46 protein-coding genes and 4 tRNA genes (1 of these 50 only partly in view) are annotated in these 47812 nt (G+C 69.6%); 36 read left to right on the plus strand and 14 right to left on the minus strand.

From position 1 onward, the window contains the following. Positions 1-521 carry the 5' end (the start) of a M3 family metallopeptidase gene (locus ACE3OU_RS04540; RefSeq protein ID WP_374240355.1) on the minus strand. The gene continues 1549 nt to the left of window position 1, outside the view, so 521 of the gene's 2070 nt are visible here — the first part of the coding sequence; the start codon lies at positions 519-521; its stop codon lies beyond the left edge, outside the window. A gap of 134 nt (positions 522-655) precedes the next feature. On the opposite strand from ACE3OU_RS04540, the gene ACE3OU_RS04545 reads away from it, so the two are divergent. Beyond that, entirely contained in the window at positions 656-1501 is an 846-nt protein-coding gene (locus ACE3OU_RS04545; protein WP_374240356.1) for an HDOD domain-containing protein, read from the plus strand. 113 nt (positions 1502-1614) lie between these two features. Here the strand turns inward: ACE3OU_RS04545 and ACE3OU_RS04550 are convergent, their stop codons facing one another. From ACE3OU_RS04550 to ACE3OU_RS04575, 6 genes are all read right to left on the minus strand, one after another. Next, positions 1615-2547: a phosphoribosylaminoimidazolesuccinocarboxamide synthase gene (locus tag ACE3OU_RS04550; protein ID WP_374240357.1), complete on the minus strand. Its 933-nt coding sequence runs from the start codon at positions 2545-2547 to the stop codon at positions 1615-1617. Between the two features lie 82 nt (positions 2548-2629). Continuing rightward, positions 2630-3928 carry a DUF3422 family protein gene (locus tag ACE3OU_RS04555; RefSeq protein ID WP_374240358.1) on the minus strand — a complete coding sequence of 433 codons (1299 nt, stop codon included), beginning with the start codon at positions 3926-3928 and terminating at the stop codon, positions 2630-2632. Positions 3929-4004: 76 nt separating this feature from the next. After that, positions 4005-4382, minus strand: coding sequence for a hypothetical protein (locus ACE3OU_RS04560; RefSeq protein ID WP_374240359.1), 378 nt, complete (start codon positions 4380-4382; stop codon positions 4005-4007). Between the two features lie 55 nt (positions 4383-4437). Beyond that, positions 4438-5502, minus strand: a complete 1065-nt coding sequence (gene fba, locus ACE3OU_RS04565; protein WP_374240360.1) for a class II fructose-bisphosphate aldolase — start codon at positions 5500-5502, stop codon at positions 4438-4440. A gap of 120 nt (positions 5503-5622) precedes the next feature. Then, positions 5623-7068 carry a pyruvate kinase gene (pyk, locus tag ACE3OU_RS04570; RefSeq protein WP_374240361.1) on the minus strand — a complete coding sequence of 482 codons (1446 nt, stop codon included), beginning with the start codon at positions 7066-7068 and terminating at the stop codon, positions 5623-5625. 48 nt (positions 7069-7116) lie between these two features. Continuing rightward, positions 7117-9069 carry a CHASE domain-containing protein gene (locus ACE3OU_RS04575; protein ID WP_374240362.1) on the minus strand — a complete coding sequence of 651 codons (1953 nt, stop codon included), beginning with the start codon at positions 9067-9069 and terminating at the stop codon, positions 7117-7119. A gap of 180 nt (positions 9070-9249) precedes the next feature. On the opposite strand from ACE3OU_RS04575, the gene rfbB reads away from it, so the two are divergent. The 5 genes from rfbB (at position 9250) to wecB (ending at position 13934) form a co-directional block, all read left to right on the plus strand. Further along, positions 9250-10311, plus strand: coding sequence for a dTDP-glucose 4,6-dehydratase (gene rfbB, locus ACE3OU_RS04580; protein WP_374240363.1), 1062 nt, complete (start codon positions 9250-9252; stop codon positions 10309-10311). A 54-nt stretch (positions 10312-10365) separates the two neighbouring features. Beyond that, positions 10366-11265 (plus strand): dTDP-4-dehydrorhamnose reductase, encoded by a 900-nt coding sequence (rfbD, locus tag ACE3OU_RS04585; RefSeq protein WP_374240364.1) that lies wholly within the window; start codon positions 10366-10368, stop codon positions 11263-11265. A 14-nt stretch (positions 11266-11279) separates the two neighbouring features. Beyond that, positions 11280-12161, plus strand: coding sequence for a glucose-1-phosphate thymidylyltransferase RfbA (gene rfbA / locus ACE3OU_RS04590; protein WP_374240365.1), 882 nt, complete (start codon positions 11280-11282; stop codon positions 12159-12161). After that, positions 12161-12715: a dTDP-4-dehydrorhamnose 3,5-epimerase gene (rfbC, locus tag ACE3OU_RS04595; protein WP_374240366.1), complete on the plus strand. Its 555-nt coding sequence runs from the start codon at positions 12161-12163 to the stop codon at positions 12713-12715. The genes rfbA and rfbC overlap by 1 nt, the downstream gene beginning before the upstream one ends. Positions 12716-12824: 109 nt before the next feature. Then, the gene (wecB, locus tag ACE3OU_RS04600) at positions 12825-13934 is read left to right on the plus strand and encodes a non-hydrolyzing UDP-N-acetylglucosamine 2-epimerase (protein ID WP_374240367.1); all 1110 of its coding nucleotides are present in this window, start codon (positions 12825-12827) and stop codon (positions 13932-13934) included. 398 nt (positions 13935-14332) lie between these two features. Here the strand turns inward: wecB and ftsY are convergent, their stop codons facing one another. Then, positions 14333-15418: a signal recognition particle-docking protein FtsY gene (ftsY, locus tag ACE3OU_RS04605; protein ID WP_374240368.1), complete on the minus strand. Its 1086-nt coding sequence runs from the start codon at positions 15416-15418 to the stop codon at positions 14333-14335. Positions 15419-15578: 160 nt separating this feature from the next. Here ftsY and ACE3OU_RS04610 point away from each other — a divergent pair, with 160 nt between their 5' ends. The 5 genes from ACE3OU_RS04610 to ACE3OU_RS04630 are packed head-to-tail and all read left to right on the plus strand — an operon-like array spanning position 15579 to position 19654. Beyond that, positions 15579-16952, plus strand: coding sequence for a M16 family metallopeptidase (locus ACE3OU_RS04610; protein WP_374240369.1), 1374 nt, complete (start codon positions 15579-15581; stop codon positions 16950-16952). Between the two features lie 23 nt (positions 16953-16975). Continuing rightward, positions 16976-18325, plus strand: coding sequence for a M16 family metallopeptidase (locus tag ACE3OU_RS04615; RefSeq protein WP_374240370.1), 1350 nt, complete (start codon positions 16976-16978; stop codon positions 18323-18325). After that, on the plus strand, positions 18322-18855 hold the full coding sequence (gene rsmD / locus ACE3OU_RS04620; protein ID WP_374240371.1) for a 16S rRNA (guanine(966)-N(2))-methyltransferase RsmD: 534 nt from the start codon (positions 18322-18324) through the stop codon (positions 18853-18855). The genes ACE3OU_RS04615 and rsmD overlap by 4 nt, the downstream gene beginning before the upstream one ends. 37 nt (positions 18856-18892) lie before the next feature. Continuing rightward, positions 18893-19381 carry a pantetheine-phosphate adenylyltransferase gene (coaD, locus tag ACE3OU_RS04625; RefSeq protein ID WP_374240372.1) on the plus strand — a complete coding sequence of 163 codons (489 nt, stop codon included), beginning with the start codon at positions 18893-18895 and terminating at the stop codon, positions 19379-19381. A gap of 21 nt (positions 19382-19402) precedes the next feature. Further along, positions 19403-19654: a YfhL family 4Fe-4S dicluster ferredoxin gene (locus ACE3OU_RS04630; protein WP_374240373.1), complete on the plus strand. Its 252-nt coding sequence runs from the start codon at positions 19403-19405 to the stop codon at positions 19652-19654. An 83-nt stretch (positions 19655-19737) separates the two neighbouring features. On the opposite strand, the gene ACE3OU_RS04635 is transcribed toward ACE3OU_RS04630, so the two are convergent. Then, complete coding sequence (locus tag ACE3OU_RS04635) at positions 19738-21690, minus strand: dynamin family protein (RefSeq protein WP_374240374.1); 1953 nt, start codon at positions 21688-21690, stop codon at positions 19738-19740. A 105-nt stretch (positions 21691-21795) separates the two neighbouring features. Next, the gene (mutM, locus tag ACE3OU_RS04640) at positions 21796-22605 is read right to left on the minus strand and encodes a bifunctional DNA-formamidopyrimidine glycosylase/DNA-(apurinic or apyrimidinic site) lyase (protein ID WP_374240375.1); all 810 of its coding nucleotides are present in this window, start codon (positions 22603-22605) and stop codon (positions 21796-21798) included. Positions 22606-22779: 174 nt separating this feature from the next. Between mutM and ACE3OU_RS04645 the strand changes: the two genes are divergently transcribed. From ACE3OU_RS04645 to ACE3OU_RS04690, 10 genes are all read left to right on the plus strand, one after another. Next, entirely contained in the window at positions 22780-24513 is a 1734-nt protein-coding gene (locus ACE3OU_RS04645; RefSeq protein WP_374240376.1) for a tetratricopeptide repeat protein, read from the plus strand. Continuing rightward, positions 24510-25076 carry a lipoprotein insertase outer membrane protein LolB gene (gene lolB / locus ACE3OU_RS04650; RefSeq protein ID WP_374240377.1) on the plus strand — a complete coding sequence of 189 codons (567 nt, stop codon included), beginning with the start codon at positions 24510-24512 and terminating at the stop codon, positions 25074-25076. The genes ACE3OU_RS04645 and lolB overlap by 4 nt, the downstream gene beginning before the upstream one ends. Before the next feature lies 1 nt (position 25077). Further along, positions 25078-25941, plus strand: a complete 864-nt coding sequence (ispE, locus tag ACE3OU_RS04655) for a 4-(cytidine 5'-diphospho)-2-C-methyl-D-erythritol kinase (protein ID WP_374240378.1) — start codon at positions 25078-25080, stop codon at positions 25939-25941. 25 nt (positions 25942-25966) lie between these two features. After that, a tRNA-Gln gene (locus ACE3OU_RS04660) sits at positions 25967-26043 on the plus strand. A gap of 73 nt (positions 26044-26116) precedes the next feature. Beyond that, positions 26117-27067, plus strand: a complete 951-nt coding sequence (locus ACE3OU_RS04665; RefSeq protein WP_374240379.1) for a ribose-phosphate pyrophosphokinase — start codon at positions 26117-26119, stop codon at positions 27065-27067. Positions 27068-27159: 92 nt separating this feature from the next. Beyond that, positions 27160-27759 carry a 50S ribosomal protein L25/general stress protein Ctc gene (locus ACE3OU_RS04670; RefSeq protein ID WP_374240380.1) on the plus strand — a complete coding sequence of 200 codons (600 nt, stop codon included), beginning with the start codon at positions 27160-27162 and terminating at the stop codon, positions 27757-27759. Between the two features lie 31 nt (positions 27760-27790). Further along, positions 27791-28387: an aminoacyl-tRNA hydrolase gene (gene pth, locus ACE3OU_RS04675; RefSeq protein ID WP_374240381.1), complete on the plus strand. Its 597-nt coding sequence runs from the start codon at positions 27791-27793 to the stop codon at positions 28385-28387. A gap of 104 nt (positions 28388-28491) precedes the next feature. Continuing rightward, entirely contained in the window at positions 28492-30114 is a 1623-nt protein-coding gene (locus ACE3OU_RS04680; RefSeq protein WP_374240382.1) for a methyl-accepting chemotaxis protein, read from the plus strand. Positions 30115-30219: 105 nt separating this feature from the next. Further along, on the plus strand, positions 30220-32061 hold the full coding sequence (gene ilvD / locus ACE3OU_RS04685; RefSeq protein ID WP_374240383.1) for a dihydroxy-acid dehydratase: 1842 nt from the start codon (positions 30220-30222) through the stop codon (positions 32059-32061). A 198-nt stretch (positions 32062-32259) separates the two neighbouring features. Then, positions 32260-33231, plus strand: coding sequence for a lipid II:glycine glycyltransferase FemX (locus ACE3OU_RS04690; RefSeq protein ID WP_374240384.1), 972 nt, complete (start codon positions 32260-32262; stop codon positions 33229-33231). Between the two features lie 18 nt (positions 33232-33249). Here the strand turns inward: ACE3OU_RS04690 and ACE3OU_RS04695 are convergent, their stop codons facing one another. Further along, the gene (locus ACE3OU_RS04695; protein WP_374240385.1) at positions 33250-33786 is read right to left on the minus strand and encodes a GNAT family N-acetyltransferase; all 537 of its coding nucleotides are present in this window, start codon (positions 33784-33786) and stop codon (positions 33250-33252) included. Positions 33787-33794: 8 nt separating this feature from the next. Next, a complete protein-coding gene (locus tag ACE3OU_RS04700; protein WP_374240386.1) occupies positions 33795-34904 on the minus strand; it encodes a hypothetical protein in 1110 nt (369 codons plus the stop codon). A gap of 309 nt (positions 34905-35213) precedes the next feature. Here ACE3OU_RS04700 and hypA point away from each other — a divergent pair, with 309 nt between their 5' ends. The 9 genes from hypA (at position 35214) to ACE3OU_RS04745 (ending at position 44781) form a co-directional block, all read left to right on the plus strand. Continuing rightward, entirely contained in the window at positions 35214-35555 is a 342-nt protein-coding gene (gene hypA / locus ACE3OU_RS04705; protein ID WP_374240387.1) for a hydrogenase maturation nickel metallochaperone HypA, read from the plus strand. A gap of 12 nt (positions 35556-35567) precedes the next feature. Beyond that, positions 35568-36479: a hydrogenase nickel incorporation protein HypB gene (hypB, locus tag ACE3OU_RS04710; protein ID WP_374240388.1), complete on the plus strand. Its 912-nt coding sequence runs from the start codon at positions 35568-35570 to the stop codon at positions 36477-36479. Beyond that, positions 36473-38851 carry a carbamoyltransferase HypF gene (gene hypF / locus ACE3OU_RS04715; protein WP_374240389.1) on the plus strand — a complete coding sequence of 793 codons (2379 nt, stop codon included), beginning with the start codon at positions 36473-36475 and terminating at the stop codon, positions 38849-38851. Before hypB ends, hypF begins: the two co-directional genes overlap by 7 nt. Next, positions 38848-39132: a helix-hairpin-helix domain-containing protein gene (locus ACE3OU_RS04720; RefSeq protein WP_374240390.1), complete on the plus strand. Its 285-nt coding sequence runs from the start codon at positions 38848-38850 to the stop codon at positions 39130-39132. The genes hypF and ACE3OU_RS04720 overlap by 4 nt, the downstream gene beginning before the upstream one ends. A gap of 14 nt (positions 39133-39146) precedes the next feature. Beyond that, a complete protein-coding gene (locus ACE3OU_RS04725; RefSeq protein WP_374240391.1) occupies positions 39147-39383 on the plus strand; it encodes a HypC/HybG/HupF family hydrogenase formation chaperone in 237 nt (78 codons plus the stop codon). Continuing rightward, entirely contained in the window at positions 39380-40516 is a 1137-nt protein-coding gene (gene hypD, locus ACE3OU_RS04730; protein WP_374240392.1) for a hydrogenase formation protein HypD, read from the plus strand. The genes ACE3OU_RS04725 and hypD overlap by 4 nt, the downstream gene beginning before the upstream one ends. 83 nt (positions 40517-40599) lie before the next feature. Continuing rightward, positions 40600-42630 (plus strand): methyl-accepting chemotaxis protein, encoded by a 2031-nt coding sequence (locus ACE3OU_RS04735; protein WP_374240393.1) that lies wholly within the window; start codon positions 40600-40602, stop codon positions 42628-42630. Positions 42631-42679: 49 nt separating this feature from the next. After that, entirely contained in the window at positions 42680-43726 is a 1047-nt protein-coding gene (hypE, locus tag ACE3OU_RS04740; RefSeq protein ID WP_374240394.1) for a hydrogenase expression/formation protein HypE, read from the plus strand. A gap of 68 nt (positions 43727-43794) precedes the next feature. Further along, positions 43795-44781 carry a hypothetical protein gene (locus tag ACE3OU_RS04745; protein WP_374240395.1) on the plus strand — a complete coding sequence of 329 codons (987 nt, stop codon included), beginning with the start codon at positions 43795-43797 and terminating at the stop codon, positions 44779-44781. Here ACE3OU_RS04745 and ACE3OU_RS04750 read toward each other — a convergent pair whose 3' ends face one another. Next, a complete protein-coding gene (locus tag ACE3OU_RS04750; RefSeq protein ID WP_374240396.1) occupies positions 44782-45207 on the minus strand; it encodes an acyl-CoA thioesterase in 426 nt (141 codons plus the stop codon). It abuts the gene before it with no gap. Between the two features lie 126 nt (positions 45208-45333). Here ACE3OU_RS04750 and ACE3OU_RS04755 point away from each other — a divergent pair, with 126 nt between their 5' ends. Beyond that, positions 45334-46155, plus strand: a complete 822-nt coding sequence (locus ACE3OU_RS04755; RefSeq protein ID WP_374240397.1) for a nickel transporter — start codon at positions 45334-45336, stop codon at positions 46153-46155. A 175-nt stretch (positions 46156-46330) separates the two neighbouring features. Here ACE3OU_RS04755 and ACE3OU_RS04760 read toward each other — a convergent pair whose 3' ends face one another. Continuing rightward, positions 46331-46591 carry a hypothetical protein gene (locus ACE3OU_RS04760; protein WP_374240398.1) on the minus strand — a complete coding sequence of 87 codons (261 nt, stop codon included), beginning with the start codon at positions 46589-46591 and terminating at the stop codon, positions 46331-46333. Between the two features lie 117 nt (positions 46592-46708). On the opposite strand from ACE3OU_RS04760, the gene ACE3OU_RS04765 reads away from it, so the two are divergent. The 5 genes from ACE3OU_RS04765 to ACE3OU_RS04785 form a co-directional block, all read left to right on the plus strand. Then, complete coding sequence (locus tag ACE3OU_RS04765; protein ID WP_374240399.1) at positions 46709-47164, plus strand: energy transducer TonB; 456 nt, start codon at positions 46709-46711, stop codon at positions 47162-47164. A gap of 134 nt (positions 47165-47298) precedes the next feature. After that, positions 47299-47383 (plus strand) — tRNA-Tyr (locus ACE3OU_RS04770). A 71-nt stretch (positions 47384-47454) separates the two neighbouring features. Next, positions 47455-47528 (plus strand) — tRNA-Gly (locus ACE3OU_RS04775). A gap of 15 nt (positions 47529-47543) precedes the next feature. Then, positions 47544-47618, plus strand: a tRNA-Thr gene (locus ACE3OU_RS04780). 67 nt (positions 47619-47685) lie between these two features. Further along, on the plus strand, positions 47686-47812 hold a 127-nt coding region (locus tag ACE3OU_RS04785), incomplete at its 3' end, for a GTP-binding protein (RefSeq protein ID WP_299864498.1).

A 47812-nucleotide genomic window follows, 5' to 3' on the forward strand; every position in this document is an offset into this window, starting at 1 on the left:
TTTTCGGAGAACTTGGCGCCTAGACCGGCCATTTCTTCCTGGATGGCCTGGAAGCGGGGCTTCTGGGCGTCGGGCAGTTCGGCGCCCGAGAGGCGGAAGCCGCGCAGTTCGTTGTCGATGATCCGCTGGCGGGCCGGGCTGAGCTCGGCGAAGGCGGCGCTGTTGCGGATTGACTTATATTTTTCGAAAAGCTTAAGGTTTTGTCCTAATTCGGCGTAAAACCTTGTGACCTCCGGCAACATGGCGTTGTAGGCCTCGCGCCACTCGGGGGTGTCCATCACGCTGTGCATGTGGGAGGCGATGCCCCAGGCGCGGCCGAGGCGCTCGCCGTCGTCCTCGATGGGCTGGACGAAGTTGTCCCAGCTGGGGGTGGCGGGGTCGTCCTGGAGACGTTCGACGGTGCTCCGCAGGGCGTCGAGGAGGCTGCGTACGGCGGGTTCGACGTGTTCCGGGCGGATCGCGTCGAAGCGCGGCAGGCCGGTGGATTCGAGCAGCGGCGAAGGGGTCGGGGTAGTGGTCATTGTTGTCTCGGGTAAGAGATGCGTGTGGTTTCATTTTGCCGAATTCCGCGGGGAGTGTCGCGCATCGCGGCGCGCGGAGTGGGCATGGCTCGGTTTCGATGAAGGGGGTCGGCGTGAGTGACGGTGCTTTGAACATGACGGAGCAGGCTTTCCTGCATACGCTCTCCCAGGAGCTGGAGCGGGGCGAGCTGCGTTTTCCGACCTCCATGGAGGTCACCATGCGGGTGATCGAGGCCCTGGACGATCCGGACATGGACCTGGGGCGCATGTCGGCGATGGTGTCGGCGGAGCCCCTGCTGGCGGCGCGTACGGTGGCGCTGGCCAACTCCGCCTGGTACAACCCGGGCGGGCGCGTGGTGACCGACGTGCCGAAGGCGCTGGTGCGCATCGGCTTCGGCAAGCTGCGCGCGCTGGCGATGGCGGTGGCGGCCGAGCAGCTGATCAACCGGGACGTGCTGATTCCCTTCCAGCCTCTTATCCGCCGGCTGTGGGCCCACTGCGTGGATGTGGCGGCGACGGCCTGCGTGCTGGCGCGCCGCTGTACCCGGCTCGATCCGGACGCGGCCTTCTTTGCCGGGATGGTCCACGACATCGGCCAGTTCTTCCTGCTGGCCCGGGTGTGGGAATACCCCGAGATGCTCAGCGACGAGAGCCCGCTGTCGGATCTGGTGCGGGTCTGGTATGCCCCGATCGGGCGGGCGGTGCTGTCGTCGATGGGGATGCCCCAGGAGCTGGTGGATGCGGTCGACGACCCGGAGATCTACGGCGGCGAGTGGCCGCCCGGCTCGATCACCGACCTGGTGTTCATCGCCAACCTGGTGTCGGAGACGCGCAACCCCTTCTCGCCCGAGGAGGAGGACGTCCGCAAGGGGCTCGCCAGGGCGGCGACCCTGGGGCTGGACGAGGCGCTGCTGGCCACCGTGCTGGCCGAGTCGGTGGCCGAGCGCCAGGCCCTGATCGACCTGTTCCGTATCGGTTGAAGCGCCGCCGGCCGGCGCCGGGGCGCAGGCCCACGCCGGCTCCTCCCGCGGCCCGACCGTAAACGAAACAACCCGCTGTGAGGCGGGTTGCTGCTTTTGGGGGCTGGCGTGGCTTACAGGGTCTGGCCGGTGAGGCGCTCGTAGGCTTCCACGTACTTGGCGGCGGTGCGCTCGATGACGTCGGCCGGCAGCTTGGGGCCGGGGGCCTTCTTGCCCCAGTCGAGGGTCTCGAGGTAGTCGCGCACGTACTGCTTGTCGTAGCTGGGGGGGCTGATGCCCACGGCGTAGCTGTCGGCGGGCCAGAAGCGCGAGGAATCGGGCGTCAGGGCCTCGTCGATGAGGTGCAGGGTGCCGGCGGCGTCGATGCCGAACTCGAACTTGGTGTCGGCGATGATGATGCCGCGGGTAGCGGCGTAGTCGGCGGCCTGGGTGTACAGCGCGATGGCGGCGTCACGGGCTTCGGTGACCAGCTGGGCGCCGGTCTTGCCGGTGCCCTTGAGGGCGTCGGCAAGGAGGGCGTCGGTGCGGGCCTGGGCCTGCTCGAAGCTGATGTTCTCGTCGTGGTCGCCGACCTCGGCCTTGCTGGCCGGGGTGAAGATCGGGGCGGGCAGCTTCTGGGCCTGCTGGAGCCCGGCGGGGAGCTGGATGCCGCAGATGGCGCCGGTGTCCTGGTAATCCTTCCAGCCGGAGCCGATCACGTAGCCACGCACGACGGCCTCGATGGGCAGCGGGGTGAGGCGCTTGACGACCAGCGCGCGGCCGCGCACCTGGTCCTGCTCGTCGGCCGCAACGACGCTCTCGGGGGCGATGCCGGTGAGCTGGTTGGGCACGATGTGGCCGAGCCTGGCGAACCAGAAGTTGGCCATCGCGGTGAGCACTTCGCCTTTGCGGGGAATCGGGTCCGGCAGGATCACGTCGAAGGCCGACAGGCGGTCGGAGGTGACGATGAGCAGCTTGTCGGCGTCGATCGCGTAGATGTCGCGGACTTTGCCACGGCCGAGGAGGGGCAGGCTGCGGAGGGTGGATTCGAAGAGCGGAGTGGTCACGGTCTGGGTGTCCGACGGTCAAAACGCGATTATAGCCGGCTGGCGGGGCGACGGGCAGCGCCCGCGCGAAGGGGTGGCGGGCTCAGTGCCCGGCCTCGGCCGCCGCCAGGTGCTTGCGCATGCGCCGGGTGCCGAGGGCGACCACCAGCGCGATGACGGGGATCGCGGCGGCGGTGAGGCCCTCCGGCGTCAGTGGCTCGATGGCGTGCTTGACGCCCTTCGCCATGTACTGCACGAGCTGGGAGGCGTAGTAGGTGATCGCCACCACCGACAGGCCCTCCACCGTCTCCTGCAGGTGCAGCTGCAGCTTGGCCCGGCGGTTCATCTGGGCGAGGAGTTCCTGGTTCTGGCGTTCGAGCTCGACCTCGACCCGGGTGCGCAGCAGCTGGCTGTTGCGGGCGACGCGGCTGGAGAGGTCCTCCTGGCGGCGGGCCATGGTCTCGCAGGTGTTCATGGCCGGCCGCAGGCGCCGCTCCATGAACTCGTGGAAGGTGGGCAGGCCGGGGATGCGCCGCTCGCGGAGTTCCTCGATGCGCTGCATCACCAGGCTGTGGTAGGCCCGCGTGGCGCCGAAGCGGAAGGTGGTGCGGGCCACCGAGTGCTCGACCTCGGCGGCGAGGGTGGTGAGTTCGGCCAGCACGCTGCGCTCGTCCTCCGGCACGCGGGCGGCATTGGTGCGGTCCATCAGTGCGGCGAGGCGTTGCTCGGCGCCCCCCAGCAGGCGGCCGACTTCCTTGGCCACCGGGAAGGCCAGCAGCGACATCAGCCGGTAGGTCTCGATCTCGACCAGGCGCTGCACGGTGCGGCCGGCCTGACGCCGGGTGAGGGAGATGTCGATCACCAGGAAGCGGGAGAAGCCGTCCTCGAACGCGAAGTCGGTGAACACCCAGGCCGCGCCGTCGGCCACGGTGGCGCCCACCGTCTGGCCGGTGGCGCTGAGTTGGGCCATCACGCTCTCGGGGCTGATCTCTGCCACCTGGCGCAGCTCGACGTGGGTCGCCGCCATCAGTTTGCCGGGCAGCCTGGCCAGCCAGTCGGCGGGTACCACGGCGAGGGCGGTGGTCGGCTCGGCGATGCCCTCGCCCGGGGCCACCGGGCGGAAGAAGGTGTAGCTGGAGAATTCGTTGTGCAGCTCCCACTTGAGCTGGAAGCTGCCGAAGTCGATCAGGCGGTGGCTGCCTTCGGCGTCGATCGGCTGGCCGAGCTGCTCGCCGAGGGTGATGAGGTGGCGCAGCGCGGCGCCGGGGGCTTCATCCTCGTGGTGCAGCGCCAGGTAGCTGATGAGCTGGGGGCTCTGCAGCGGCGTGGGCGGGCGGGCGTGGAACTCGTCGTTGAGGCTCTGGCGCAGCGCGTGTTCGGTGAAGAGCGGGGACAGCGGCATCGGGAGCGGTCCGTCGGCAGGGTCGGGCCGACATCTTGCGGCCGGCGTGGCCCGGCTGGCAAGGCGCGGAGGCGCGTCAGCGCAGCAGCAGGGCGGCGAGGGCGCCGCCGCCGGCCAGCAGCGCGACGGTGAGCAGCAGGCCCATCAGGCGCGCGCGGCGCCGCAGCTCGTCCACCGCCCGCACGAGGTCGGCGTTCTGTGCGGCCAGTTGGGCGAGGAGTTCGGCGCTGTCGGCCTGGCGCAGCTCGAACTCGGCGACGCGGGCCTCCAGGGCGGCGAGGCGCGCTTCGGGGCTGGCGCCGGGGTCGACGGCCGGCATCGGCGGGGCGTCGGCCGCCTTGCGCTTGCCGACCTTCTGCCACAGCTTCTTGGCGCCCTTGGCGACGGTGGGGGCGTGGGCGATGACGTCGGACCAGGGGATGGCGCTGAACAGCACCGACCAGGGAGCAGCCATCGATGGAGCCTTTCAAGTGAAAAGGGCCGGAAGACCCGGCCCTTGTTATGACTGCTTAGCGGACGATCTGGTTCAGGGCGCCGCTCTTGTAGGCCGCGGCGATCTTTTCGAGGCCGATCGGCTTGATCTTGCTGGCGTTGCCGGCAGCGCCGAAGGCTTCGAAGCGGGCCTTGCAGACCAGCTTGGCGGCTTCGCGGGCGGGCTTGAGAAACTCGCGCGGATCGAACTTGGAGGGGTTCTCGACGAAGAACTTGCGGATCGCGCCGGTCATGGCCAGGCGGATGTCGGTGTCGATGTTGATCTTGCGCACGCCGTACTTGATGCCGCGGACGATCTCTTCGACGGGCACGCCGTAGGTTTCCTTCATGTCGCCGCCGTACTCGCGGATGATCTCGAGCAGCTCCTGCGGCACCGAGGAGGAGCCGTGCATCACCAGGTGGGTGTTGGGGATGCGGGCGTTGATCTCCTTGATGCGCTCGATGGCCAGGATGTCGCCGGTGGGCTTGCGGGTGAACTTGTAGGCGCCGTGGCTGGTGCCGATGGCGATGGCGAGGGCGTCCACGTTGGTCTGCTTGACGAAGTCGGCGGCCTGGTCGGGGTCGGTCAGCATCTGGGAGTGGTCCAGGGTGCCTTCGGCGCCGATGCCGTCTTCCTCGCCGGCCTGGCCGGTCTCGAGGGAGCCCAGGCAGCCCAGCTCGCCTTCGACGCTGACGCCGATGGCGTGGGACATCTCGACGACGCGGCGGGTGACGTCGACGTTGTATTCATAGGAGGACGGGGTCTTGCCGTCTTCCATCAGGGAGCCGTCCATCATCACCGACGAGAAGCCGGAGCGGATGGCGCCCATGCAGATGGCCGGGGACTGGCCGTGGTCCTGGTGCATCACCACCGGGATGTGCGGGTAGGCTTCGACGGCGGCGTCGATGAGGTGGCGCAGGAAGGCCTCGCCGGCGTATTTGCGGGCGCCGGCGCTGGCCTGCATGATCACCGGGCTGTCGGTTTCCGCGGCGGCTTCCATGATGGCCTGGACCTGTTCGAGGTTGTTGACGTTGAACGCGGGCAGACCGTAGCCGTGTTCGGCGGCGTGGTCGAGAAGCTGACGCATGGAAACGAGGGACATGACTTTTCTCTCCGAGGGCCGGGCACCGGCCGGGTAAGGACGTAAAACAGCGATTCTACCAAGCCGGCATGACGCCTGCGACACCGGGCACGGCGAGCGTGCCCGAAATTGTGTTGCGGATCACACCGGCCCGGGTTTCGGGGTGTCGCCCACCCGGACGATCTTCATGGTGTTGGTGCCGCCCGAGGCGCCGATGGGCTCGCCGATGGTGAGCACGATGAGGTCGCCGTAGTCGACCACGCCCTGCTCGAGCAGGATCTGTTCGGCCTCCCACAGCAGCACGTCGCGGTCGGCGTGCACCTGGGACATCAGCAGCGGGTACACCTCGCGGTAGAGGGTCATCTGGTTGCGCGCGCCGATCTCGGGGGTCAGCGCGTAGATCGGCACGCCGCTGTTGAGGCGGCTCATCCACAGGGCGGTGGAGCCCGTTTGCGTGAGGGAGGCGATGGCCTTGACCTTGAGGTGGTAGGCCGTCCACATCGCGGCCATCGCGATGGACTGGTCGATGCGCGTGAACACGCGGTCGAGGAAGTCGCGGTCCATCGTGACCTCGGCGGATTTCTCGGCCTCGAGGCAGATCCGGGCCATCGCCTCGACCACCTCGACCGGGAACTTGCCGGAGGCGGTCTCGGCCGACAGCATCACCGCGTCGGTGCCGTCGAGCACCGCGTTGGCCACGTCGGAGACCTCGGCGCGGGTCGGCACCGGGCTGTGGATCATGGATTCCATCATCTGGGTGGCGGTGATGGCCAGCTTGTTCTTCTCGCGGGCGACCCGGATCATGCGCTTCTGCAGGGCCGGCACGGCGGCGTCGCCGACCTCCACGGCGAGGTCGCCGCGGGCCACCATGATGCCGTCGCAGGCGTCGAGGATCTCCTCGAGGTTGGCGACCGCCTCGGTGCGCTCGATCTTGGCGATCAGCACCGCACTGCTGCCGGCGGCGCGCAGCAGCTGGCGGGCCATGTACATGTCGGCGGCGCCCTTGGGGAAGGAGATCGCGACGAAGTCGACGCCGATCTGCGCGGCCGTCTTGATGTCGTCCATGTCCTTGGCGGTGAGCGCCGGCGCGGTGAGGCCGCCGCCCTGGCGGTTGATGCCCTTGTTGTTGGAGAGCTCGCCGCCCACCTTCACGCGGGTGTGGATCTCGTGGCCGATGACGCGCTCCACGCTGAGCTTGAGCCGCCCGTCGTCGAGGAGCAGCACGTCGCCGGGCTTCACGTCGCGGGGCAGGTCCTTGTAGTCGAGGCCGACACGCTGGGCGTTGCCGGGCTCGGCGAGCCGGGCGTCGAGGATGAAGGCGGCGTCCCGCTGCAGCGTCACCTTGCCGTCGGCGAACTTGCCGACCCGGATCTTGGGCCCCTGCATGTCGGCCAGGATGCCCACCGGCCGGCCGGTGAGCTGGGCCGCGTCGCGCACCTGACGGGCGCGGGCGATGTGGTCCTCGGCCGTGCCGTGGGAGAAGTTGAGCCGCACCACATCGACCCCCGACTGGACGAGGCGTTCGAGGGTGGCGAGGTCGGAGGAGGCGGGGCCGAGGGTGGCGACGATCTTGGTGTGGCGCAACATGAAGTCTCCTGGTGTGGGCACGGCCCGCAGCATGGGGCCGGCATGATTCTAGCCGGCGGCCGGGGCCTCGGGGGGGCTGTCTGCCGGGCTGCGTCCGCCGGCCTTGCTCCGGTACATGGCCTCGTCGGCCCGGCGGGTGAGGGTGTCGGCGTCGTCGCCGTCGTCCGGATAGAGGGCGATGCCGATGCTGGCCGACACGCTGCACGCATGGCCCTCGAAGCTGAACGGCTGGTCGATCGCCTGGCGGATCTTGTTCGCCACGCCGATGGCCTCGGCGGCGGTGTTGATGTGGTGCAGCAGCACCATGAACTCGTCGCCGCCCTGGCGGGCCGGCAGGTCGCTGGCCCGCAGGCAGCCGCGCAGGCGCTCGGCCGTCTCGACCAGCAGGGCGTCGCCGGCGGCGTGGCCGAGGCTGTCGTTGACGGCCTTGAAGCGGTCGAGGTCGAGGAACAGCACCGCGAAGCGGGTCGCGTGGCGCCGGGCGATGAGCAGGCTGGTGTTGAGGTGTTCGAGGAACATCGGCCGGTTGGCGAGGCCGGTGAGGGCGTCGTGGGTGGCCAGGTAATGCACGCGCTCCTCGGCGGCCTTGCGTTCGGAGATGTCGGTGAGGGTCACGATCACGCCGCGCAGCTTGCCGTCGGCGTCCACGTCCGGGGTGTCGGCCACCAGCGCGGTGAGCAGGCTGCCGTCGGCCCGCTGCAGTTGCTGCTCGAAGCGGTGAGCCTGGCCCTGGGCCAGACGCTCCCGGAGCGTCCGGCTGCTGGCGAGCGAGTGGTTGGGGTAGAGCGACTCGAAGCGGCGCCCCAGCAGGTCCCGGTCGCGGTAGCCCAGCATGGCGGCCAGGCGGGGGTTGATGAAGGTGAAGCGCAGCTTCGAGTCGAGGGAGGCGATGCCGTCCTGGGACAGGTTGACCAGCGAGCTGTAGCGCAGCTCGCTGGCCCGCAGGGACGCGCTGGCGCGGGCCAGCTCGCGGGCCCGCTCGCGGGAGATGCACAGGGCCGCCGTCAGCAGCACCACGAGGCCGCCGATCAGTACCACCGCCAGTTTTTCTAGGAGCGGGGCATGGCTGCGGGGGGGCGGGTTGGGGAGGAGGTCGAAGGCCAGCGTCCACGACCGGTTGTCCAGCTCGAGCAGGGCCTTGCGCTGCAGGCTGCCCTTGCCCGGCAGCGGGCTGTCCGGGTGGCTGTCGAACAGCAGGGTGTCGGCGCTCAGGGCGTGGTCGTCGAAGATGCGGATCCGGAGGTGCTGGTGGGTGTCACCCAGGGTGCCGGCGAGCAGGTCGCCGAGGCGGAAGGGGCTATATACCCAGCCCATGAAGGCACGCTCCCGCTGGGCGTCCGTCTGGAGCGGCAGGTTCTCGCGGAACACCGGGAGATACAGCAGCACGCCGGGCTGCACGTCGGTGCTGGTTTCCTGCACCAGCCGGACCTTGCCCGACAGGGCGGGGATGCCGAGCCTGCGGGCCCGCGCCATGGCTTCGCGGCGCACCGGCTCCGAGAACATGTCGTAGCCGAAGGCGCGCTGGTTGCGCCAGTCGAAGGGTTCGAGTAGGACGATGGCGCTGTACTCGGCGCGGGGGCCGGCGGGGGTCACCCGGTAGTCGGAAAAGCCTTCGGCCCGGACGTGCTGCTCATGCTCCGCGAGCCGGGCGGCGGGGATCGACTGGGCGAAGCCGACGCCCTGGATGCCCGTGTAGTCCTCGTCGAGGCGCAGGGCCTCCACGTAGCGTCGCCATTCGTCGCGGCTGACTTCCCGGGACGCGGCAAACAGTGCCCGCGCGCCGCGCAGCACCTGGCGATAGGCCTTGAAGCGCTGCTCGATCTTCAGGGTGATCTCGCTGGTTTCCAGCAGGAAGGCGTTACCCTGCGCCTGGGTGTAGGCTTTGTCGATGCGGGAGATGATGATCGTGCCCAGAAACAGCGCAAGACCCAGCGCGACGAGGGTGGGGGCAAGGATGTGCTTGAGGAGGCGCTCGGGGGCCTCGCTGGGGAAGGGCTTCATCGTCTGGCCGGGTCCTTCCGGTGTGTAAGGCGCTGCATCGCCTTTACGGCAGGAGGGCGGGCGGGATTGAGCCCTTCCGTGCGTGCATTTGTCACCCGATCGTCCCCAGAATGCGCCGGATCGTTGCCGTGCGAAGTGTCATAATGTGCAAATGAACTGCTTTTTCCCCAAGGATTCTCGATGATTCTCGTCACCGGCGGCGCCGGCTTCATTGGCGCAAACTTCGTTCTGGACTGGCTCCGCGGCAGCGACGAGCCGGTGGTCAATCTCGACGCGCTCACCTACGCGGGCAACCTCGAGAACCTCGCCTCCCTCGAGGGCGATGCCCGGCACATCTTCGTGCATGGCGACATCTGCGACCGGGAGCTCGTCGACCGCCTGTTCGCCGAGCACCGGCCCCGCGCGGTCGTGCACTTTGCCGCCGAGAGCCACGTGGACCGCAGCATCCACGGGCCGGGCGACTTCATCCGCACCAATGTGAATGGCACCTTCACCCTGCTCGAAGCCGCCCGCGGCCACTGGATGGGTCTGGACGCCGACGGCAAGGCCGCCTTCCGCTTCCACCACGTGAGCACCGACGAGGTGTACGGCTCGCTGGGCCCCGGCGACCCGGCCTTCACCGAGACCAAGACCTACGAGCCCAACAGCCCGTACTCCGCCAGCAAGGCCGCCTCCGACCACCTGGTGCGTGCGTGGCATCACACCTACGGGCTGCCGGTCACCACCAGCAACTGCTCCAACAACTACGGGCCGTATCACTTCCCCGAGAAGCTCATCCCGCTGATGATCGCCAACGCGCTGGCCGGCAAGCCGCTGCCGGTGTATGGCGACGGCCAGCAGATCCGCGACTGGCTGTACGTCACCGACCATTGCAGCGCCATCCGCGCGATCCTGCAGAAGGGCACCCCGGGCGAGGTTTACAACGTGGGCGGCTGGAACGAAAAGCCCAACATCGAGATCGTGCACACCCTCTGCGCGCTCCTCGACGAGTTGCGGCCCGATGCCGCCGGCAGCTACCGCCGCCTCATCACCTACGTCACCGACCGCCCCGGCCACGACCGCCGCTACGCCATCGACGCCCGCAAGATCGAGCGCGAACTCGGCTGGCGCCCGGCCGAGACGTTTGAAACCGGCATCCGCAAGACCGTCGAGTGGTATCTCGCCAACCAGGACTGGGTCGCCCACGTGCAGAGCGGCGCCTACCGCGACTGGCTCGACAAGAACTACGCCGGCCGCGGCTGAGCGCCGGGCGGCGTGCCGGCTCCCGGCCCCACATCCCACCCCTCATCCCTCCCCATGAAGATCCTCCTCTTCGGCAAGAACGGCCAGGTCGGCTGGGAGCTCCAGCGCAGCCTCGCCCCCCTCGGTGACATCGTCGCCCTCGACCACGACGGCGCCCCCGGCCTCTCCGGCGACTTCGCCCACCCCGACAGCCTTGCCGCCACCGTGCGCGCCGTCGCCCCCGACCTCATCGTCAATGCCGCCGCCCACACCGCCGTCGACAAGGCCGAGAGCGAACCCGACCTCGCCCGCGCCCTCAACGCGCGGGCCCCCGGCGTGCTGGCCCGTGAAGCCGCCAGCCTCGGCGCGCTGCTCGTGCATTACTCCACCGACTACGTCTTCGACGGCAGCGGCGAGGCCCCCCGCGCCGAGGACGCCCCCACCGGCCCGCTGTCGGTGTACGGCGCCACCAAGCTTGAAGGCGAGGCGCTCATCCGCCAGAGCGGCTGCCGCCACCTCATCTTCCGCACCAGCTGGGTGTATGCCGCCCGCGGCGGCAACTTCGCCAAGACCATGCTCAAGCTCGCCGCCGAGCGCGAGCAGCTCACCATCATCGACGACCAGCACGGCGCCCCCACCGGCGCCGAGCTCCTCGCCGACGTCACCGCCCACGCCGCGCGGATGACCCTCGCCAACCCGGCGCTTGCCGGCACCTACCACCTCGTCGCCGGCGGCGAGACCACCTGGCACGCCTACGCCCGCCACGTCATCGAATACGCCCGCGCCCGGGGCCGCGCCCTGCGGGTCGCCCCCGACGCCATCCTGCCGGTGCCCACCCGCGCCTTCCCGACCCCCGCGAAGCGCCCGGCCAACTCCCGGCTCGACACCCGCAAGCTGCAGCAGGCCTTCGGCCTCGTCCTGTCCCCGTGGCAGCAGGGCGTCGACCGGATGCTCGACGAAATCCTTCCGAACTGACAAAGGCTCCCACCATGCAACGCAAAGGCATCATCCTCGCCGGCGGCTCCGGCACCCGGCTGCATCCGGCCACCCTGGCCGTCTCCAAGCAGCTCATCCCGGTCTACGACAAGCCGATGATCTACTACCCCCTCAGCACCCTGATGCTGGCGGGCATCCGCGACATCCTCGTCATCTCCACCCCCCAGGACACCCCGCGCTTCCAGCAACTGCTGGGTGACGGCAGCCAGTGGGGCCTCAAGCTCCAGTACGCCGTCCAGCCCAAGCCCGAGGGCCTCGCCCAGGCCTTCGTGATCGGCGAAGACTTCGTCGGCGACGGCCCCAGCGCCCTGGTGCTCGGCGACAACCTCTTTTACGGCCACGACTTCGCCGCCGGCCTGCGCGCCGCCTCAGCCCGCCAGGACGGCGCCACCGTCTTCGCCTATCCGGTGCACGACCCCGAGCGCTACGGCGTCGTCGAGTTCGACGAGAGTGGTCGCGCCATCAGCCTCGAAGAGAAGCCCAAACACCCCAAGAGCCGCTACGCCGTCACCGGGCTGTATTTCTACGACAACCGCGTCGTCGACATCGCCAGGAACCTCAAGCCCGGCCCGCGCGGCGAGCTCGAGATCACCGACGTCAACCGCCAGTACCTCGAATGGGGCGCGCTGGACGTGCAGGTGATGGGCCGCGGCCACGCCTGGCTCGACACCGGCACCCACGAGAGCCTGCTCGAAGCCAGCCTGTTCATCCAGACCATCGAGAAGCGCCAGGGCCTCAAGATCGCCTGCCCCGAGGAGATCGCCTGGCGCGCCGGCTGGATCGACGCCGGGCAGCTCAAGCAGCTCGCCGCACCCCTCGCCAAGAACGGCTACGGGCAGTACCTGCTGCGCATCCTCGACGAGAAGGTGTTCTGATGAACGTCATCGAAACCGCCCTCCCGGGCCTCCTGATCCTCGAACCCAAGGTCTTCGGCGACGCCCGCGGCTTCTTCATGGAGAGCTTCAACGCCCGGGCCTTCGCCGAGGCCACCGGCCTCGATGTGAACTTCGTGCAGGACAACCACTCCCGCTCCGCCAAGGGCGTGCTGCGTGGCCTGCATTACCAGGTCGAGCAGGCCCAGGGCAAGCTCGTGCGGGTCACCCGCGGCAGCGTCTTCGACGTGGCCGTCGACCTGCGCCGCGCCTCGCCCACCTTCGGCCAGTGGGCCGGCGTCGAGCTCTCCGAAGACAACCACCGCCAGCTGTGGATCCCGCCCGGCTTCGCCCACGGTTTCCTGGTCACCAGCGATTCGGCCGACTTCCTCTACAAGACCACCGACTACTACGCGCCGCAGCATGAGCGCAGCCTGCTGTGGAACGACCCCACGGTGGGCGTCGCGTGGCCGCTGCACCTGCTCGATGGCGCGCCGCTGCTGTCGGCCAAGGATGTGGCCGGCAAGCCGCTGGCGGAGTGCGAGACCTTCGCCTGAAACCGCCGGGGATGCCCGCCGATCGGGCATTTCTGACAATTATTTCTTCTCGATTGCCGGGCCGGGCGCGCGATAATGCGCGCCTGTCATTCTGCCCGTGGAGCCCCGTATGTCCCGTTCGCTGATCTACCTCGTCGCCGGTGCGCGCCCCAACTTCATGAAGATCGCGCCCATCGTGCGCGCGCTGCAGGCCCGTGCCGACCGCTTCGAGTTCAAGATCATCCACACCGGCCAGCACTACGACCGGGAGATGAGCGACGTCTTCTTCGACGAGCTGGGCATCCCCAAGCCCGACTACCACCTCGACGCCGGCGGCGGCAGCCACGCCATCCAGACCGCCAAGATCATGGTGGCCTTCGAGGAGATCTGCCAGCAGGCGCGGCCCGACTGCGTGCTGGTGGTGGGCGACGTGAACTCCACCCTGGCCTGCTCCATCGACGCCAAGAAGCTCGGCATCCCGGTGGCCCACGTGGAGGCCGGCCTGCGCAGCGGCGACATGCGGATGCCCGAGGAGATCAACCGCCTCGTCACCGACAGCATCTCCGACTGGTTCTTCTGCACCGAGCCGTCGGGCGTGGACAACCTGCTGCGCGAGGGCAAGGCCACCGACGCGGTGTTCCACGTCGGCCACGTGATGGTGGACAACCTGCTCTACCAGCGCGACCAGCTCGCCGCCGCCGGCCAGGCCAGCCCGGAATCCGAAGCCCTCAAGCAGCAGTTCCCGCGCTACGGCGTGGTCACCCTGCACCGCCCCTCCAACGTGGACGACGAGGCCACCCTGCACGGCATCGCCGGCGCCCTGCGCGACATCGCCGCCGAGCTGCCGCTGATCTTCCCGGTGCACCCGCGCACCCGCGGCAACCTCGAAAAGTTCGGCCTCGACCTCGGCCCCAACGTGCACCTCATCAAGCCCCAGGGCTACATGGCCTTCCTCAACCTGTGGAAGGACGCCGCGCTGATCCTCACCGACAGCGGCGGCCTGCAGGAGGAGACCACCGCCCTGGGCGTGCCCTGCCTCACCCTGCGCGAGAACACCGAGCGCCCGGTGACCATCGACGAAGGCAGCAACGTGCTGGTCGGCACCGACCCCGCTCGCATCCGCGAAGAGGCCGCCAGGGTGCTCGCCGGCCAGGGCAAGCAGGGCCGCCGCCCGGCGCTGTGGGACGGCAAGGCCGCCGAGCGCATCGTGGCCGAGCTGGACCGGCTGATCCAGGGCTGATTCTTCCAGCCGGAACGAAAACGGCCGCCGGGGCAGATGCCTCCGGCGGCCGTTTTTTTTGTGAGCAAACCGGGCGATGCCCCCCGGTGCCTGGACAGTTGGGCGCGGAGGCCCGCTGGCGGGGTGGGGGAGCATGGAGATTTATCCCCACCCGGATAATTCATGAACCTCGGCGGATAAATGTTCAGCCTCCGCGGATAACCATTTAGCCTCGGGGGGATAAATGCCGGGCCTCGGCAGATAAGCATTTAGCTTCGGGAGGATAAATGTCGAGCCTCGGAGGGTAACCATTTATCCCCACCAGGCTAACTGTTCAGCCTCGGAGGCTGACAAGTTGGCCTCCGAGGACAACTATTTACCCGCCGAGGCGGAATCGAGCCCTGTACAAGGCTGCCGGCTCAGCCCGGCTGTTCGTCCTTGCCCGGGTTGCCGAACAGCGCGTCCACGAACTCCTTGGCGCGGAAGGTCTGCAGGTCGTCGATCTGCTCGCCCACCCCGATGAAGCGCAGCGGCTTCGGGCACTGGCGGGCGATCGCCGCCACCACGCCGCCCTTGGCGGTGCCGTCGAGCTTGGTGACCACCAGGCCGGTGACGCCGATGGCGGCATCGAAGGCCTTCACCTGCTGCAGCGCGTTCTGGCCGATGTTGGCGTCCAGCACCAGCAGCACCTCGTGGGGGCCGGTGGGCTCGGCCTTCTGCACCACCCGGCGCACCTTGGCGATCTCCTCCATCAGGTGCAGCTGGGTCGGCAGGCGGCCGGCGGTGTCGGCCAGCACGATGTCGATGTTGCGGGCGCGGGCGGCGTTGATGGCGTCGAACACCACCGCCGCCGGGTCGCCGGACTCCTGGGCGATGACGGCCACGCCGTTGCGCTCGCCCCAGGTCATCAGCTGCTCGCGGGCGGCGGCCCGGAAGGTGTCGCCGGCGGCCAGCAGCACGCTCTTGCCCTGGCTCTGGAAGTGCTTGGCGAGCTTGCCGATGGAGGTCGTCTTGCCCGAGCCATTAACGCCCGCGATCATGATGATGTAAGGCTTGTGGCCGCTGATCTCGAGGGGCTGCTCGAGGGGCTGGAGGATCGACAGCAGGCCCTCGGCCAGCGCCCCCTGGAGCTGGTCGGCGGTCTCGAGCTTGTCGCGCTTCCAGCGCAGGCGCAGCTCTTTCAGCAGGTGCTGGGTGGCCTCGACGCCGCAGTCGGCCATCAGCAGGGTGGTCTCGAGCTCTTCGAGGAGCTCCTCGTCGATCTTGCGCCGGGAGAACAGGCTGGTCAGCCCGCCCAGGCCGCCGCCGATCTGCTCGCGGGTGCGCGACAGGCCGGCCCGCAGGCGGTCCATCCAGGAACGCTTCTTCTCGGGGCGGGGGGCCGTGGCCGGAGCGGACGGCGCCACCAGGGTCTCCGGGGCGGCTTCGGGCACCGCCGGGGCGGCGGCGTTGTCGGGGGCGGGCGTGTCGCCTCCCTTGAGGGTTTTCTTCAGGAAACCAAACATGGGGTGCCGGGTCAGAGAGTGGGTCGATGGGGGCCGGTGGCGGCAGCGCGCTGCCCGCCGGGCCGGCTTGGCCGGGCCGCCGGAATGCCGCTATGATGCTTCGCCGCATGCCGGCCGCTGGCCATAACAAATCAAATTTTACCAGATGCCTCAAGAGCCTATGACTAAACGCAGTTTTCGCTTCGCCGCCGCGGCGCTCGCCCTGTCCGCCGCCCTCGCCGGCCCCGCGCTGGCCAACCCCTTCGAGCGCACGCTGCCCAACGGGATGAAGCTGATCGTCAAGGAAGACCGCCGGGCGCCGTCGGTGGTGCATATGGTGTGGTACAAGGTTGGCGCGATGGACGAGGTGGATGGCACCTCCGGCGTCGCCCACCTGCTCGAGCACATGATGTTCAAGGGGACCCGCAAGGTCGGCCCCGGCGAGTTCAACAAGCGGGTCAGCGCTGCCGGCGGCCGCGACAACGCCTTCACCAGCTACGACTACACGGCCTACTTCCAGCAGGTGCCCCGGGAGGCGCTGCCCGAGATGATGGCCCTCGAGGCCGACCGCATGGCCCATCTGCAGGTCACCGACGAGTCCTTCAAGAAGGAGATCGAGGTGGTCAAGGAAGAGCGCCGCCTGCGCACCGACGACAAGGCCCGCTCGCTGGTGATCGAGCAGCTGATGGCCACCGCCTTCCAGGCCCACCCCTACCGCCGCCCCATCATCGGCTGGATGAGCGACCTCGACAACATGACCGCCGCCGACGCCCGCGACTGGTACCAGCGCTGGTACGTGCCCAACAACGCGACCCTGGTGGTGGTCGGCGACGTGGATCACCAGGCCGTCTTCCGCGAGGCCGCGCGCACCTACGGCGCCGTCAAGCCGCGCGCGCTGCCGGCCCGCAAGCCCCTCGTCGAGCCGGCCCAGCGCGGGCCCCGCAGCACCGAGGTCAAGGCCCCCGCCGAGCTGCCCTACGTGGCGATGGCCTGGCGCGTGCCGACCCTGCGCGACGTGAAGGCCGACGGCGACTTCTACGCCCTGCAGGTGCTCGCCGCGGTGCTCGACGGCTACGACGGCGCGCGCCTCGGCAAGAACCTCGTGCGCGGCAGCCGCGTCGCGGTGACCGCCGGCGCCGGCTACGACGGCACCGCGCGGGGCGAATCCCTGTTCGTGGTGGATGGCGCCCCGGCCGCCGGCAAAACGGTGGCCGACGTGGAAGCCGCGCTGCGGGCCGAGATCGCCCGCATCCAGAACGACGGCGTCTCCGAGGACGAGCTGCGCCGGGTCAAGGCCCAGGCCGTCGCCGGGCAGGTGTACAAGCGCGACTCGCTGATGGGCCAGGCCATGGAGCTCGGCATGGGCGAGATGGTCGGCCTGTCGTGGAAGGACGACGCCTACATGCTCGAGCGCATCCGCGCGGTGACTCCCGCCGAGGTGCAGGCCGTCGCCCGCAAGTACTTCAGCGACGACACCCTCACCATCGCCCGCCTCGACCCGCTGCCCGTCGATCCCCAGGCCCGCGAGCGCGCCGCCGCCCCGCACCGCCACTGACCGTTGCCGATTTCGAGAATCCGATGCCCATTGCCCATCTTCACCCCCTCAAGCGCCTCGGCCTGGCCCTGGCGCTGACCCTGACCACCTTCTCGGCCCAGGCCGGGCTGACGATCCAGACCTGGACCACGCCCGCCGGCAGCAAGGTCGTGTTCGTCGAGAGCCGTGCCCTGCCCATCGTCGACGTGCAGGTGGACTTCCGCGCCGCCGGCACCGAGGTGCCCGCCGGCAAGGCCGGCCTCGCCGGGCTCACCCGCGGCCTGCTCGACGCCGGTGCCGGCAGCCTCGACGAGGACGCCATCGCCAACCGGGTGGCCGACCTCGGCGCCCAGCTCGGTGGCGGCGCCGACATGGACCGCGCCTCCCTCACCCTGCGCACCCTCAGCAGCCCGGCCGAGCGCGACGGGGCGGTGGAGCTCCTCGCCACCCTGATCCAGCAGCCGCGCTTCCCCGCCGCGGCGGTCGAGCGCGAGAAGGCGCGCACCATCGCCGGCATCCGCGAGTCCGAGACCCAGCCCGACGCGATCCTGGCCCGCCGTTTTGCCGCGGCGGTGTTCCCGGACCACGCCTACGGCCGGCTGCCCACCGTCGACAGCGTCGCCGGCCTCACCCGCGACGACCTGGCGGCCTTCCATGCCCGTTACTACACCGCCCGGGGCGCCACGGTGAGCATCGTCGGCGACCTGTCGCGGGCCGAGGCCGAGGCCATCGCGGCCCGCCTCACCGCCGGGCTGCCGGCCGGCGAGGCGCTGCCGGCGGGCACCAACGCCACGCTGCCGGCGCGCCAGACGATCCGCGTGCCCCATCCGGCCGCCCAGGCCCACATCGCGGTCGGCCAGCCGGGCATCCGCCGCGGCGATCCGGACTTCTTCCCGCTGCTGGTGGGCAACTACATCCTGGGCGGCGGCGGCTTCGTGTCGCGCCTGACCAGCCAGGTGCGCGAGCAGCGCGGCTACGCCTACAGTGTCTACAGCTACTTCGCGCCCCAGCGCGATGTCGGCCCCTTCCAGATCGGCCTGCAGACCAAGGGCAGCCAGGCCGACGACGCCCTGCGCGTGGTGTCGTCGACCCTCGACGAGTTCCTCGCCAAGGGCCCCACCGAGGCCGAGCTGCAGGCGGCCAAGGACAACCTGATCAACGGCTTCGCGCTGCGCCTCGACTCCAACCGCAAGATGCTCGAGCAGGTGGCGGCGATCGGCAGCTTCGGCCTGCCCCTCGACTACCTCGACACCTGGCGCGACAAGGTGCGCGCGGTGAGCGTGGCCCAGATCCGCGACGCCTTCCGCCGCCATGTGTCGCCCGAGCACCTGGTGACGGTGGTGGTCGGCGGTGACGGCGACAAGGCCGCCCCGCGCAACGGGAGCGCACCTTGAGCCGGATCCGCATCGTCGGGGGCGCGTGGCGCTCGCGGCTGATCGACGTCAGCACCGTGAAGGGCCTGCGGCCGACCCCCGACCGGGTCCGCGAGACCCTCTTCAACTGGCTCTGCCAGGAGCTCGACGGCAAGGCCTGCCTCGACCTTTTCGCCGGCAGCGGCGCCCTGGGCTTCGAGGCCGCCTCCCGCGGGGCCGGCAAGGTCACGATGGTCGAGCAGGACGCCGTCGCCTTCGCGGCCCTGCAGCACAACGCAAAGACCCTGCAGGCGGCGTGTGTACAGCTTGTGCGGGGCGATGCGTTAAAATTCGCCCGCTCCGCCGGCCCATCCTGGGACGTGGTCTTCCTCGACCCGCCTTACCGGGCGGGTTGGGTGGACAAACTGGCACCGCTGCTGCCCGACCTGCTCACCGAAGACGGGGTGGTCTATGTGGAGGCGGAATACGAAATCGAAAACATTGAGCGATTGACGCGGGTCAAGCACGGGCGGGCAGGGCAGGTGTATTACAGCCTCTTTGCGAGGGCCTGAGCGCCGCGTACGAACGCCGACAGGGAAAGGCAGCACGATGAGGGACGGCATCGCGGTATATCCGGGCACATTCGACCCATTCACGCGGGGTCATGAAGACCTCGTCCGGCGCGCGTCGCGGCTCTTCGACAAGATCGTCGTCGGCGTCGCCACCAGCGGCGGCAAGGGCCCGATCTTCACGATGGACGAGCGGGTCGAGATCGCGCGGGAGGTGCTGGCGCCTTACCCGAACGTCGAAGTGAAAGGTTTTTCCTGCCTTCTGATGGAGTTTCTCCGCCAGAATAACGCCCGTGTGATCCTGCGTGGCCTGCGCGCCGTGTCGGATTTCGAGTACGAGTTCCAGATGGCCGGGATGAACCGCAAGCTCTACCCCGACGTCGAGACGGTGTTCCTCACGCCCGCCGAAGAGTTCATGTTCATCTCCGCCACCATGGTGCGCGAGATCGCCCGGCTGGGCGGAGATGTGAGCAAGTTTGTGCAGCCGAGCGTCAACGAGCGGCTGCGTCTGAAGATCAACAACCAGTAAGAGTGACGAGGAAGCAACAAAATGGCCTTGATGATTACCGACGAGTGCATCAACTGCGACGTCTGCGAGCCGGAGTGCCCGAACGGCGCCATTTCCCAGGGTGACGAGATCTACATCATCGACCCGAACAAGTGCACCGAGTGCGTGGGCCACTTCGATGAGCCCCAGTGCCAGCAGGTCTGCCCGGTCGACTGCATCCCCTTCGACCCGAACCATCCCGAGAGCAAGGACGAGCTGATGGACAAGTTCCTGAAGCTGACCGCCGACAAGTAAGCCTCCGGCGCCTCGCTCCACGCAACAAGGCCGGCCGCACCTTCCCGGGTGCCGCCGGCCTTGTGTCGTTGGCGCCGGCCGCGTCAGGCCGCCAGGACGGAGCGGGGCGCCTTGCCGGTGGGCATGCCGAGGGCCTGCTCGATCTTCACCGACAGGGCCTCGAGTTCCTTCAGCTGGGTGACCAGCTGCTCCTCGGCCTGCTGGAGCTCGCGCACCCGGTCTTCGAGGGTGTCGGTGGCCTGGTGGATGCGCTTGACGCTCTCGAGGCGGCGCTTGAGCTGCAGCTGGTATTCGCGGACCTGGGTCTCGAGGGGGGCCATCACCGCCCGCAGCCATTGCTCCGCGTCGCGGTTGGCGATCTCGAAGGTGCGCCGGGCCTGCACCGCGACGGTCTCGAAGAACTTCTGGGTGAGGGTGTGCTTCTCGGTGGTGACGATGGTCAGCACCGTGTTGAACTGGCTGTTGAAGGCTTCCTCGAGGCGCTCGATCTCCTTCTCGTAGCGCAGGGTCGAGAAGGCGGTTGGGGCGGCCAGCTTGAGGCCGTGCTCGACGGTGAAGCGCTTGTACATGGCGTCGAGCATCTTGGAGATCTCGGCGATCTCGTCGGTGGATTTGCGCAGGTTGCCGCGCAGGTGCTGGAAGAAGCCCTTCATGGCCTCGCGCAGCCCGCGGGAGAAGGCCGCGTCGAGCATCGCCTCGCGGGTGCGGCGGGTCTCGTCGCGCAGGGCGTCGAGGCCGAGGTGGCCGAAGAGGTTGTTGGACAGGTTGGAGAACACGCTGCGCACCGCGTAATACTTTTGCAGGCCCTGCTCGAACTCGTCCTTCTCGGAGCGCACCTTGCGCATCATGTATTCGATGACGTTCTCGTTCTTGCCGCGCAGGTCGGTGAGCTCGCTCAGCTGCTCGCGCAGGCCGCTGAGGCGGGCGTTGAGCAGCTCCCGCGAGCGGCTGACGATGTCGTGCACGTCGCCGTGGGTGTTGTCGCGCACGATGTCGCGCTTGGTGGGCAGGAGCTCGGTGGACAGCGCCTGTTCGAGGGTGGCGAGGCGGCTGCGGGCGAGGAGCTCGTCGTCCTCGTTGACCTTGGCGACCAGGCCCTTCTGGGCCGACACCGGATAGACCTGGCTGGTGTCGATCTCGAGGGTGGCCGCCACGCTGGCCACCTGGCCGGCGATCTCGCGCTCGATGTCGGCTTCGCTGCGCAGGCCGTCCCACAGGCCGTCGATCTTGTTGAGGGCGACGATGCGCCCGCGCTGGCGGCGGCCGGCATTGACGTGCTCGCGCCACACGGCGAGGTCGCTCTGGGTGACGCCGGTGTCGGCGGCCAGGATGAACAGCACCGCGTGGGCGTTGGGCAGCAGGTTGAGGGTGAGCTCGGGTTCGGCGCCGATGGCGTTGAGGCCCGGGGTGTCGAGGATCACCAGGCCCTGCTCGAGGAGCGGGTGCGGAAACTGGATGATCGCGTGGCGCCACAGGGGGATCTCGACCCGGCCGTTGGCGTCCGGACGGATGCCGTGGTCGCCGCTGGTGTCGATCGGGAAGCCCAGCTCTTCGGCCTCGGCGAGGCTGGCCATGCGCGTCTCGCCCACCTGGGCGAGGGCCTGCTGGAGGCTCTCGGCCGAGCGGGTGTCGAGGGGGCGCACCCGCCACTCGTCGGGGTAGCGCTTGAGCTCGGTGATGCTGGCGTTGGTCTTGCGGCTCTCGATGGGCAGCAGGCGGATCTCGGGCTTGTCGCCGTCCTTCCATTGCAGCTCGGTGGGGCACATGGTGGTGCGCCCCGCGCTGGAGGGCAGGATGCGGTTGCCGTAGCCGGCAAAGAACACGGCGTTGATCAGCTCGGACTTGCCCCGGGAGAACTCGGCCACGAAGGCCACGATCAGCTTGTCCTCGCGCAGGCGGTCGAGCAGGTATTGCAGCCGCAGGTCGGACTGGGCGTCGCCGATCTCGTTCTGTTGCAGCCACTTGCGCAGCTCTCCGATCCCGGAGGCGACATCGCCGCGCCACTGGGTGTAGGCGGTGAAATGGTCAGCGAGCATGTGTGCGTCTTTCACGAGCTTCATTCCTGGCTGGGGGCGCTATCCGGGCAGCCTAAGTCACAGATATTCGTAGCATAAACGGGATCGCGCCGGACCGGAATCGCTTTAGTGCTGGCAACGGGGGCAAAAGAAGGTCGCCCGCTGGCCCATGATGCGCTTCTTGATCGGGGTGGCGCAGCGACGGCAGGGCTCGCCGTCGCGCCCGTATACAAAATACTGTTGCTGGAAATAGCCCGGCGAGCCGTTGCTGCCGACGAAATCCCGCAGCGTGCTGCCGCCGGCGGCGAGGGCGTCCTGCAGGGTCTCGCGGATGCAGGTGGCCAGCCGGGCGCAGCGGCGCGGGCCCAGTTCGCCCACCGGCAGGGTCGGGTCGATGCCGGCGCGGAACAGGCTCTCGGAAGCATAGATGTTGCCGATCCCCACCACCTGGGCGGCGTCCATCAGGAACAGCTTGACCGGCGTGCGCCGGCCGCGGCTGGCCTGGTGGAGCCAGCGGCCGTCGAAGCCGTCGGACAGCGGCTCGATGCCCAGGTGGGCGAGCAGGGGATGCGCCGCGTCGCCGTCCTGCCACAGCACCAGGCCGAAGCGCCGCGGGTCGCGCAGGCGCAGGGCGCGCGGGCCGAAGATGATGTCCAGGTGGTCGTGCTTCTCCGGCGCCTGCCCGGCCGGCACGATGCGCAGGCTGCCGGACATTCCGAGGTGCACCAGCAGGCTGCCCCTGTCGAAGCGGAACAGCAGGTACTTGGCGCGCCGTTCGACGGACGCCAGGCGCTGGCCGGAGAGGGTCGCATCGAGGTCGGAGGGGATCGGGTGGCGCAGCCGTCCGTTGCGGATGACGACGGCGCTGACGGTGTCGCCGGTGAGCTCGGGGGCGATGCCGCGGCGGGTGGTTTCGACTTCGGGAAGTTCGGGCATGGGCGCTTGGTTTGAGGCGGGAGGGGCTTGCTTGCCGGGCTTTCGGAAAGCGCCTAACATCAGGCGGACCCTATTGTAGCGGCGCGATCCAGGCCGGTGTTCCGGCGCGCGCGCGTGCCGCCGCCCGGCGTGGGTGAGCCCCGGGAGCCGAAATCCTTGCCAGACCTGACCCTGATGAAACCTGACTCCCGCCGCCGGCACCCGGCCCGCCTGATCGCCTCGCTGTTCCTTGTTGCCGGGCTGCAGGGCGCCGCCTGGGCCGGGCCGGAGTCCGACCCGGAGCCGGCCGCCGAACCCGCCGCCGGTCCGGTTTATCCCGCCCAGGAGCTGACGCCCCAGATCCTCTACCAGCTGATGCTGGCCGAGGTTGCCGGCGCCCGTGGGCAGACCGTGCTGGCCGCCCGCTCCTACCTCGATCTGGCGCGGCGCACCCGTGACGCCCGCATCGCCCGCCGTGCCGCCGAGCTGGCCGTCTTTGCCCGCCAGGCCGACCTCGTCACCGAGACCGCGCGCCTGTGGCTGGAGCTCGACCCGGGCTCCGAGCGGGCCCAGCAGCTCACCGCCGGCGCCATGACCAGCGCGGCCCGCATCAACGAGCTCCAGGCCCAGCTGGCCAAGGCCCTGGCCGGGCAGGGCGAGCGGATCGGCGCCGCCTTGCTCGGCCTCAATCGCGGCCTGGGGCAGATCCCCGACAAGGCCCTCGTCCGCCGCCTCGTGAACCAGCTCACCGAGCCCTACCTGTTTCACCCGGAAGCCCACTTTGCCCGCTCCAACGCGGCCTATGTGGCCGGCGACCCGGTGGGCGCCTCGGCGGCCATCGACGCGGCCCTGGCGATCCGCCCCGACTGGGAGCCGGCCGTGGTGCTCCAGGCCCAGCTGCGTCAGGAGCAGAGCCCGGGGGCCGGGGTCGGCGTCCTGCGGGACTACCTGGCCAGGCATCCGGACGCCCGCGAGCCGCGGCTCGTCCTGGCCCGGCTGTTGGTCGCCGGGCGCGAGTTCGGGGCCGCCCGCGAGCAGTTCGAATACCTCCTTCAGCGCGCGCCGGACGATCGGGACGCGGTGTACGCGGTGGCGCTGCTGGCCATGCAGCAGGGCGACGCCGCCGCGGCCGAGAAACACTTCAAGCGTCTCCTCGAGCTTGGCCACCCGGAGCCCGACAGCCTGCGCCTCTATCTCGGCCAGATCGCCGAGCAGGCCCGGCGGCCCGATGACGCCATCACCTGGTACAAGGCCATCGGCCCGGGCAGCCAGTACGTGGGGGCCCAGGGGCGCATCGCCCAGATCCTCGCCGCGGGTGGCCGGATGGCCGAGGCCCGCAGGCACCTGCAGGCCGCCGCCCGGGAGGCGCCGGCCGAGCGGGCGCGCTACGCGATCATAGAGTCCCAGCTGCTGCGCGACGCCGATCGCAACCAGGAAGCCTTCGACGTCCTCGACGAGGCCCTCCGCGCCGAGCCCGAAAACCTCGAGCTGCTCTACGATTCGGCGCTGGTGGCCGAGCGGATCGGCCGCCTCGAGGTGATGGAGGGACGCCTGCGCAAGCTGATCGCCCTCAAGCCCGACCATGCCCACGCCTACAACGCCCTCGGCTACTCCCTGGCCGACCGCAAGCAGCGCCTCGACGAGGCCGAGGCGCTGGTCCGCAAGGGCCTGGCGCTGACCCCCGACGATCCGTTCATCCTCGACAGCCTCGGCTGGGTGCTGTACCGGCGTGGAAATCTTGATGGCGCGCTGGAGCAACTGCAGAAGGCCTTCGGCCTGCGCGCCGACCCCGAGATCGCCGCCCACCTGGGCGAGGTGCTGTGGATGCTCGGCCGCCGCGACGAGGCCGCCCGGGTCTGGAAGGACGCCGCCAAGGCCAATCCGGACAGCTCCGTGCTCTCCGACGTCATCAAGAAGTTCAAGCCTTGAAGCCCGCCTCCCTGTTGTTGATGCTCGCCGTGGCCGGCCTCGCCGGCTGCGCCGCCCCCGCGATCGTTCCTGCGCCCGAGATGCGCGCCCTGGCGCCGCTCGCCCGCTTCGCCCTCGAAGGCCGGCTGCAGGTCCGCGACGGAGAGCGCAGCGCGGCGGTCGGTGTCGACTGGCAGCACGACCCGGGCCGCGACGAGTGGCTGTTCACCGGCCCGCTGGGGCAGGGGCTGGCGCGCATCGAGGCCGACGGCGTCGGCGCCCGCATGCAGCTCTCCGACGGGCGCCGCTCCGAGGCTGCCTCCGCCGGCGAGCTCGCCGAGGCCCTGCTCGGGGTGAGCGCGCCCTTCGAGGCGCTGCCCCGCTGGGTCACGGCAAGGCCCGCCGCGACGGCTGAGGTCCGCCGCCTCGATGCCCTCGGGCGCCCGCTGCAGCTGGTGGACCAGGGCTGGACCATCGACTACCTCGAATACGCCGGCGAGTCCCCGGATTCGCCGCCGCGCAAGATCGACGTACAGCGCGGCGACACCCGCCTGCGCCTGATCGTCGACAGCTGGAACCCCTGACATGAGCCTCCCCGACCTCGACCCGACGCGGCCCCTGTGCGTACCCGCGCCGGCCAAGATCAACCTCTTCCTGCACATCGTCGGGCGGCGCCCGGATGGCTATCATCTGCTGCAGACCGCCTTCCGCCTGCTCGACTGGGGCGACGAGATCACCCTGCGGCGGCGCGACGACGGCCTGATCCTGCGCACCACCGACGTGCCGGGCGTGCCGGCCGCGTCCGACCTCGTGGTGCGCGCGGCGCGGGCGCTGCAGGCGGCCAGCGGCAGCGCCTTCGGCGCCGAGATCGGCGTGACCAAGCGGATCCCGATGGGCGGCGGGCTGGGCGGGGGCAGCTCGGACGCGGCCAGCGTGCTGCTGGCCCTCAATCGCCTGTGGGGCTGCGGCCTGTCCCGCCGAGCCCTGCAGGAGATCGGCCTGAAGCTGGGGGCCGACGTGCCGTTTTTCGTGTTCGGCGAGACCGCCTTCGCCGAGGGCGTCGGCGAGGCCCTTCGCCCGCTCGCGGTGCCGCCGGCCTGGTATGTGATGGTCGCGCCGCCGGTCTCCGTACCCACCGCTGAAATTTTTTCGGCAAAAGAGTTGACACGGGATACTGAAATCCTAATAATGCGGGCCTTCGCAGCACACAACACACGAAACGACATGCAAGCCGTTGTTTGCATGAAGTATTCGGAAGTGGCCGAGGCGCTGAAATGGTTGTCGCAATATGGCTACGCCAGGATGAGTGGATCGGGAGCTTGCTTGTTCGCCCCCTTCGATTCTGAAGCTGAAGCGCTGAAGGTTGCGGCAAGTGCCCCGTCGGGGTGGAAGGTCTGGGTGGCCCAAGGGCTCGACAGGCATCCGCTGAAAGACTGGATCGCCGAGTGATTTGTGTGATGTGAAAACGATTTCTTGGGGAGTCGCCAAGTTGGTCAAGGCACCGGATTTTGATTCCGGCATTCGAAGGTTCGAATCCTTCTTCCCCAGCCAAACCGAGCGGGCAGGTCAAAAACCTGCCCGTTTTTGTTTTAAACGTTCTTCAGCGTAGTAACGAGAGGTGATCATGGCTTCGGGCAGCCTGATGGTTTTCACCGGCAACGCCAATCCCAAATTGGCCGCAGACGTGGTGCGGCGCCTGGGAATGTCTCTGGGTTCCGCCACCGTGGGGCGTTTCTCCGATGGCGAAGTCAATGTCGAACTCCTGGAGAACGTGCGCGGCAAGGACGTCTTCGTCCTGCAGCCCACCTGCGTCCCCACCAACGACAACATCATGGAATTGCTGATCATGGTGGATGCGCTCAAGCGGGCTTCGGCCGGCCGCATCACCGCGGCAATCCCGTACTTCGGCTACGCCCGTCAGGATCGCCGTCCCCGTTCGGCCCGGGTGCCGATCACCGCCAAGGTGGTCGCCAACATGCTGCAGGCCGCCGGCGTGCAACGCGTCCTGACCGTCGATCTCCACGCCGACCAGATCCAGGGTTTCTTCGACATCCCGGTGGACAACATCTACGCCGCCCCGGTGCTGCTCGATCACCTCGAGAAGCAGAAGTACGAAGACCTGATGGTGGTTTCGCCCGACGTGGGCGGCGTGGTGCGCGCCCGGGCCTTCGCGAAGCGCCTCGAGTGCGACCTGGCGATCATCGACAAGCGTCGCCCCAAGGCCAACGTGTCCGAGGTGATGAACATCATCGGTGAGGTCGAAGGCCGTACCTGCGTGATCATGGACGACATCGTCGATACCGCCGGCACCCTGTGCAAGGCCGCCCAGGCCCTCAAGGAAAACGGCGCCAAGCGCGTGATGGCCTACTGCACCCACGCGGTGCTGTCCGGCCCGGCGATCTCCCGCATCAACGAGTCCGACCTCGACGAGCTGGTGGTCACCGATACCATCCCGCTGTCCGACGAGGCCCGTGCCTGCAGCCGCATCCGCTCCGTGTCCATCGCCGCCCTGCTGGCCGACACGATGCTGCGGATCAGCAACGAGGAATCGGTCAGCTCGCTGTTCTGCGAGTAAGCCTTCAAGTTTCGAGCCGGTGGGCGTGAGTCCACCGGCTTTCTTCATCCCCCGTCTGGTCGCGGACGGGGTTCAAATCTGGAGTATCAAGCATGACCATCAAGTTCAACGCCAAGTCGCGTGACGTCCAGGGTTCGAGTGCGAGCCGCCGCCTGCGTCGCGCCGGCAGTGTTCCCGCCATCGTCTTCGGCGGCGGTGCCGCGCCCCAGCAGGTCGAAGTGGATCACAACGAGATCTACCACGCCCTGCGCAACGAAGCCTTCCACTCCTCCGTGCTGAGCATGGTCCTCGACGGCGCCATCCAGTCCGTGATCCTGAAGGACACCCAGTGGCACCCGTACAAGCAGCAAGTGCTGCACCTGGACTTCCAGCGCGTTGACGCCACCCACAAGATCCACGTGAAGGTGCCGCTGCACTTCATCAACGCCGACATCGCTCCGGGCGTCAAGCTCGAAGGCGGCATGGTGTCCCACCCCTACACCGAACTGACCGTCGAGTGCCTGCCGGGCGCCCTGCCGGAGTTCATCGAAGTCGACCTGAAGGATCTCAAGTCCGGCTCGTCCATCCACGTCTCCAGCCTGAACCTGCCGGAAGGCGTGAAGGCCCTGACCCACGGTGAAGACCCGGTCGTCGCCACCATCCTGGCCGTTCGCGGTGGTGACGAGGCTGCCGAAGAAACCCCGGCTGCCTGATCCCCCGACGGGTATTGACGAGGTCGAACCGATGAGCCAGCTCGCGCCCAAGCTCGTAGTCGGCCTCGGCAATCCCGGCGACGAGTACACCCAGACCCGGCACAACGCCGGGTTTTGGTTTTGTGAGCGCCTGGCGCGCGAGCTGGGGGCCTCCTACAGCCGCGAGGCCCGCTTCCACGGCCTGGCCGCCAACGCCCGCAGCGAGGGCGTGTGGCTGCTGATGCCGCAGACCTTCATGAACCGCTCCGGCCAGTCGGTGGCCGCGCTGGCGCGTTTCTACCGCATCGCACCCGCCGAGATCCTGGTGGTGCATGACGAGCTCGACATTCCCCCCGGCCAGCTGCGCCTCAAGTTCGGCGGCGGCCTCGGCGGCCACAACGGCCTCAAGGACATCACCGCCCACCTGGGCACCCAGGATTTCTGGCGCCTGCGGGTCGGCATCGGCCACCCGGGCGACCGCAACGAGGTGGTCAATTTCGTCCTCAAGCCGCCCCGGCGCGAGGAGTCCGTACTGATCGACGAGTCCATCGATCGTGCCCTCGCCGTATGGCCGACCCTCGCCAGGGGCGACTGGAACGCCGCCACCCAGCGCCTCAACACCCGTCCCGCCGCCCCCAAGCCGGCCTGACGCGGCGCCTTCTCCGCTCCGCCGCTCAAGGGGCGCTCTCCTCCGGTCGTAGATGATCGGGCTTATCCTTACTTGCCCGCTCCGCCGGAGCGAAGGAGCCCCGAATGCGAAAACTCGCCGACACGCCCATCTCCCTGCGCCTCACCGGTGCGATCTGGCTGATGCTCCTGCTTGCCTGGGGCGGCATGATCGCGTGGGAAACCCGTGTCAATCGCGAGACCGCCATCGCCCAGGCCCAGGATTTCGCCCGCAGCATCCACGAGATGACCATGGCCGGCCTCACCGGCATGATGATTACCGGCACGGTCGGCCAGCGGGCGGTCTTCCTCGATCAGATCAGGCAGCTCTCGGTGATCAAGGATCTGGAGGTCATCCGCGGCGACGCGGTGAGCACGCAGTTCGGCCCGGGCGACCGGCCGCCGCCGCAGCTGGATGCCGACGAGCAGGCGGCCCTGCAGACCCGCCGCGAGGTGCTGCGGATCGAGCGCGACCCGGCCGTCGGCGAATACCTGCGGGTCGTCACGCCGACGCTGGCCTCCGAGAACTACCTCGGCAAGAACTGCGTCGCCTGTCACCAGGTGCCGGCGGGAACGCCGCTGGGGCTGGTCAGCATGAAGGTGTCCCTCGACAAGGTGAATGCAGCGGTCGATACCTTCATGTGGAAGAGCATCGTGAGCGCGCTCGTCGTGTCGCTGCCGCTGATCGCCTTTGTGGTGTTCTTCGTGCGGCGCTTCGTCGTGACGCCGCTCACCGCGATGAACGCCAGCCTGGCCGAGATCGCCGCCGGGGAGGGCGACCTGACCCGGCGCCTGCCGGTGGCCGGGCGGGACGAGATCGGTCAGACGGCGGCCGCCTTCAATTCGATGCTCAGCACCATCGCCCAGCTGGTCCGCCACGTCGGCGACTCGGCCCAGCAGGTGACCGGCTCCGCGCGTCAGCTCGCCGACGGGGCGGCCCGGGTCGCCGATGGCTCGCGTCGCCAGAACGAACACTCCGGGCAGATCGCGCTCGCCGTCGAGAGCGTGGCGGCGGGCGTCGCCAGCGTCGCCGGCAGCGCCGGGCGGGTGCATCAGGGTTCCCTGGAGAGCCTGCGTCGCGCCGAGGAGGGCGCCGCGACCCTGCATCGGCTGGTCGCCGAGGTGGACCACGCGGAAGGGGCGGTGCGGCAGATGGCCGAGTCCGTGGAGCATTTCGTCGCGTCCACCGCGTCGATCTCCACGCTGACCCGCGAGGTCCGGGAGATCGCCGAGCAGACCAACCTGCTGGCCCTCAATGCCGCCATCGAGGCGGCCCGGGCGGGCGAGCACGGGCGCGGCTTTGCGGTGGTGGCCGACGAAGTGCGCAAGCTCGCCGAAAAGTCGGCCCACTCGGCCAGCGAGATCGACGCCGTGACGTCCCGCCTCGGGCTGCAGTCGGAGGCGGTGCACGAGGCCGTCCAGGTGGGCCTCGCCCATCTCGGCAGCAGCCGGACCGCGGTGGCCAGCGTGTCCCAGGCCATCGCCGCAGCCAACGAGTCGGTGGTCGCGGTGGGCCACGGCCTCGACGAGATCGCCGAGGCCACCGAGCAGCAGCGCAGCGCCAGCGCCGAGGTGGCGGCGGGGATCGAGGAGATCGCCCGGATGGCCCGCGACAACACGATGGCGGTCGAGACCACGGCCGAGGCCGCCCGGGGGCTGGAAACCCTCGCCGGTGCGCTGCAGCAGACGGTCGCCCGCTTCCGCGTCTGAGGCTTTTCGGCGCCAAGTTCCACATCCTCTGGCTGCCGGACGGACTTCCGGGGCTAGAATAACAAGTTGGCAACAGCACATTCGCTACAAGACGGAGCCCCCCAGATGCCCCAGTACCGTTCCCGCACCTCCACCGCCGGCCGCAACATGGCCGGCGCCCGCGCCCTGTGGCGCGCCACCGGCATGAAGGATGGCGATTTCGAAAAGCCGATCATCGCCGTGGTGAACAGCTTCACCCAGTTCGTGCCCGGCCACGTGCACCTCAAGGACCTCGGCCAGCTGGTCGCCCGCGAGATCGAGGCTGCCGGCGGTGTCGCCAAGGAATTCAACACCATCGCCATCGACGACGGCATCGCCATGGGCCACGGCGGCATGCTGTATTCGCTGCCCAGCCGCGACCTCATTGCCGACAGCGTCGAGTACATGGTCAATGCCCACACCGCCGACGCGATGGTGTGCATCTCCAACTGCGACAAGATCACCCCGGGCATGCTGATGGCCGCGATGCGCCTCAACATCCCGGCGATCTTCGTCTCCGGCGGCCCGATGGAGGCCGGCAAGGTCAAGTGGGAGGCCAAGGTGATCTCCCTCGACCTCATCGACGCGATGGTCAAGGCCGCCGACAGCAGCTGCTCCGACGAGGAAGTGGCCGCCGTCGAGCGCTCCGCCTGCCCGACCTGCGGCTCCTGCTCCGGCATGTTCACCGCCAACTCCATGAACTGCCTCACCGAGGCCCTCGGCCTGTCGCTGCCGGGCAACGGCACCGTGGTGGCCACCCACGCCGACCGGGAACGCCTGTTCAAGGAGGCCGGCCGCCGCATCGTCAGCCTGGCCCGCCGCTACTACGAGCAGGACGACGAGTCGGTGCTGCCGCGTTCCATCGCCAGCTTCAAGGCCTTCGAAAACGCCATCAGCCTCGACGTGGCGATGGGCGGCTCGACCAACACCGTGCTGCACCTGCTGGCCGCGGCGAGCGAAGCCGGCGTCGACTTCAAGATGAAGGACATCGACCGCATCTCCCGTCAGGTGCCCTGCCTGTGCAAGGTGGCGCCGGCGGTGGCCGACGTGCACATCGAGGACGTCCACCGCGCCGGCGGCATCATGGCCATCCTCGGCGAGCTGGCCCGCGCCGGCCTGCTGCACACCGACCTGCCGACGGTCCACAGCAAGACCCTGGGCGAGGCCCTCGCCACCTGGGACGTGATGCAGGCCCACGATTCCGGCGTGTTCAATTTCTACAAGGCCGCGCCGGGCGGCGTGCCCACCCAGGTGGCCTTCAGCCAGGACCGCCGCTGGAACGAGCTCGACCTGGACCGCAGCAAGGGCGTGATCCGCGACAAGGCCAACGCCTTCAGCCAGGACGGTGGCCTCGCCGTGCTGTACGGCAATATCGCCGAGAAGGGCTGCATCGTGAAGACCGCCGGAGTCGATGAGTCGATCTGGACGTTCACCGGCCGCGCCCGCGTCTTCGAGAGCCAGGAAGACGCCGTCGAGGGCATTCTCAACGACCAGATCGTCGCCGGCGACGTGGTGGTGATCCGCTACGAAGGCCCGAAGGGCGGCCCGGGCATGCAGGAAATGCTCTACCCGACCAGTTACCTCAAGTCCAAGGGCCTGGGCAAGGCCTGCGCGCTGCTCACCGACGGGCGTTTCTCGGGCGGCACCTCGGGCCTCTCCATCGGCCACGCCTCCCCCGAGGCGGCCTGTGGCGGCGCCATCGGCCTGGTGGAGGAGGGGGACGTCATCGAGATCGACATCCCCAACCGCCGCATCCACCTGGCGGTGAGCGATGCCGAGCTGGCCAGCCGTCGCGAAGCCCAGAACGCCCGCGGCTGGAAGCCGGCCAACCGTGTGCGCCACGTCTCGGCGGCGCTGCAGGCCTATGCGGCGCTCACCACCAGCGCCGACACCGGTGCCGTGCGCGATGTGACACAAGTTCAAACCTGATTTGCCGGTATTTGGCAATACTGAGGGCTCAGCTTCGGCTGGGCCCTTTTTTATTGTATTTGTTGATTCATTCCTCGTCCCGAGGCGATGAATTGCGGTTTCATGACCTATCTGCCTGCGCTGTGAACAACCCCCCCCTGGTTTTGCCGGCTGTGGGTGTTCCAGGATCGAAGGACCATTCTCGAGGATTGCCCGATCATGACATTCGCTCTCGCCTCCTCCCCTGCCTATGGTGCAGATTGCCTCGTCCGTCAGGTTGGCGGTCGTGCCGAGTGGGAACAGCTGTCGCGCCGCCTGCCCATGCCTCACCTGGTTCAGGCCTGGGCCTACGGCGAGGCCAAGGCGGCGGAGGGCTGGGGCGTGGAGCGCCTCGTGTTCGAGCAGGGCGGCCGGCCGCTGGCGATCTGCCAGGTGCAGGTCAGGCGCATCCTGGGCCTGACGGTGGCGGCCCGGATCGAGCGTGGCCCCCAGTTCATGGCGGCCCGTCCGACCGACGCCGAGGGGCGGGCCGTGTATGCCGCCCTGCGCCGGCGCTGGCGCTTCGGCCGTCGCGGCGTGCTGTGCCTGGCGCCGGGCCTGGTGGAGTCCCAGTCGCACCGGGAGTGGCTGCGGGCCGAGGGCTTCCGCACCCGCGGGGTTGCCGGCTGGTGCTCGGCCATCCTCGATCTCACCCTGGGCGAAGCGACCCTGCGCCGGCAACTGGCGGCCAGCTGGCGTAACCAGCTCAATACGGCGGAACGGAGCGGCCTGGGCTTCGAGCTGTCCATGACGCCGCGGGCGGTGGACTGGATCCTGGAGCGCCACGCAGAGAAGGCCCGGGAGAAGGGTTTCGTGGGGCCGTCGGTGAGTTTCCTGCGCGCGCTGCAGCGCCAGGCACCGGAGAACTTCTTCGTGGCCCGTGCCCTGCGTGACGGGGTGCCCCTGGCCGGGATGGTGGTGCTGCGTTTCGGGCGCAGCGCCGAGTGTTTCATCGGCTGGCACGAGGACGAGGCGGCCCCGGTCAAGGCCGACCACTTCGTACTGTGGAACGCGGCCCTGGCCATGGGCCGCCTGGGCTGCGAGCGTTTCGACCTGGGCGGCTACCCGCCGGCCTCGGAAGGCCGTGGGCGATTCAAGCCGGACATGCGCGGCAGCGAGTACCACCTGATGGAAGAGTGGACGGCCTTCTGAGCGCCGCCCGGCCGGGCCTCAGCCGAGCTTCTTCTCCATGAACAGCGCCTGGCCCATGGCCGGGTCGAGCTGGTAGCCCTCGAAGCCGAATTCCAGGTAGGCGCGGCGCGCGCCGAGGTTGCCTTCGAGCACCTCGAGGGTCAGCTTGCAGCAGCCTCGTGCCCGCGCGACGGCCTCCACGTGGGCGAGCAGCGCCCGGGCGATACCCTGGCGGCGGAAATCCTCGTGCACCACGATGTCATGCACGTTGAGCAGCGGCCGGCCGGCGAAGGTCGAGAAGCCCTCGACGCAGTTGATCAGCCCGACCGCGTGCGGCCCGGCGTCCGAGGCCTGATAGGCGATGAAGCTCAGCACCTGGGGCCGGCGGCGCAGCTCGGCCGGCAGGCGGGCGCGGAGTTCGTCGCTCATCGGTGCGCCGTTGCCGGTGGGGCTGCGCATGTAGTGGTCGAGGAGGGCGAGGAAGTCGGCACAGTGCCGGGAGGCGTCGAAATCGGTTGCCACGATGGCGAGGCCCGGGATGCCCGCAGGCGCCGCCTGGTGTGCTTGGTGTGTCATGGGGTCGCCTACTTGCCTCCGAGTGCGTGCAGCACGCCCACCGTGACCAGCGTCAGCAGCATCACGACGGTGCCCGCGACCAGCAGGATGGGCGTGTAGCTGACGATGGCAAAGTGCTTTCCGCAATGCCTGCAGCGGAAGTATTCGGTGAAGTCGATCCACAGGAACTTGTGGGGCCGGATGCGCGAGCTGCGCACGTCGGTGCTCTTGCAGTGAATGCAGTGGGGCGTGGCGTGGTGCACGAGCGCATAGCGCCGGGCCGGCCGCTCGCCCCGCTTCTGGCTGGCCGGGGCGGATGCCGCCGGGGCGTCGTCAGGAAGGGCGTGGGCTGCGGATGTGCTGTCGTCCTCCGGCGTGATCCGGGGCTCGTGGCGGCCCTTCATCCCACGGCCTGACCCCCGGTGCCGGTCGGCCGAGCGCTTGCCCTGCATCTGCGAGCGCCGCCGCAGCAGGAAGCCCGCCAGCACGACGATGAAGGCGATTATCCCGAGCGCCGCGACCTTGAGATACGGGCGGATCGCCTCCCAGACGACGCGGGGATCCGGCGCCGGGCTGCCCGGAGCTGCGGTGTCTGCCGCGGCGGTGTGCTGGGCCCGCAGGGCCTTGAGCTTTTCGTGGCCGTGCCAGGCCGCCTCGGCGGGGCGCATGCCGCTGCGGGCGAGGAGCAGGGCGTCCTCGAAGGCGAAGCCGGCCTCCCACCAGGCCAGCCGGTCGGCGGGGGTGAAGCCTTCGCGCTTCCATTCGCTGGGGTCGGCGTGGTCCAGTTCGGCCATCATGGTGGTCGTCGCGCGTGCCGAGTCCAGCCACAGCCGCGCTTCCTCGGGGTCGAAGCCCTTGTCGGCCCAGGTGCGGGCCACCACCGGCGCGAAGTGGGCGCCCAGCCAGGCCACGGCTTCCTGGGGTTTGAACCCGTAGCTCGCCCACTCCTGGGCTTCCTGGGGCTTCATGCCGGAGTCTTCCCAGCGGGTGATCTGGCGTGGCGCCGGGAGGGCCGTTGCGCCGGTGCCCGGGACCGTGGCGTCTAGGGTGGCGGGAGGTTCGTTGACCGTGCCGCCGTGGGCGACGATCGGGGACGTCAGGGCGATCAGGGCCGCAAGTGCGGGCAGATAGGCTTTCATGGGACGAAGATAAAGCAGGTTTGGGCCCGTTTTTTGCGAAATTGTGATCTGTTGCAAAAAAAGTCATGCCTCGGCCCTTGGGAACCGTGGCGTGGCGGATGCTGGTGCGGTTTTGTGCGGGCGGCATTCTCCCATGACAAAGGCGTGCGTGTGGCCTAAATCGTTGCGGGGTGTGAATTACGCCGGGGAGCACGGCATGCCGCCGGTTGCGCGGGGCACGCTGGCAATTGCTGCTATGAAAGGGGTATCGTGGCATGAAGACCTGTCGGGCGAGCCGCCCGCAGGGGCTGACGAATCCCGAGGGCTGAGATGCACGAAATGTCACTGGCGGAGGGGATCCGCCAGATCGTCGAAGAGGCGGGGCGCGAACGAGGCTTCCGCAAGGTCCGGACCGTGGTGCTGGAGATCGGCCAGCTCGCCGCCGTCGAGCCCGACAGCCTGCGCTTCTGTTTCGACCTGGTGATGCGGGGCAGCGTTGCGGAGGGGGCCGCGCTGCAGATCGACCGCCTGTCCGGCCGCGGCTGGTGCCCCCAGTGCGCGGAGACAGTGCCGATCGCCGCCTTGTATGATGCGTGCCCCCGCTGCGGCGGCTACCGGGTGGAGGCCACGGGCGGTACCGGGATGCGGGTCAAGGAACTTGAAATCGAGTGAAGGTGGTCTGAGATGTGCAACGTGTGCGGTTGTGGCAGCGGGGAGACCCGCATCGAGGGCGAGGGCCGCGGGCCGGCATATCGGTGGGCGCCGGTGGCGCGCCGGCGTGCCGTCCAGCCCGAGGCGGCCCCGGCGGAGCCGCCGCCGTCCGAAGGTGACGACGGCGCCGTGCATTTTGGCCACGGCCCGGCCGGCGCCCACGCGCCGGGCATGAGCCAGGCCCGGATGGTCAGCATCGAGCGGGACATCCTCGCCAGGAATGACGACTTTGCCGCCGACAACCGCCGCTGGCTCGCCGGGCGCGGCATCCTCGCCCTCAACCTCGTCTCCAGCCCCGGCTCGGGCAAGACCAGCCTGCTCGTCCGCACCATCGCTGCGCTGCAGGCCATGCCGCAGGCGGTGCCGGTGAGCGTCGTCGAGGGCGACCAGCAGACCAGCTTCGACGCCGAGCGGATCCGCGCCACCGGCGCCCCGGCGCTGCAGATCAACACCGGCAAGGGCTGCCACCTCGACGCCCAGATGGTGGGCCGTGCCCTCACCCGGCTGGCGCCGTCCGAGGGTAGCGTGCTGCTGGTCGAGAACGTGGGCAACCTCGTCTGCCCGGCGGCCTTCGACCTGGGCGAGGCGGCCAAGGTGGTGGTGCTGTCGGTCACCGAGGGCGAAGACAAGCCCCTCAAGTACCCGGACATGTTCGCCGCCGCCAGCCTGATGCTGATCAACAAGATCGACCTGCTGCCCCACCTCAGCTTCGACATGGACAAGACCATCGACTTTGCGCTGCGGGTCAACCCGCGCCTGCAGGTGATTCCGCTGTCGGCCACCAGCGGGGAGGGCTTCGACGCCTGGCTGGCCTGGCTGCTGGCCCGCCGCGAGGAGGCCCGGGCCGGCGTCTCCGCCCCCGCCGAGCCGGAGGCCCGATGCTGATCGTCGTCGACCCGACCCGCGTCGCCCGGCGGCTGCGTGTGCGCGGGGTGGTCCAGGGGGTGGGCTTCCGGCCCTTCGTCTATCGTCACGCCCGCAGCCTCGGCCTCGCCGGCTGGGTGCGCAACGACGGCGCGGGGGTGGAGATCGAGGTGCAGGGCAGCGAAGCGCGGATCGACACCTTCATCCTTGGCCTCGTCACCGCTGCGCCGCCCCTGGCGCGCATCGATGCGGTCGAGCCCGAGGTGATCCCGCCGGACGACGGGCGTCGGGATTTCGCGATCCTGCCCAGCGCCGGCGGTGCCGTGGCCACCGCCATCGGGCCGGATGTCGGTGTCTGCCCGGCCTGCCTCGCCGAGCTGTTCGACCCGGACGACCGCCGCTGGCGCTACCCCTTCATCAACTGCACCCACTGCGGGCCGCGCTACACCATCACCCGCAGCCTGCCCTACGACCGGGCGCGGACCAGCATGGCCGGCTTCGAGCAGTGCCCGGCCTGCGCCGCCGAATACGCCCACCCGGGCAACCGGCGCTTCCACGCCGAGCCCAACGCCTGCCCGGCCTGCGGGCCGCACCTGAGCCTCCACGAGCCCCACGGCGTGCCGGCCCTGGCCCGCGACGCGATCGCCGAAGCCCTGCGCCGCATCCGGCTGGGCGAGATCGTCGCGATCAAGAGCCTCGGCGGCTTCCACCTCGCCTGCGATGCGGCCAACCCCGACGTCGTCGCCCGCCTGCGCGCCCGCAAGCAGCGCCCCGACCGGCCGCTGGCGCTGATGCTCGCCAACCTCGCCAGCATCGCCCCGCTGGCCCGCCTGAGCGGCGCCGCGGCGGCCACCCTGGAGAGCGCCGAGCGCCCCATCGTGCTCCTCGACAAGCAGGCCGGCTTCGATGCCCGGCTGCCCGGCATCGCGCCGGACCTCGACGAGGTCGGCGTCATGCTGCCCTACACGCCGCTCCATTACCTGCTCTTCCACGAGGCCGCCGGCCGGCCCGCCGGCACCGGCTGGCTCGCCGAGCCGCAGCCCCTGGCCCTGGTGATGACCAGCGCCAACCCCCACGGCGAGCCCCTGGTGCAGGGCAACGACGAAGCCTTCGAGCGCCTCGCCGGCATCGCCGACGTGCTGCTGATGCACGACCGGGACATCGTCGTGCGCTGCGACGACTCGGTGCTCCGCCTGCGCAGCGATCTGCCCGCCGGCCCCGGCGAGGCGGCTGGGGCGGGGGTCCAGTTCCTGCGCCGGGCGCGGGGCTTCACCCCGCTGGCGATGCCCTTGCCGGCGTCCGGCCCGCCGGTGCTCGCCTTCGGCGCCCAGCTCAAGGCCACCCTGTGCATGGCCCGCGGGGCGGAGGCTTTTTTATCCCAGCACATCGGCGACCTCGACAGCCCGGCCGCCTGCGTGGCGCTGGACGACGCGGCCGGGCACCTGCTGCAGATCCTGTCGGTGCGCCCGGCCGCGGTGGCCCACGATGCCCACCCCGACTACTACTCCACCCTGGCAGCCCTCGAGCTGTCCCGGCGCCTCGACGTGCCGGCCTTTGCCGTCCAGCATCACCACGCCCACGTCGCCGCGGTGTGCGCCGAGCACGGGCTGGAGGGCCCGGTGCTGGGCCTCGCCGCCGACGGGGTCGGCCTCGGTAGCGACGGCATGCCGTGGGGCGGGGAACTGCTGTGGGTGGATGGCGCCGATTTCCGGCGCCTCGGGCACCTCGCCCCGCTGCCGCTGCCCGGCGGCGACCGCGCCGCCCGCGAACCCTGGCGGATGGCCTGCGCGGTGCTGCATGCGTTGGGCAGCCCCGACGAGGCGGCGCGCCGCTTCGCCCATCAGCCCAAGGTGGCCCAGGTGCTCGACATGCTGGCCCGGGGCACCCGCTGTCCGCCCGCCACCAGCCTCGGCCGCTGCTTCGACGCCGCCGCCGCCCTGCTGGGCCTGTGCGAGACGATGAGCTTCGAAGGCCAGGCGGCGATGCGCCTCGAGACGGCGGCCCGCGCCTACGGCAAGGCGCTGCCGCTGCCCGGTGCCTATCACATCGACCGCCGCGCCCCCGACGGGCCGTCGGTGCTCAACCTCTACCCGCTCTTCAAGCTGTTGGCGGAGGAGGGCGACCCGGCCCGCGGCGCAGCACATTTCCACGCCAGCCTGGTGGATGGCCTCGTCCACTGGCTTGCCGAGGCCGCCCACGCCAGCGGGCTGCGCCGGGTGGTGCTGGCCGGCGGCTGCCTGCACAACCGGGTGCTCGCCGCGGGCCTGCGCCACAAGCTCGGCGCCCGGGGGCTGGCGGTGTTCGAGGCCCAGCACGTGCCGCCCGGCGACGGCGGCATCGCCCTGGGCCAGGCCTGGGTCGCCCGGGCGCGCCTCATGAAGGAGGGCGGGTGAAGAAGTCGGCGCACACGCCGGCCACCGTGCGCCGGCTCGAGGACATCCCCAACGTCGGTGCCAGGGTGGCCGGGCTGCTGCGCCGCCTCGACATCACCGCGCCGGACGCGCTGGTCGGGCGCGATCCGTGGGCGATGTACGCCGAACTCAACGCCCGCTGCGGCGTCCGCCACGACCCCTGCCTGCTCGACACCTTCATTGCCGCGACGCGCTTCATGGCGGGCGAGCCGGCGCGGCCCTGGTGGCATTACACCGCCGAGCGCAAGGCGCGCGGCCTTTAGCAAGGAGTGCTTCCATGTGTCTGGCCATCCCGACCCGCGTGGTCGAACTGCTCCCCGACAACCAGGCCCTGGTGGACCTCGGCGGCGTCCGCAAGGCCATCTCCCTCGAGCTGGTGGATGGGGTGGCGGTGGGCGACTACGTGATCGTCCATGTGGGCTATGCCCTCACCCGGCTCGACCCGGACGAGGCCGCCCGCACCCTGGCGCTGATGGCCGAGGCCGGCCTCGACGTGGGCAGCGCCTGCCCATGAAGTACGTGGATGAATTCCGCGACGGCGAGCTGGCCCGCGGCCTCGCCGCCGCCATCGCCCGCGAGGCCGATCCGGCGCGCCGCTATGCCTTCATGGAGTTCTGCGGCGGCCACACCCACGCGATCTCCCGCTACGGTCTCGCCGATCTGCTGCCGACCCAGGTGAGGATGATCCACGGCCCCGGCTGCCCGGTCTGCGTGCTGCCCATCGGGCGCATCGACCAGGCGATCCGGCTGGCCCTCCACGAGGGCGTCACCCTGTGCACCTACGCCGACACCCTCCGGGTGCCGGCCTCGGCGGGGCTCACCATGCTGCGCGCGCGCGCCCGCGGCGCCGACATCCGGATGATCTATTCGGCCGCCGAGGCGCTGGCGCTGGCCCGCCGCGAGCCCGGCCGGCAGGTGGTGTTCTTCGCGATCGGCTTCGAGACCACCACCCCGCCCACCGCGCTGCTGGTCCGCCAGGCGGCGGAGCTGGGGCTCGCCAACTTCAGCGTGCTGTGCTGCCACGTGCTCACGCCGCCGGCCATCGCGGCGATCCTCGACGCGCCCGAGGCCCGGGCGCCGGGGGGCGTGGCGCTGGACGGCTTCATCGGCCCGGCCCACGTGAGCACCGTGATCGGCAGCCGCCCCTATGCCCGCTTCGCCGCCGCGTACCGCAAGCCGGTGGTGATCGCCGGCTTCGAGCCCCTCGACGTGATGCAGGCGATCCTGATGCTGGTGCGCCAGGTGAACGACGGCCGCGCCGAGGTCGAGAACGAATTCACCCGTGCCGTCACAGAGGACGGCAACCTCAAGGCCCAGGCGCTGATGGCAGAGGTATTCACGGTGCGCGAGCACTTCGAGTGGCGCGGCCTCGGCGTGCTGCCGCGCTCGGCGCTGGCCATCCATCCGCGCTACGCAGCCTTCGATGCCGAGGCCCGCTTCGGGCTCGCCTACACGCCGGTTGCCGACCACAAGGCCTGCGAATGCGGGCCCATCCTGCGCGGGATCAAGGCGCCCCTCGACTGCAAGCTGTTCGGCACCGTGTGCACGCCCGAGACGCCGATGGGCGCCTGCATGGTCTCGTCCGAAGGCGCCTGCGCCGCCCACTACACCTACGGGCGCGTCCGCGACGGGGCGCCGCCGGGTTGAATCTGCGTCCGGCTTCAGGTTTTGCTCCGCGCCGCCGATAGAGCCTCAAATGGTCTGTGTCGGGCCGCGTGAGGAGACAAAAAGTGAAGTTGTTCAGCAAATTGCGGGGAGAGTCCGCGTCGGGTGTCGCCACGTTGCAGTGCCGTGCCGCCGAGCTGGAGCAGGCGCTGGCGGCCGTGTCGATCAAGCCGACTTTCATCAGTGCCTACGTGTCGCCCCACCTCGACATCGATCAGGTCGCCCGCACCGTGACCCGTCGTTTCCCCGGGGTGGCGATCACGCTGTGCTCCACCGCCGGCGAGCTGTGCTCGGCCGAGAGCGGGCTGTACTGCGGCACCGGCGAGCAGTGGGATCGGGTGGTGCTGCAGTGCTTCGATGCCTCGCTGATTTCCCAGGCCTGCGTGGTGGCGGTGCCCCTTGGCTGCGAGGACATCCGCCGGGGCAGCGTCGAGGTGACGGTCAAGGAGCGGGTGGCCCGGATCGCCCGCAACATCCAGGCCCTGCAGGTGGGCATGGAGATCGACTACCGGGATACCCTGGCGTGCATCCTCTTCGACGGCCTGTCGGCCTCGGAGTCGTTTTTCATGGAGGCGCTGTACGACTCCGGGCGCTTCCCCTGCCTGTTCGTGGGCGGCTCGGCCGGCGGCAAGTTCGACTTCCGCAACACCTGGCTCCACGACGGCACACGGCGCCTCGAGAACCACGCCCTGATCGCCTTCCTGAAGGTGGGCCGGGGCACCCGCTTCGGCGTGCTGAAGAGCCAGAACTTCGTGCCCGACGGGCCCCACTTCCCGGTGCTGCACGCCTCCCTCGAACAGCGTTACGTGAGCGAGGTGATCGATGCCGACGGGCGGGCGGCGTCCTTCATCGATGCCCTGTGCGCCCACGTCCGCTGCGCCCCGCGGGAGCTGGAGGGCAAGCTGGCCGACTACTCCTTCGCGATCCAGGTCGGCAAGGAGATCTTCGTGCGCTCGGTGGTGCGGGTCGATGTGGACGCCGGCCGGGTGTATTTCTACTGCGACATCTCCCCGGGCGACGACCTGCTGCTGGTGCGCCGGACCAAGCTGGTGCAGAGCACCGACGAGGACTTCCGGCGCTTCATGGCCGGCAAGCCCGGCGCGCCGGTGGCCGGCATCCTCAACGACTGCATCCTGCGGCGGCTCTACAACGACAAGGACCTCGCCCAGGTCCGCCGGGCGCTGCCCTGCGACCAGCTGGCGGGCTTCTCGACCTTCGGCGAGATCCTCGGCCTCAACCTCAACCAGACCCTCACCGCAGTGTTCTTCTTCCGGGTGCCGGAGGGCGCGGCCTTCCGTGACGACTACGTGGACAACTTCGTGGCCCACTACGGTGAGTTCAAGGCCTTCTTCCTGCGCCGGCAGGGCGCCAAGCTGGCCGGCCTGTCGAAGCTGATCGTCACCCAGATCGACGACTACCAGGCCCGCCGCTTCGACAGCCAGATCGACGCTTCGAGTTTCGACGAGGGCATCGCGCCGGTGGTGCATGGCCTCAACAGCCTTGGGTGCACCCTGAGAGCCTCCCGCGACCTGCGGGAGAGCACCGCGACGCAGCTCGAGGAGTGCGCCGGCGACCTGTACGCTTCGGTGGGCGTGCTCGCGGCGACCTCCGACGAGCAGGCGAAGGTGGTGGGGCAGGTGGGCGACACCGTCGAGGCGCTGTCCCGCCAGGCCGGAGACGCCGCAGGCAGCGCGCGCAACCTGGCCCAGTCCAGCGGGCGGATCAAGGGCGTCGTCGAGATCATCCAGCAGATCGCCGACCAGACCAACCTGCTGGCGCTCAACGCGGCCATCGAGGCGGCCCGCGCCGGGGAGGCCGGCCGTGGCTTCGCGGTGGTGGCCGACGAGGTGCGCAAGCTGGCCGAGAAGTCGCGTACCAGCGCCGGCGAAATCGGCGCCGACATCTCGACCCTGGCCGCCGAGATCAACCGGGTCGCCCAGGAGATCGGGCGTCAGGCGGACGACGTGTCCGGCGTGTCGAGCATGCTGCAGGATATCGAGGCCTTCAGCAGCAAGACCGCCGAGAGCGCCGAGCACGCCCGCCTCGTCGCCGATACACTCAAGAACCTTACCGACAACACGCTGAGGCATGCCTGAGCGGCGGCGTGGCCGTCGCGGCGAGGCCTGCCGCGGCGCTCGCGCCATCATGAAGAAAACCTACGTCCGTCCCCTCGACCTCGCCTCCGGCGCCGTGGATCTCTCCCACGGCGGCGGGGGGCGTGCCATGCTCCAGCTCATCGGCGAGGTCTTCGCCCGGGCTTTCGACAACGAGTGGCTGCGCCGGGGCGATGACGGTGCCGTGCTGCCGGCGCCCGCGGCCGGCGAGCGGCTGGTGATCGCCACCGATGCCCACGTGGTCTCGCCGCTGTTCTTCCCGGGTGGCGACATTGGTTGCCTGTCGGTGCATGGCACCATCAACGACGTCGCGATGATGGGCGCGCGGCCGCTCTACCTGGCGGCCAGCTTCATCCTGGAAGAGGGCTTTCCGCTGGCCGACCTCGCCCGGCTCGTCGCCAGCATGGGCGCCGCGGCCCGCGAGGCCGGCGTGCCGGTGGTCACCGGCGACACCAAGGTGGTCGAGAAGGGCAAGGCTGACGGCGTCTTCATCAGCACCACCGGCGTCGGCGCGCTGCCGGCGGGGCGCGCGCTGTCGGGTGCCAACGCCCGCCCCGGCGACGCGGTGGTCGTGTCGGGCACCCTCGGCGACCATGGCATCGCGATCATGGCCCGCCGCGAAGGGCTTGCCCTCGACACCGAGATCCGCTCCGACACGGCGGCCCTGCATGGCCTCGTCGAAGCGGCGCTGGCGGCGGCGCCGGGGCTGCGGGTGCTGCGCGACCCGACCCGCGGCGGGCTGGCGGCGACCCTCAACGAAATCGCCCAGCAGTCCGGCGTCGGCATCGTCCTCGACGAGATGGCGCTGCCCGTCGCGCCGCAGGTGGCGGCGGCCTGCGAGTTCCTCGGCCTCGACCCCCTGCACATCGCCAACGAGGGCAAGCTGATCGCCATCTGCCCGGCGGACCAGGCCGACGCGCTGGTCGCCGCGCTGCGCGCCCATCCGCTTGGGGCCCAGGCGGCGCGGATCGGCGAGGTGCAGGCCGACGAGCGACGCTTCGTGCAGATGAAGACCGCCCTCGGCGGGCGCCGGATGGTCGACTGGCTGGCGGGTGAACAACTGCCGCGGATCTGCTGATTTCCGCTAAAGCCACCGCTGCGCCGGCCGTAGTGCGGGTATCTGTATCGTGATGAGCGGCGGATGCCATGAAAATCACTGAGTCCACCCTTGCCCTGCAGGCCCAGGCCAGCCGGACGAGCCGGCTCCAGGTGAACGAGAGCCTGGAGGTCTGGCCTGGCACGCGGAGCACAGGAGCCGAGCCAAGCCTGTCCACCGCGGGGCGGCAGGCCCTGCAGGCCGAGGAGAGCGCGGCCCCGGAGGCGGCGTCGGGCGGGGCGCCCCTCGATGCGAAGCTGGCGCTGGTGAAGGCCATCGTCGAGCGCCTGCTGGGGCACTCGATCACGCTGCTGTCGAGCGAAGACATCGCAGCCACCGCCGTGGCCGAGGGCTCGCCGGCGCCGGGTGCCAATGCGCCGGCGGGCGGCTTTGCCTATTCCCGCAGCGAGACCCTGGAGCGTACCGAGGTCGCCAGCTTCGACGCCGCCGGCACCGTCCGCACCGCCGACGGCCGCGAGATCGCCTTCCAGCTCAGCCTGTCGATGGCCCGTTTCGAGCGCGAGACCCGCAGCGTCAGCCTGCAGGCCGGCGTGGCGAAGGACCCGCTGGTGGTCAACTTTGGCGCCGACGCGGCGAGCCTGCGCAGCCAGCGTTTCAGTTTCGACCTGCAGGGCAATGGCCAGGCGGTGGACATGCCGCTGCTGGGCCAGGGGAGCGGCTTTCTGGTGCTGGATGCCCTCGATGGCGGGCGCGTCGCCTCGGGTCGTCAGCTCTTCGGGCCGGCCAGCGGTGACGGCTTCGCCGACCTGGCGGCCTATGACGACGACGGCAACGGCTGGATCGACGAGGCCGACCCGGTGTTCGGCCGGCTCGGCGTGTGGACGCCGGAGGCCGACGGCGGCGGGGCGGTGCGCAGTCTCGCCGAGGTCGGCGTGGGTGCCCTGGGCCTCGCCCACGCCGCCACCCCGTTCACGCTGAAGGATGCAGGCACCCTGGGGGCGATCCGCAGCTCCGGCGTCTATCTGAGCGAGGCGGGGGCGGTGGGCAGCCTGCAGCAGGTGGACGTGATCGTCTGATCAGCCCCCCGTGCGGTGCCGGAAGCCGTCGGGCACGGTCACCGGGCGCCTGGCGGTGTAATCGAAAAACAGGATGCCGGTCTTGCCCCGGGCGACCTCGCGCCCGCTGGCCTTGTCGCTGGCCCGCCACATCAGGTCGCAGCCGTACTTGTTGAAGTCGGCGGGGGTCATCTCGAAGACCAGGGTTTCGCCGTGGAAGGCCTCGGACTTGTACTGCATCGCGGCGTCCGCGACGATGATCCCGACCCCTTCCACGTCCATCTCGGTGTACCCGAGGGATTTCAGGAAGCGCACCCGGGCCTCGGACAGCAGGCCGATCAGCGCCGCATTGTCCAGGTGGTGGCCATAGTTGATGTGGCTGATGTAGATCGGGATTTCGGTCGAGAACAGAAACTGCTCGGGGAGCTGGATGATCACGCGGGCCATGGCGGTCTTTCGGGGAATGGGGCGTGGATTATCGCAGGGGCGGCGGTTGCCGGGCAGCGCCGCGGCGCTGTGATGCGGCGGCTTGCACTAAAATGAAGGCTCCTTGCGTGCCCGGTGCCGGCGATCATGTCTCCCCTGCCTAGCGACAGTCTTGCCCTCGTGCTGCTGGTCTTCGCGCTGGGCGTGAAGCACGGCTTCGACGCGGACCACCTGGCCACCATCGACGGCCTGACCCGCTACAACACCCGCGCCCGGCCGTGGATGGCACGCTTCTGCGGCAGCCTGTTCTCGCTGGGCCACGGGGCGGTGGTGGTGGCCATCGCCCTTGGGGTGAGCCTGCTCCCTGATGGCTGGACGGCGCCGGCGTGGCTCGAACTCTCCGGTGCCTGGATCTCGATCACCTTCCTGGTTCTGCTCGGGCTGCTCAACCTGCACGCCGCCTTTGCCGCCGAGGCCCACGCGGTGGTGCGCCCGGTGGGCCTCAAGGGACGCTGGCTGGGCCGCCTGGCGCGGGTTTCGGACCCGGCCGGGGTGGCGCTGGTGGGGGCGCTGTTCGCCCTGTCCTTCGATACGGTGAGCCAGGCCGCCTTGTTTGCGGTGGCCGGCGTGCAGGCCGGCGGCTGGCGGCATGCGGTGGGGCTGGGCGTGGTCTTCATGGGCGGCATGTTGCTCGCCGACGGCGCCAACGGCCTGTGGATGGCCCGGCTCGTCGCCCGGGCCGATCGCACGGCGCGCATCGCCTCGCGGGTGATGGCCGTCGCCGTGGCGGGCATCAGCCTGCTGGTGGCCGCCTACGGCGCCGCGCGGCTGGCCCTGCCCGGGCTGGAGGCCTGGGGGGAGGGCAAGGAGCTGCTGTTTGGCGCCCTCGTGATGGGCGTGGTGTTCGCGAGCTTACTGGTGGGCCTGTATCTGGCGCACCGCGGCAATCTGCCCCAAGGCGCCATCTGAACTGCACTTTCTGCCAGATTGCCGCAGGCCGGGCCGCTGGGGCGCCGCACGGTGTAGCATGGCGGGCCCGTCGGATGTCCCGGCCTTGATCGGCTTCAAGGCCGCATCCCGTTTGCCGGCCTAGTATCCGCCGGTAGTCTGGGGGCATCCGTCCTCCGGTCGAAATTGATGAGCTTCACGAGTCTCCCTTGAAAACCGAAAGTCCCTCTTCCGTCGCGGGCCGCCTGGGTCTCGGAGGTGTTGCCCGGCGGTGTCCGGCGTGAACGATCCCGGCCTCCAGCGGCTTGGCCTGGCCGTCGTCGTTTCCGTTGCCGCCCATGGTCTGATCCTGGCGTTCGGGGGCGGCCTGCGCGCTCCGGCCGCGCCGCCGCGCCTCATCGAGGCCCGTCTGCTGACCGAGCAGGTGTCCGGGCAGCCCGATGCGGATGTTCGGCACGCAATCTCCCGGCCTGCGCCCGCGCAGCCGTCTGTCGCGCACCAGAGGCCGTCGGCGCCGGTCGAAGCGGCCAGGGCGCCGGCCCGGCGCGAGGCCGAGACGCCGGCGCAGCCGCGCATGGTGACGTCGCGCAGCGATGCCGCCGTACCCAGCCTGCCGGCGCCCTCCGTTCCGGCTGCCGCGCCAGGTGCGCCGGCCGTGGCGGCGTCCCGGGCGGACGCATCGCCGGCACCCGTCGCCGCGCCATCTCAGGGGCCGGCCTCCGCGCCGGCGCCCTACGCACCGCCGAGCTTCGGTGCCCGCTACCTCGACAACCCCAAGCCCGCCTATCCGATGGTCGCCCGTCGCCGTGGGCTCGAAGGCACCGTGCGGCTCGAGGTCCGGGTGTCAGCCGAAGGCATCCCGACCTCGGTCAAGGTCCGTGACAGCGCCGGTCACGAGGCCCTCGACGAGGCGGCGACGACGGCCGTCTGGCACTGGCGTTTCGTTCCCGCCCGGCGCGGGGGGGAGGCCGTCGAGGGCGTGGTGGTGGTGCCGATCCGCTTCCGGCTGGGCGACGACGAGGCCGGGTGAGTCCGGTTTTCTGCCGCTCTCGTCATCGGTATGACAGGCCCGGCGGGCAGGGTCGTGTCGGCGTCCCCACGGGGAGATGCAAATAGTGTTTGACAGCCTGAAAAACGATGTCTAGAATGCGCAGCTTCTCGCTTGGAGGGGTTCCCGAGCGGTCAAAGGGATCAGACTGTAAATCTGACGGCACTGCCTTCGAAGGTTCGAATCCTTCCCCCTCCACCAACAGTTTCAGCTGTTTGCTCGGTCGCGAGTTTTGCGGTTCGAGTGGTGATTGTGAGTCGTTGCGTTGTAAAGCGGGTGTAGCTCAATGGTAGAGCAGAAGCCTTCCAAGCTTATGACGAGGGTTCGATTCCCTTCACCCGCTCCAGGTTGAGTGTGTGAGGCCCATGTAGCTCAGTGGCAGAGCACTCCCTTGGTAAGGGAGAGGTCGGCAGTTCAATCCTGCCCATGGGCACCATCAATTCGATGGTGCGGCAAACCAAAGTTAGTGTTCCGATTTCCTGATTTTTTGCGGGGTTGATGATATGGCTAAGGAAAAATTCGAGCGGAAGAAGCCGCACGTAAACGTCGGCACGATCGGTCACGTTGACCACGGCAAGACCACCCTGACGGCGGCGATCACCACCGTTCTGTCGCGCAAGTTCGGCGGCG

The organism is Zoogloea sp. (assembly GCF_041908905.1).
Classification (GTDB): domain Bacteria; phylum Pseudomonadota; class Gammaproteobacteria; order Burkholderiales; family Rhodocyclaceae; genus Zoogloea.

Bases quoted from the DNA above. Each gene is read 5' to 3' on its own strand.
- ACE3OU_RS04545 (WP_374240356.1), top strand. From the start codon at position 656: ATGACGGAGCAGGCTTTCCTGCATACGCTCTCCCAGGAGCTGGAGCGG.
- ACE3OU_RS04555 (WP_374240358.1), bottom strand. From the start codon at position 3,928: ATGCCGCTGTCCCCGCTCTTCACCGAACACGCGCTGCGCCAGAGCCTC.
- ACE3OU_RS04560 (WP_374240359.1), bottom strand. From the start codon at position 4,382: ATGGCTGCTCCCTGGTCGGTGCTGTTCAGCGCCATCCCCTGGTCCGAC.
- fba (WP_374240360.1), bottom strand. From the start codon at position 5,502: ATGTCCCTCGTTTCCATGCGTCAGCTTCTCGACCACGCCGCCGAACAC.
- pyk (WP_374240361.1), bottom strand. From the start codon at position 7,068: ATGTTGCGCCACACCAAGATCGTCGCCACCCTCGGCCCCGCCTCCTCC.
- ACE3OU_RS04575 (WP_374240362.1), bottom strand. From the start codon at position 9,069: ATGAAGCCCTTCCCCAGCGAGGCCCCCGAGCGCCTCCTCAAGCACATC.
- rfbB (WP_374240363.1), top strand. From the start codon at position 9,250: ATGATTCTCGTCACCGGCGGCGCCGGCTTCATTGGCGCAAACTTCGTT.
- rfbD (WP_374240364.1), top strand. From the start codon at position 10,366: ATGAAGATCCTCCTCTTCGGCAAGAACGGCCAGGTCGGCTGGGAGCTC.
- rfbA (WP_374240365.1), top strand. From the start codon at position 11,280: ATGCAACGCAAAGGCATCATCCTCGCCGGCGGCTCCGGCACCCGGCTG.
- rfbC (WP_374240366.1), top strand. From the start codon at position 12,161: ATGAACGTCATCGAAACCGCCCTCCCGGGCCTCCTGATCCTCGAACCC.
- wecB (WP_374240367.1), top strand. From the start codon at position 12,825: ATGTCCCGTTCGCTGATCTACCTCGTCGCCGGTGCGCGCCCCAACTTC.
- ftsY (WP_374240368.1), bottom strand. From the start codon at position 15,418: ATGTTTGGTTTCCTGAAGAAAACCCTCAAGGGAGGCGACACGCCCGCC.
- ACE3OU_RS04610 (WP_374240369.1), top strand. From the start codon at position 15,579: ATGACTAAACGCAGTTTTCGCTTCGCCGCCGCGGCGCTCGCCCTGTCC.
- ACE3OU_RS04615 (WP_374240370.1), top strand. From the start codon at position 16,976: ATGCCCATTGCCCATCTTCACCCCCTCAAGCGCCTCGGCCTGGCCCTG.
- coaD (WP_374240372.1), top strand. From the start codon at position 18,893: ATGAGGGACGGCATCGCGGTATATCCGGGCACATTCGACCCATTCACG.
- ACE3OU_RS04630 (WP_374240373.1), top strand. From the start codon at position 19,403: ATGGCCTTGATGATTACCGACGAGTGCATCAACTGCGACGTCTGCGAG.
- ACE3OU_RS04635 (WP_374240374.1), bottom strand. From the start codon at position 21,690: ATGCTCGCTGACCATTTCACCGCCTACACCCAGTGGCGCGGCGATGTC.
- mutM (WP_374240375.1), bottom strand. From the start codon at position 22,605: ATGCCCGAACTTCCCGAAGTCGAAACCACCCGCCGCGGCATCGCCCCC.
- ACE3OU_RS04645 (WP_374240376.1), top strand. From the start codon at position 22,780: ATGAAACCTGACTCCCGCCGCCGGCACCCGGCCCGCCTGATCGCCTCG.
- ispE (WP_374240378.1), top strand. From the start codon at position 25,078: ATGAGCCTCCCCGACCTCGACCCGACGCGGCCCCTGTGCGTACCCGCG.
- ACE3OU_RS04665 (WP_374240379.1), top strand. From the start codon at position 26,117: ATGGCTTCGGGCAGCCTGATGGTTTTCACCGGCAACGCCAATCCCAAA.
- ACE3OU_RS04670 (WP_374240380.1), top strand. From the start codon at position 27,160: ATGACCATCAAGTTCAACGCCAAGTCGCGTGACGTCCAGGGTTCGAGT.
- pth (WP_374240381.1), top strand. From the start codon at position 27,791: ATGAGCCAGCTCGCGCCCAAGCTCGTAGTCGGCCTCGGCAATCCCGGC.
- ACE3OU_RS04680 (WP_374240382.1), top strand. From the start codon at position 28,492: ATGCGAAAACTCGCCGACACGCCCATCTCCCTGCGCCTCACCGGTGCG.
- ilvD (WP_374240383.1), top strand. From the start codon at position 30,220: ATGCCCCAGTACCGTTCCCGCACCTCCACCGCCGGCCGCAACATGGCC.
- ACE3OU_RS04690 (WP_374240384.1), top strand. From the start codon at position 32,260: ATGACATTCGCTCTCGCCTCCTCCCCTGCCTATGGTGCAGATTGCCTC.
- ACE3OU_RS04695 (WP_374240385.1), bottom strand. From the start codon at position 33,786: ATGACACACCAAGCACACCAGGCGGCGCCTGCGGGCATCCCGGGCCTC.
- ACE3OU_RS04700 (WP_374240386.1), bottom strand. From the start codon at position 34,904: ATGAAAGCCTATCTGCCCGCACTTGCGGCCCTGATCGCCCTGACGTCC.
- hypA (WP_374240387.1), top strand. From the start codon at position 35,214: ATGCACGAAATGTCACTGGCGGAGGGGATCCGCCAGATCGTCGAAGAG.
- hypB (WP_374240388.1), top strand. From the start codon at position 35,568: ATGTGCAACGTGTGCGGTTGTGGCAGCGGGGAGACCCGCATCGAGGGC.
- hypF (WP_374240389.1), top strand. From the start codon at position 36,473: ATGCTGATCGTCGTCGACCCGACCCGCGTCGCCCGGCGGCTGCGTGTG.
- ACE3OU_RS04725 (WP_374240391.1), top strand. From the start codon at position 39,147: ATGTGTCTGGCCATCCCGACCCGCGTGGTCGAACTGCTCCCCGACAAC.
- hypD (WP_374240392.1), top strand. From the start codon at position 39,380: ATGAAGTACGTGGATGAATTCCGCGACGGCGAGCTGGCCCGCGGCCTC.
- hypE (WP_374240394.1), top strand. From the start codon at position 42,680: ATGAAGAAAACCTACGTCCGTCCCCTCGACCTCGCCTCCGGCGCCGTG.
- ACE3OU_RS04745 (WP_374240395.1), top strand. From the start codon at position 43,795: ATGAAAATCACTGAGTCCACCCTTGCCCTGCAGGCCCAGGCCAGCCGG.
- ACE3OU_RS04750 (WP_374240396.1), bottom strand. From the start codon at position 45,207: ATGGCCCGCGTGATCATCCAGCTCCCCGAGCAGTTTCTGTTCTCGACC.
- ACE3OU_RS04755 (WP_374240397.1), top strand. From the start codon at position 45,334: ATGTCTCCCCTGCCTAGCGACAGTCTTGCCCTCGTGCTGCTGGTCTTC.
- ACE3OU_RS04765 (WP_374240399.1), top strand. From the start codon at position 46,709: ATGGTGACGTCGCGCAGCGATGCCGCCGTACCCAGCCTGCCGGCGCCC.